Here is a 57,671-nt window from a genome sequence, read left to right on the forward strand (position 1 = left end):
AAAGCGTTTCAGGTGAAGTCGGGGAGTCGGTGCAAGTGGCCGCAACAGCGGATTACAGCGACGGTTCCCGGAAAAGTGTGACGGGCTCGGCTTCGTGGACGTCATCGAATGCGGCGGTTGCGACGGTCAATGACGGAAACATCACGTTGGTGGGCGCAGGTGAAGCGGTGATCACGGCGGTGTTCGGCGGGGAAAGTGTGTCGATTCCGGTCACGGTGGCGGAACCTGCTGCTGAGCCAGAAACAGAACCAGAAACAGAGCCGGAAACGGAACCTGAGGCAACGCCGGAACCGCTGACGTTCCAGGATGTTTCTTCCTTTTATTCGCCTGCAGTGAACTACCTCGTCGAACGGGGTATCACGAACGGATTCAGTTCGGAAGAATTCGGGGTGGCCTCCGACATTAAACGGGCGGACGCGGCCGTCTGGCTCGCCGAAGAACTCGGACTGGATACCGTTTCCGCTCCGGCAGCCGGTTTCACGGATGTGCCGGAACGGGCGGAAGGCGCGGTCAACGCACTGAAAGCGGCCGGTATCATCAACGGGAAATCCGCTGACCAGTTCGGCGCTTCGGATCCGCTCACCCGCGGGGAAGTGGCGATCATTCTCGACCGGGCATACGGACTTGCCGGCGGAACTGGGGATACGGCGTTCACGGACGTTTCCGACCGCTATGCGGAATCCGTTGCCGCGCTCGTCGAGAACGACGTGACGGACGGCATTTCCGAAACACGGTACGGCGTTGCGATGAACATCACGCGCGGACAGCTCGCCGTGTTCCTCTACCGGCTCGCCGGGAAGTGACTTGGTTCGGAGCGTGTGAGGATGGTGCCTGGCACCAGTTATCTTAATTGAACGGAAAATGAGAAAACTGGTGCCAGGCACCGCAAAAAGCAGCATGGCTGCCGCGCAGGCGGCAGCCTTTTTGTTTTCCCCCGCCCCCGAGACCGCAGTTGTGTTTTCGGTCACTTTTGATAGAATAGGCAAGTAACGAAAATCTTCCCAGGCTGAAGGTGCATAGCGTTGATTTTTAACTCATTTGAATTCATTTTCCTGTTCCTGCCGGTCGTCTGGCTGCTGTATTACATACTCGGCCGCATCAAAGTGCCGTTCGCGAAAGGCTGGCTGCTTGCGGCTTCGCTGTTTTTCTACGGGTATTGGAATCCGGCGTATTTGCCGCTGATCCTCGCGTCGATGCTCATCAACTATGGGGTCGGCGGGTTCCTCGGCCGCAACAAAGGCGGCACGGCGGTCCGGAAAACGGTGCTGACGCTCGGAATCATTTTCAACGCCGGACTGCTCGGCTATTATAAATATTTCGCTTTTTTTATGGAAAACGTCAATTACCTCTTCGATTTCCCGGTCATCATCCGGGACGTCATCCTGCCGTTGGCGATTTCGTTCTACACGTTCCAGCAGATCGCGTATTTGGTCGATTCGTACCGGCTCGAGACGAAGGAGTACAACTTCCTGAACTACGGCCTGTTCGTCTCGTTTTTCCCGCAGCTCATCGCGGGGCCGATCGTGCACCACGGCGAGGTGATGTCGCAGTTCGGCGACAAAAAGTCGTACCGGCTGAACGCATCGAACATTTCGAAAGGGCTGCTCATTTTCTCGATCGGCCTGTTCAAGAAAGTCGCCATCGCGGACACGTTCGCGGTGTGGGCGAACGCCGGGTACAGCAGCGTCGACTCGCTTTCATTCGTCTCGAGCTGGATCACGACGCTGTCCTATACGCTGCAGCTGTACTTTGATTTCAGCGGGTATTCGGATATGGCGATAGGACTGGCTTTATTGTTCAACATCAAGCTCCCGATCAACTTCAACTCGCCGTATAAAGCGCTTGACATCCAGGATTTCTGGCGGCGCTGGCACATCACGCTGTCGAAGTTCCTGACCGGCTACATCTATATCCCGCTCGGCGGCAACCGGAAAGGGCCGCGGCGCACGTACATCAACATCCTGATCATCTTCCTGATCAGCGGCGTCTGGCACGGCGCGGGGTGGACGTTCATCGTCTGGGGCGCCATGCACGGCGCGGCCAGCATGATCTGCCGGTGGTGGAAGCTCGCTGGGTTTAAGATGAATAAAATCCTGGCGTGGGCGACGACGTTTTTATTCGTCCATATCGCCTGGGTGTTCTTCCGGGCGCTGACCATCGAAGAGGCGGTGACGGTCCTCGGCGCGATGGCGGGCTTCAGCGGGTTCGGGCTGCCGGCCGGGTTCCTCAGTTACTTCCCGTCAATAAACCCGGAATGGATCGGCGCGCTGCCGTTCGGCACGAGCGCGACGGAACTGGGGCTCGTCATCCTGCTCGGCCTGTTCATCGTCTGGTTCGCGCAGAATTCGATCGAGATCATGGAAGAGCAGAAGCGGAACGCGATGCTCGCCATTTACACGGGACTGCTGCTGTTCTACAGCGTCATGCAGCTGCAGCAGGTCAGTGAATTCCTTTATTTCAACTTCTAGGAGGCATCATGCGTGAATGATAAACTTTTTGCGGCCATTTCGCTTGCGGTGTTTGCGGTGCTGACCCTCGGGGTGATGGGGTTCAATTACTGGATCGATCCGCTTTGGCATTACGATCACGCCCATGCCTACAACGATGTGCAGGTCGTGACGGATGAGCGGGAGCAGAAGACGGCGGACCAGCAGTACGGCCCGCCGGAGGACGCGGACACGCTGCTGATCGGCAGCAGCCGGAGCACGTACGTCCAGCCGTCCGATTTCGAGGAGTGGGATGTCTACAATTACTCGGTGTCCAATTTGTCGATGCGGGAGTACCAGTCGATGATCATGTACGCGTTCGAGCAGAACCCGGATTACGAGCGGGTCGTCCTCGGCGTCGATTTCTTCAAGTCGAGCACCGAGCAGGCGAGCGCGCCGGTGTCGATCAAAAATTACAAGGCGAAGGTCGAGCAGCCGTTTTACCGCGTGAAGAACCTGCTGTCGCTCGACGTCCTCGAATATTCGCTGCAGAACTTCGAACTGTCGGCGGAAGACGCGATCACGGAAGACCGGCTTTACAACCGGAAAGGCGACGCCTTCGCCGAAGTGCTGTCGGCGGAAGAAGTCAAAGCGAACACCGCCGCGAAAATCGAGAAGTTCGGCAGCACCTTCTACGGGGAGCATTACGAATACTTCCCGCAGTACAAGGAAATCATGCAGAAAGTGAAAGACACCGAGCCGCAGGCGGAGAAAATCGTCTACACGACGCCGATTTCCACCGCCCTGTTCCGGGAACTCATCGCGCAGGGGCTGCTCGACGAGTACGAAACGTGGCTCGCCGACCTCGTCGATGTGTACGGAGGCGTCTGGAACTTCATGTATCCGAATCCGGTTACGAACGACATCATGAACTACTTTGACGGCCACCACTTCTATCCGGAAGTCGGCGCCATGATCGCCGAGCGGCTGGAAGAAGGCGCATCGGCCGAAGTGCCGGAAACCTTCGGCACCTTCGTCACCAGCGACAACCTCGACCGGCACTTCGCCCAAATCGAGCGCCTCGTGGCTGAACTTGAGACAGACGAGACACTTACACAAAAATAATGGATATGCAGGAAAAAACGGGAGTGCTCAAGGGAGTGCCTGGCACCAGTTTTCATAATTTCGCTGAAATAGAGAAAATTGGTGCCAGGCACTTTTAATCATAAAAGTCAGATAATACAGAACAATAACGGTCAGGAAGGGGAAAATGAGGATGAGGAAATGGGCAATGGGGGCGGCACTCGCAATGGGGATCGGCGGTTGGCTGGGCAACGGTGCGGAAACGGCTGCTTCGGGGTTCACAGACGTACCGGCAAGTTACTGGGCAAGCGATGAAATCGGGTACCTGACCGGGAAAGGGATTGTAAACGGCTACCCGGACGGCCGTTTCGGGCTGAATGACACGGTGACGCGGGGTCAGGCGGCGGCGATCATCGCCAATGCGCTCGAGCTCAATCTGACGAATGTGCCGGAACCCGGATTCAGCGATATCTCGCCGTCCTACCGGTTTTATCCGCACATCGCGGCAGCCACGGCGGCCGGCATTTTCGCGCATGCGGAGAGTTTCAATCCGAACGGCAAGCTGACGCGCGGCCAGATGGCGATCGTCCTGTCGAAAGCTTACGATCTGCCGAACACGATCCAAGCTGATTTCAAGGACACGAGCCCGCGCCAGCGCACGTACACCGCGGTCCAGGCGCTTGCCGGAAGCGCCGTCACGGTTGGCTATCCCGACCTTACGTTCCGGCCGGATGAAGAACTGACCCGGACTCAGTTTGCAGTCTTCATGGCCCGGACGATGGAGAATAAATTCAAGCCGGCGGTCAGCGTTGTGCCGCAGCTGCTGGCCGAAGGTGTCTACTTCCCTTATTTCGTCAGTCCTGCGACACCACTCAAAGCGGAAATGATGAACAGTGCGATTGCAGCCAAACGGACTGAAGCCGTCCAGGCATATGAGGACTTCCACGCAGACGATCTTGGGGAGATGGATTACGGCCTGTCTTATTCGGTGCAGGCCAATAACGGAGAATACATCAGCGTGCTGCTGAATGAGTACTTCTACGAGGGAGGCGCGCATGGGCTGTATTTCCTCACCGCACTCAACTTCGAGGCGGACGGCAGCCGGATCCCGGATCTTTCTTCATTCCTTGGCAGCGGGGCGGCCGCGGCCGAGCCGATCTTGGAAAGGGAAGTCAGGGACGTGCTTGCTGATTACGAGCCGCTCCTGTACCCGTTCGAAGGCATCGACCTCGAGACCCAGATGTACTACATCAAAGACGACGCCATCGTATTGTATTACGGCTTGTACGAGTACACGCCATACGCGGCGGGGATTCCCGAAATCCCGGTGCCGTTCAGTGGGTTCCGGTAGGAGGGGGCGTTGAGGAGAGAGACGGTGAGGAGAGAGACGGTGCCAGGCACCGCTCTTTTTTGCTTTTTTTATCAAAAAAGCAACATGGAAATCGACTGATGAAATATACTTAGGAGCCGCTATATGAAACAAAGGAACAAAGGACTAAAAAATATCTATCATATAGCTCAAAAAGCTATTTACCAACCCTTCCGAAGGTGCTACAATCTTCTAAATACCACCAGTTAGGGGATAGCAAATTGTCAAAGCACAAATTTTTCATGGCTGCCTCAGCCATCACTCTCGCCGCGGTCACAGTTGCAGCACCGGTTTCAGCGAATTACAGCAGCCACACCTTCACCGATGTCAGCGACCGGTACGATGAGGCAGTCACGTTCTTCTATGATATGGAGATCATTAAAGGACTATCCCCGACCCAGTTCGGCACCCAGCAGCCGCTGACGCGCGGTGATGCAGCCGTGATTCTGGCGAACACATTGTTCCTGGATACCGAAAACGCGCCGGATGCCGGATTTAAGGACTTGAACACCCGTGTGAAAGGCGCGGTCAATGCGCTCGCTGACTACGGTGTGGTCTCGGGCGTGACAGCGACTGAATTCAAGCCGAATGAACCATTGAGCCGCGGGGCGATGGCGAAATTCCTCGTAACGGCGTTCATGCTCGAGGATTATGCGGTTGAAACGCCGTTCACGGATGTCGGCGGCGTGTTCGAAACGTACATCGAGGCCCTTTACGGAGCAGGTGTCACGAACGGAAAGACCGAGACTTCTTACGGGACGACAGCAGACATCACGCGCGGTGAATTCGCGAACCTCCTGTATGAAACGATTTGGCTCGGTGGGTATTACGCGGTCATTTCCGACGTGGCGATCACTTCTCCGACCGCAATCAGCATTTCGTTGACTGAAGCAGTGCCGGAAGACTTCACTGCGCGCGACGCAGCGGACTTCTTTTATTACTCAGTAGAGCTGGAAGACGGATCGGTCACTGATTTCGAACCGACCGCCTACACATTGTCCGCAGACCGGCTGACGCTCACAATCGAGCACGCGAACTACAGCCTGGCAGGGCGCGCGGGCGTCCTCATCGTCGAGGATTTTGAATCCATCTTCGAATTGCCGTTCGACTTCAAGTGATAGCGTGAAAACTGAAGGCAGATAAAAAAAGAAGAAAATAGATGAAAAAAACTGGTGCCTGGCACCAGTTTTTTTAATTGTGCGGAAGTTGTGAAAACCGGTGCCAGGCACCAGAGAAATATACATAAATCCGTTGATTGTTATTCAATCTCGCTTGTTTCGATCCACTGGTTCAGCCGCTTGTCCCGGAAGGTTCTCTGACAAAATTGCATGTAGCCTTGGCTGTTTTTCTGGTATCCGGGCGGCAGTACAGAGATTACTTCATTTGTCTTCAGGAAGAGGGGCGCACTCAGTTCAGGATTGGCAAAGTGCTTGAAGCTGCTGTGCGCATACTCTTCCATGGCTGCTGCAAGTGGCGCCGCCCCGTCGATGGGATTCCGGTGGATGTACCGGCTTACGATGCTGAGGCCGTGGTTGCCGTCGATCGCTTTTGAGAAGTAGCGCTTTTGATAGACCCGGCCGACATATCCGTACTTCTTCCGGAAGTGCCGGCTGTAGGGAGTGTTGATGAATGACATCGTGTAACTGAGCGGAGCGGTGTCCGGCCGGATAAGCAGGTGGTAGTGGTTCGGCATGATACAGTAAGCGGCGATCGTGAACGGGGCGCGTTCCCACGCTTCCGTCAGAATGCGGAAAAACGCCTGATAATCCTCCCGGTTCCGGAAAATGACTTGCTTGTTGTTCCCGCGGGTGGTGACATGGTGAAACTTGTCTTTTTTCCAAATGCTTTTTTCACGCGGCATGCGGTTCCTCCTGTCATGGGCTTTTTCAGCCAGCATAGAACAAAAAAATCAAGGTGGCAAACCCGTATCGACGGCGGGAAGGGAGGTAGAACAGGCAAAACTGGCCTTTCCCGATTCTTCACATGGCAAAAGTGCATTTTTGAGAGTCAATGAGCCGCCAAAAAAATATTTTGAAGGGAACGGGGAGTGAAGGACGTGGCTAGTGAAGAATTGATAAGGAGAGTAGGAAGCTGTGGTGCCTGGCACCCGTTTTCTCAGTTGTGCGCACAATCGTGAAAATTGGTGCCAGGCACTGCATCTGGCACCGCATCGTGATTTCCTGTCGCCCTATCCCCACTGTGACCGACACGAATCCAGCAAAAAACCGCCTGCAAATTGCAGGCGGTCAGCGGGTGTCCAGCTGTTGCAACCATCTTACTCCACGTTCACCAGCTGGGAAGTAACGGTCCCGTCTGGGGCGATGCCTTTCACGAAACCATGGCCGCGGACGTAATAGCTCAAATGTCCGCCCGGGCTGGTCACTTCGACAGCATCCGTGAATGTCTTATAAGGCGTTTCAACGGTGGCGTTGATATCGGTATAGCGGTGGATGAATTCCTCACCGGAATTATAGACGATGAAAGTTTTGCCTTCCCGGATCGGATAAGCCAGTTCCGTATAATACTCCGAAGCCGGGTATGCGACAATCATCTTTTCAGGCGACTCAGCCAGTAGATAGTAGTTGTCATCTCCATAACCGCGGCTGACCCACATGAAGGTTTCCGAAAAGGCTTCCGGAAATGGACTGGCGAACTCATACGTGCTGACCAAAGTGCCATATTGCGTATCAAATGTATACGCTTTTGTCATGTCCGGAATAAAGGAACCGGTCATCTTTGCTTCATTTTTGAACCGCGGCTCGAGCGCCCGGGCAAGGAAAGCGGACAGCTGTCCTCGGGTGATCTCCTGCAGTGGCCGGTATGTATTATCGGAATAACCGGCTGTGATGAACTGCATGAAGATAGCCGCGATGGAATCAGCAGCGTTCATATTCGGTCCGACATCGCTGAATGGGAGAGCGAAAGCGCTCTGCAGATCGAATGCCCGCGCCACAAAAATCGCCATATCGCCCCGCGTCACCGGTGCGTCCGGCCGGAACGTGCCATCTTCGAACCCGTTTATGATTCCCGCTTCAGCGCCTTGTGCGATGTAGCCGCTCGCCTTCATCGACGAATAGACGTCAGGGAAATCCGTTTCCGCCATCCCGCCTTCAAACCCGAGGATACGGCCGATCATAATAGCTGCCTCCGCCCGTGTCACAAGCCGATCCGGCCGGTATGTACCGTCCGGAAACCCGGTCAGCACTTCTTGCTCGATCAAATACGTCATTTCGTCATAAAACCCTTCACCTTCCTTGAGATCGCTTGCAGCCTGTACAGGCGAAAGCACCGACAAAGAAAGCAGGAGCGCCAGACCGGCACCGAGTAACTTCTTCAATCCAATTACCTCCCCTTCAAAATGGAATGATTTGCTAGTCTTCAGTATAGCGTACTTTCCCGATAATATGGTAAAAACCTTTGGTGCCAGGCACCGCAGAAAACTCTCCTATTCTAGTGAAAATCCGCGGTGCCTGGCACCCGTTTTCTCAGTTGTTCGAACAATCGTGATAATTGGTGCCTGGCACCATCCCTCTCACCCCCGCACACCACCCCGAAAGCACTACCATTTATACCCAAAATAGCAGGTAACCCGCTTTTCTGACGATTTGATGATTCGCATGTGTCAGAAAACGTTTACAAAACTGTCACATCCGCTATAATCAAACTGTAAGGCAAAAAACTTATAGAAGAAGGAGATGTGAAAGTGGGAAGAGTCAAACAAGTTTCAGCTTTGTTCCTGGCGCTCGTTCTCGTGCTCAGCGGATTCACGTCCGTATCGGCAGGAAAGACCGGCAGCGATGACGTCACCCGCGGCGAGTACATACAGGCGTTCATTGAAGCGCTCGATGTCGAGCTCGGCGACGGTTCCACTATTCCATTCACGGATGTCAGCGACGAACTGGCGCCGTACGTGGAAGCCGCTTATGAATGGGGATTGACGAAAGGGAAGTCCGCGGATTTATTCGCTCCGGAAGAAAAACTGACCCGCGAGCAGGCGTTCGTAATCGCGACGCGCGCGGTGGAAGCTGAATTCCCGCGTTACCCGATCGCCCCGCTGAAAGAATTCAAGGACTACCGTCTCCTGGCTAAGAGCCTTCTGCCTGAACTGGCGAAAGCGCACGGCATGTTCCTGATGAAAGGCTACAGCGACAAGACGCTGAAGCCGAAGAACACCCTGAAGGAAAACGAAGCGCAGGCGATCATCGCCCGCGTGAAGGATCACTACCCAGTGATCGTCAAACCGGTCACAGGGAAGGAAGTTTCGCTCCAGATTCTGGCGACATCCGACCTTCACACGAATTTCGTGAACTACAATTACTACCAGGACAAAGTCGACAACTCGGTCGGCCTTGCGAAAACCGCCGTTCTTATTGAAGCGGCACGCGAAGAAAACCCGAACACGCTTTTATTCGATAACGGCGACCTGATCCAGGGCACACCGTTCGGCAGCTACAAAGTGACGGAAGACCCGCTCGAAGCGGATGAGCTCCACCCGGCTTACGCAGCGCTCGAAAGCCTCGACTTCGACGCGTCGACGCTCGGGAACCACGAGTTCAACTTCGGCCTTCCGTACCTGGAAAACGCGCTGGAAGAAGCGCCGTTCCCTGTGCTGAACGCCAACGTCTACGATGCTGAAACGAATGAAAACGAGTTTACGCCTTACGTTGTCGAAGACCGCACAGTCGTCGATGCGAGCGGCAATGAACACACGATCCAAGTCGGCGTCATCGGCGTCGTCGCACCGCAGATCATGAAGTGGGACAAAGCCAACCTCGAAGGCAAAGTCTACACGACCGACGCGGTGGAAGCCGTACAGAAATTCCTCCCTGAAGTGGAAGCGGCAGGCGCTGACGTTGTCGTCGTCCTCGCACATTCCGGTATGGGTGACGAAGAGTATGTGAAAGGCGAAGAAAACATCACGTATCAGCTGACTCAAGTGGAAGGCATCGATGCAATCATCACCGGCCACAACCATGCGACATTCCCGGGTGACTTCGGCGACCTCGAAGGCGTCGATATGGAAGCCGGCACGATCAACGGCACACCGGTCGTCATGCCGGGCAAATTCGGCAGCCACCTCGGTGTCATCGATCTCCACCTGAAGCAGCTCGGCGGCGACTGGCAAGTGATCAATGGTGAAGCGGAACTCCTCTCCATCAAAGATCTTCCGGCTGACGCAGTCGTTGAAGAAGTGATCGAAGCCGTCGAAGAAACACACGAAGCGACGATCAAGTACGTCAACACACCGATCGGTGAAACAACTGCTCCGATCACCAGCTTCTTCTCGCTCGTGAAGGACGATCCGTCGATCCAGCTCGTCAATACCGCACAGACTTGGTATGTCGAGAACAACTACGGCGGTGAGTACGCAGACCTGCCGATCCTTTCCGCTGCGGCACCATTCAAAGCGGGCGGACGCAACGGCGCTGACTACTACACCAACATCCCGACGGGCACTATTGCAATCAAAAACGTGGCCGACCTGTATGTGTATGACAACACCATCTTCGGTCTCGTCCTGACAGGCGCAGACGTGAAAGAATGGCTCGAAATGTCCGCTGGCCAGTTCAACCAAGTGGATCCTTCCGCTACAGGTGAGCAGGACATCGTCAACGAATCATTCCGTACGTACAACTTTGATGTCATCGATGGCGTCGAGTACGAAATCGATCTGACACAGCCGGCGAAGTACGACGGCGACGGCAACCTCGTGAACGCTGATGCAAACCGCATCGTCGACCTCACATACAACGGGGAGCCGATCGATCCGAACCAGGAATTCTTCGTTGTCACAAACAACTACCGCGCAAGCGGCAACTTCCCGGGCGTCCGTGACGCAATCGACGTCGTTGACTTCGCGTACGAAAACCGCCTGGCGATCATGGACTACCTCGTGGAAAATCCAGTGATCGACCCATCCGCTGACGGCAACTGGGAGTTCGCTCCGACAGCTGCTGACGCGACACTGACGTTCGAAACAAGTGCGGCTGCACAGGAACTCATCCCTGCTGACAGCAACATTTCCTACCTCGAAGCGCTCGAAAACGGCTTCGCCCAGTACGGAATCGACGTCCAGTAACAAGTGGAATATCGATGATTAAAAGGAAGCCATCCGCGCCCCGCGCGGATGGTTTTTTCTAGTTTGTGCGGGAGGGATAGAGGACGGTGCCTGGCACCAATTTTCTGAAAATTGGTGCCAGGCACCGTCCTCTCACAAGCACCACCCTCCGCACCATCGGCATCTGCCGTTTAACTCAGTAAATTCCATATAACTTCCACTAATTTAGGTCTAGCGGGCATTAAATTCGAAAATTTACAAATCCTTTAGAAACCGCTTACATTTCTTCTGTATAATAGGCGCAGAAAGCCGGGTTTTGCCGGCCGAGTTTCACGACGCAATGGGCCAATTGCAGTTATCCAAGATGACCATTAGGAGGAATCGCGTGTGAGCAACAAGAAGTGGAAGAAGTCGATGAACGCCATGCTGGCAGCCGGACTGGCGGGCAGTGTGGTCGTGCCGGTCGCCGTCGCACCGGTGGCGGCGGAAGCGAACGCCACGGATCTGATTTTCTCGGAGTACATCGAAGGCAGTTCGAACAACAAAGCGCTCGAGCTGTACAACGGCACGGGCGCGGAAGTGGACCTCAGCCAGTACACGGTCGAGCTTTACTCGAACGAGAACACCACTGCAGGGAACACCTTGAATCTTTCCGGCACCCTCGCGCATAACGACACATACGTCATCTACAACAGTTCCGCGGATGCCGCGATCGCCGCAGTGGGCGATGTCACATCCGGCGTCACATTTTTCAACGGTAACGATGCGCTCGTCCTGAAGAAGAACGGCGTGGTCGTCGATTCCATCGGTCAGATCGGTTCCGGCGCGACGTTCGGAGCGGAGACGACGCTCGTCCGCAACGAATCTGTCGAAGCGGGCGATACGGATCCGACCGACGCGTTCGATCCGACTGCTGAATACACGGCGTATGCGCAGGACTACTTCGACAACCTCGGCGCCCATACAATGGACGGCACATCAACCGGACCGGTTGATCCGACAGATCCAGTCGCCCCGGTAGTGATGGAGTCAATCGCGGACGCCCGTGCAGGTGAACTCGGCACGCTCGTCCAGGTCGAAGCAATCGTTACGACCGAGCCTGGCCAGTGGGGCGGCGACGGTTTCTACCTGCAGGACGCGACCGGCGGCATTTACGTCTATCCGGATGACGCCAGCGTAGCCCCGGGCGACAAAGTCATCGTCACCGGCCCGCTTGACGAATACAACGGCGAACTCCAGATCGAAGCGACCGACATCGAAGTCGTCTCCTCCGGCAACGAACTGCCGGCAGTCCAGACCGTCACCCCTTCGGGAATAAACGAAGAGACGCTGGGTGAGCGTGTGCTCGTGGAGAATGTGACGATCACGGATCTCGGAACCGTCAACGAATACGGCACATTCGAATTCACGGCAGTCGCTGAAAACGGGGAAGAAGTCCTCGTCCGCAACGACAACCGCAACGGACTGCTGTATGACGAATTCGCCGCGCGCTTCAGTGAAGGCGACTTGATCCACGTTTCCGGTGTCGCGTCCGAATACAACGGGACGTATCAGCTGAAGACGCTCGGGATGGAAAGCTTCGAACTCGTCAACAAACCCGCCGTCTATCCGAGCGCGTATCCGGGCACGGTAGCGGTCGGCACGGAGGTCACGCTCCAGTCCGGCTGGGCGGACGCCGTCATTTATTACACAACGGACGGTTCGGAACCGACCACTGCGAGCACGCAGTACACCGGGCCGATCACGCTGACGGAAGACACGGTCATCAAGGCGATTGCAGTCGGCGAGGAAACTTCCGAAGTGTTCACGTTCGAATACGCGGTCATCAAGACGGAAGACCTGCAGATCAGCGACATCCAGGGCGACCGCCACTTCTCGAAGTATGCGGGCGTAGCGGTTGAGGATGTGGAAGGGGTCGTCACGTACGTCGACGGCAGCAATTTCTACATCCAGGACATCACGCCGGACGATAATCCGGAAACAGCGGAAGGGATTCTGGTTTATAAGAGCAATCACGGCCTTGCGGTCGGTGACCACGTCGCGATCGACGCGACGGTCGACGAGTATTACGTGGAAGGCTATCCGGAACGTTACGAAACCGACCTCCCGACGACCGAACTGACGGACGTCACGGAAATCACGGAACTCGGCACAGCGGAAGTCCCTGACGCGCTCGTGCTCGGCGAGGACGTCATCCCGCCGTACGAGAACATCGACAACGACGGCCTGACGGAGTTCGAGCCGGCTGAAGACGGCATCGACTTCTGGGAGTCGCTGGAAGGCATGCTCGTCGCGGTGCCGAATGCGCAGATCATCGGGCCGCAGGAGTACGGCGAGCTGTGGGTCGTCTCCGGTCTTTATCCGGAAGAGAATTTCCACAAGCAGGAAGGCCTCCTGATCTCGGAAAACGACTACAACCCGGAAAAAGTGAAGATCAACATCGGTGACGAGGACTACGTCGCGAAAGCCGGCGATTACTTCGACGGCACGATCACCGGGCCGGTATCCTACGGCTACAGCAACTACCAGATCCTGGCGCCGGCCGATACACTGCCTGAGAAAATCGACGGCGGCGTAGAGCCGGAAGAGACGTGGATCGTGCCGGAAGAAGACAAACTGACGATCGCATCGTACAACGTCGAGAACTACTCGGCCGATCCGGAGCACACGTCGGACGCCAAATCGGACCGCATCGCCGAATCGTTCGTCAATGACCTGAACTCGCCGGATATCATCACGCTTGTCGAGATCCAGGACAACGACGGCCCGATCGATTCCGGAGACCCGGCCGCGGATGAAAGCTACGCGCGCCTCATCGCGGACATCGTCGAAGCGGGCGGCCCGGAATACGAATTCGTCAACATCGACCCTGAGTACAACCAGGACGGCGGACAGCCGGGCGGCAACATCCGCGTCGGATTCCTGTACAACCCGGACCGTGTTTCATTGAATGAAACCGGGGCGATCGGCGACTTCGACGACGCCAACTACTGGACGGAAGACGGCGACCTCGCGCTGAACCCGGGCCGCATCGCGCCGGACGAAGCGCCGAATACGCGTAAAGCGATCGCCGCTGAATTCACGTTCCAGGGCGAAGAAATCGTCGTCATCGGCGCGCACCTGAATTCCAAAGGCGGAGACGAGCCTTTATTCGGAGATAACCAGCCGCCGTACCTCGGCTCGGAAGAAGAGCGCATCCGCCTCGCCGAGTCGATCAATGACTTCATCGAAGCCGGTCTCGCGGTCGACCCTGACATGAACGTCGTCGTCGCGGGAGACATCAACGACTTCGTATTCTCGGAGCCGCTTGACGTGCTGGCGGGCGATATTTTAGTCAATAAAGTCGAGGATGTGCCGGTGGATGACCGCTTCTCGTATTTCTACCAGGGCAACTCGCAAGTGCTCGATCACATTCTCGTGACCGAGAACCTGGCCGACGACTCGGTGCTCGACATGGTCCACATCAACGCGATGTTCATGGAACAGCATGGCCGCGCGTCCGACCATGACCCGCTCCTGCTGCGGATCGACTTCGAAGACGAAGTGGTCGCCGTTCCGGGCGAACAGCACGCGGAACCGGATTACTCCGGTGACGTCGCGGTCGTAGTGGCTGGTGAATTCGATGAAGAAGGCAACCTGAATATCCACTTCAGTGATTCCGTCGTCACGGAACTGCTCGCGAGCGGCAAGGACCTGCTCATCGACACGCCGACAGCCGACCTGACACTGACGGCCGCGCACCTCGCGCAGATCGCTGAAGCGGCGGGCGGTTCGTTCACACTCACCATCGGCGTCGATAGTGAAGACTCCGTCGACCACCGTCCGGCCATCGCCGACCAAGTCGACTTCGGCCTGCTCGATGCTTCCGGCAGCGAGCTCCCGCTCCACTTCGCGGCGCCGGTCACCATCACGTTCGACACGGAAGTGAGCGTCAAAATCCAGTTCGGTTCCTACCTTGCCGACAACGGCAAATGGAAAATCTTCCAGGGCGAACAGGGTGACGGCACATTCACCGTCGAAGTCAGCGAACTCGGCACCTACACCGTTGTATCGAATAAAGGACAAATGAAGAAAAAGAATAAGTAACGGATGATTGGACCCCCACCCGCGTGAGCGCGGGCGGGGGTTTTTAGGTGTGGAGAGAGTAAAAGGGTAACTAGTGAAACTCAGGGGCGAACTAGTGAAATTCAGGCCCCAACTAGTGAAACTCAAGCCCTAACTAGTGAAACTCAAGCCCTAACTAGTGAAACTCGAACCAAATCCAAAGGATTGCACCGAAAAGAGCCGCTCGTATCCGCGAGCGGCTCTTTATTTTTTCGGTACACCCGTTTGTTCGTAGATCCGTCAGCGATGAAACCGTGTTTCTGCAGGACATACCTCGCCGCATACCGATCCTTCATCCCTAAAAACGCCTGACACTCCTTCACCGAAATTTCCGGTTTCACGAAATCGAACCAGTCATCGAGCGCGCGTTTGTAGCCGTCGCTGAATTCCGTGCTGCATCGCGCGCAGCGGTGCAGCCGCTCGCTCACCCGCACGGCGGGGCGGCCGCAGGAGCTGCAGCGCACGCCAGGCAGCACATCCGCCGCGGTATATTTGAAGGCTTTCTGGAAGTCGATGACCCGGTCGGCGGCCAGATGGCGGAGGATGCTGTGCCCGAGCGCGACAACTTGTTCTTCCGCGATCACATTCCGCGCGGGGAGGCCGCTGATGAAGCCCCGCAGCGCGCGCGAGTAGAGGACGGGTACGCCGCCGGTATCCCCGCGCACGAGCGTCCGCGCGTGCGGAAGGACGACGGCGCCGTGTACGGGCAGGGGACACCCGATTTTATTCAATAAAACCCGCATGTCGTCCATCGCCGCCAACAGCTGGACGATGGGGGAGTCGAAGCCTTGGCGCTCGCCCGTGTCGTGGTGCTCGCGCTCCATGCGCCGGCCCCCGTCGGAAAAATGGAGGATGCCGGAGTAGTTTTTGATTTCGAGAACGAGACAGTAGGAGGCGGTCAGGATCAGGGTGTCGATCTGGTTTGGATAGGGCGCGCCGAAGTACAGGTCGCGGATTACGGTTGGGGGTTTGGGAAAGGGAGTGCGCAGAAGGATGTCATCGACCCACGTCTCGCCGCCGAAGCCGGAGGCCGATCGGTGGAGCTGGTGCGGGATGGCGGCCGCCGCGGGATGGCCCGCCGGAAGCCGGTGCGCGAGCCGCGGCAGCGCCTCGACGTATCGTGGAGGCGGCCGGTCTTTCAGGAACATAGGATCCCTCCTCCATTTCAGTATAGCCGAATTCGGCACAGCCGTGCGTGACTTTTTTCTAATAAATTTCTGCGGTGCCAGGCACATCAAATTTCCTACAAAACAGGCGTGTAAAGACACATGAGCAGTGAAATCCTCCAAAACCTCCCAATTTCCGGAACCGGATTTTTCCGATCGCCGTTTAGCCATAAAGTATAGATTTTATTAAATTCTAAAATATCAGTATATATAAAAAGGGAATGATGGTATCATTTCTATGAACAAAGAACCTACACAAAATCGACACATTTAAAAAACAACACCAAAAAGGGTATAAAGAACTACACACCCAACACAACACCACCCACCACTCCAAACCACCATTGCTCGGGAGGCCTGCTTCATGACCGGGACTGCGAAACAGATTGTGACAATATTATTGCTCGCCAGTGTGCTGCTGATCGCGCTGCTGCAGCTCCGGGAACTGCCGCCGGCGACGGGGCACGTGTTCGAAGGGATGCTGATCGGAATGAGCGGCGTTGTCTTCGCCTATGCGCTCGTCCGCCTGCTCGATACGCGCCAGGTCCACTACCTCCACTTCGCGGTCATGGGCGGCGTGTTCGTCAACGCCGCGTTCGCGCCGGATGTCCTGCTCGTGACGGGCGGTGCCGGATGCCTCGCGGCGGTGCTGTTCGCGGAAAGCTTCCTCAGCGTCCGGCGCCGGCTTCCGAAGGCGGTGTGGCTGTTCACGGCGATGAAGGCGGCGGCCGCCGCACAGATCATCGTGCCGTTCGTGTTCCTGGAAGTGGCGGAGATCACGGTGCCGGCGACATTCGCCGCGCTGTCCGCCGGCATTCTCGCCATCGCGGCTATATACAATAAAAAAGGGGACAATTACATAAAACCGTTCGCTGCCGGGTGGGTCCTGCTGCTAGCAGGCGTCCTGTTCCATCCGATGGCGATGCCGCTCGCTATCCTCGCACTTGCTGTGTCCGTCGCAAGCAAAGCGGAGGCCGACGAAGAAGCGCGAGACGAATGGCTCGCGCGTGAAGCGGCCCGCCAGCGGGATACGGTCGCCGCGCTCAAGCTTGCCAATGAGCGGCAGGACGAACTGCTCGGACTCGCCGCGCAGAACTTGAAGTCGCCGATCCACGGCATCGTGTCGATCGCGGAGTCGCTGCGCCAAGTGACCGCCACCGTCCTGCCCGCGGGAATGGACGAACAGCTCGGCGCCATCGTGGCCAACGGCAAGCGGCTGACGGAAATGGTCAATGAAATCGGCCACTTCTCCGAACTGAAGCTCGAGGGGCTCGACCTCCGCCTCCAGCCCGTCCGCCTGAAAACCGTGACGGACGACGTGCTCAATGCGGCGCGCCCGCTACTCAAAAACCCGCAGCTCCGTTTGCTGAACCGCATCCCGCCGGGCCTTCCGGCGGTGCTCGCGGACACGGACCGGCTGCATCACGTGCTGCTCCTGCTCATCAACCGGCTTATCCGGCGATCGGACGGCGGGGAGATCGCCATCAGCGCCGGCGCGCACGGCAAGATGGTCACCGTGGTGCTGAAAAGCTCAAACGACAGCCGGGCGCCGTCGGATCCCGACGACAGCTCGGCGGTCCAGCGGCTCATCGAACTGCACGGCGGTGAATTCGCGATGAACCGGAAACCGGGCAACGGGACGTCCTACCGCTTCTCGCTGCCCGCCGCGGAAGATTCCGCCTCATCCGCAAAAAATAAACTAAAAAAACGCCGCGGCAAACAGATGCGGATCCTCCTCGCGATGAAGGAATCCGAAGCGCGCGCGGACTTGCAGGAAGAGATCCATAAACACGACTTCGAATCCGCCGCCGTCCCGACCGGCGCGGAAGTCCTTCGTTTATTGGCTGAACGGCCCGCCGACGTCGCGGTGATCGAACAGGGCCTGCCCGACATGACCGGCATCGAGTGCTGCCGCAGCATCCGGGCGCAGCAGTCGGTCCTCGACCTGCCCGTCCTCATCGTCGCGGCGGACGCCACACCGGACGCCATCAAAGAAGCGTTCCGGGCGGGCGCCAACAACTGCATCGGCAGCGGCATCGACGCCGAAGAACTGCTGCTGCGCATCCGGGCGCTCGGCGAAGTCCGGCGGCTCGCGCGCAAACAGGAGGAGGCCAACTTCCTCCTCGAACAGCGCGTCAAAGAACGGGCGATGGCGCTCGAAATCGCCCACATGAACATGCTGACGCTCAACGAAGAAATGGCCGAAGTCGAAAAATCGCGCAACGAAATGCTGTCGGCCATCTCGCACGAACTCGGCACGCCGATCACACTCATCCATACGTACATCCAGGCGACGAAAGCCGGCCTCATCAGCCAGGCCGACCCGCGCTATCTCGACATGATCCACAGCAAACTCGTCCTGCTCGAACGGCTGACCGAAGACCTGACCGACCTCACCCAATACCGCACCGGCCGGATGTCCCTGCGGTTTGAGGAAATAAAAGCGGGCGACTGGCTGGAAGGGCTCGCCGAAGAACTCCGGACCGACGTCGAACAGAGCGGACGCTGTTTTTCATTCAACGGACTGGAAGGCTCCGCAGCGGGCCTCCTGCTCGTCGCCGACAAAGAACGGCTGGATCAGGTGTTCTCGAACATCATCTGGAACGCCATCAAGCATACAGAAGCCGAGGAAGGGGAGATCCGGCTGTCCGCCGCCGTGCGCACCGACAGCCGCACCGGCGCCATGCTCGAAAGCACCGCGAGCGACGGCGAACTCCTCATCAGCATCGAAGACAACGGCGACGGCATCCCGAAAGAGGCGCTGCCGCACATCTTCGACCGGTTCTTCAAAGGGGAGAAATCGGACCATTACAAAGGAAGCGGCCTCGGCCTCGCCATCGCCAAAGAAATCATCCAGTCCCACCACGGGGACATCAAAGCCGAAAGCGAACCCGGACACGGAAGCCGCTTCACCATCGCCCTGCCGCTGAAAATGGAACCGTGACGCCGCCGTCGTCCTGCCGCCAGCCCGAACGTGACTTCACCGACACTGTGCCATCGAAACCGGAAGCGTGACTTCACCGACGCCCGACGCCGAAAGTGGAAGCGCAACAGAGGAGGAACAGGCATGAAGAACGTAAAAGTGCTCATCGTTGAAGACGAAGTGGGAATCCGCGAACTGATGCAGCTGTTTCTGGAGAAGAAAGGGTATGACGTCAAACTGGCCGAAGACGGCTACGAGGCGATGGACCTGCTCGCCAAAGAGCAGCCGGACCTCATGCTGCTCGATATCGAGATGCCGGGCATGAACGGGCTTGAAGTGTGCGAGCAGATCCGCCTCCACGCCAAGCTGCCGATTTTATTCGTCAGCTACCGGAAAGAGCTCGCCTACAAAATCCAGGGCCTTGAAGTCGGCGGTGACGACTACATCACCAAGCCGTTCGACTTCAATGAACTCGAAGCCCGGATCCGCGCGATCCTGCGCCGCAAAGGTTGGCTCGCCGGCGAAGCGGATGCCCTGTCCATGCTGCAGTTCGGCGACTACACACTCAACATCGACGCGCGGGAACTGCTGCGGGGCGGCGAACCGGTCCGCCTGTTCCATAAGGAATTCCAGCTCCTCCTCCTGCTTGCGCAAAACCCGAACCGCGTCTGGACCGCCGAGCAGCTGTACGACCGGGTGTGGGGCTGCCTGTCCGAAGGCGACGTCCAGACCGTCAAAGTCCACATCAGCAACCTGCGGCGGAAAGTCGAACCGAACCCGACCCAGCCGGCGTATATCCAGACGGTGCGGGGATTTGGGTATAAGTTTGTGATTTGATGAAACCACTTTAATGTCGGATGGCCTGTGTTTAGTGTCGGATAAGCGGCGTTTAATGTCGGATGAACCATATTTATATTGCATGGATGATAATAAACCCGGATAATCCTTCTTTCTAGTTGGGCGAGCGCGCTCTAATGTCGGATGAATGACGTTTTATGTTGGATAAACAATATTTATATTGCACAGACGATAATAAATCGTGATAATTCCTCATCTGTGTGGGGCGAGTTCGTTCTAATGTCGGATGAACTGGCTCTAATGTCGGATAACTAGCGTTAAATGTCGGATGAACACGGCCTATTGTCGGATGAAACACATTTATATTGCATCGATGTTAATAAGCCCGGATTCCCACTTTTTCAGCGTTCAAAAACCAAACCAAAAATAGCCGTCACCCAGTTCCAAAAGCTATTTTCACGATATACTCGACGCCCAAAGGCACTCTATTCTAAGATGGAGTGCCTATTTATTTTTAATAAATAAAATATTTAAAAAATTTTTACTTACTTTTAACCTATATGCAATACGATAATTTCTAAGAGGGGAAAGGATGTGGAGAAGTGAGAGTACTACACCTGTTAAGTAGCGACAGAATATCAGGGGCAGAAAATGTTGCAGCAGACATTTGCATGATGTTCCAAGGGAAAATCGAGATGGCATACTGCTCACCGGAAGGTTCGATCCGAGAGTCCATGCAGAAGCGTGAGGTTCCTTTCTTCCCAATCGAATCTGTAACGACATCAGAATTGAAGCGGGTGATCCGATCTTACCGCCCTGATCTTATTCATGCACACGACATTAGAGCCACTGCAATTGCTGCATTGGCAGCTGGGCGGCTTCCAGTCGTCTCTCACCTTCATGGAAGCAGCGAAAGAATGCGGAAAGTGACTGCGAAATCGGTTGTCTACCTAATAGCCAGCAGCCGGACGAAGCATATTGTGACCGTGTCAGGGGATATCATGGAAGAATTTGCGTTCAGTCAGTCTGTTTACAAAAAGAGTACGTATTTGCAAAACATCCTGTACAAACCGCGATTGGAAAAAATGATTACACAAGACAAAGCCGAATACAATTTTGATTTCGTCTACTTAGGGCGAATCTGCCACGTGAAAAATCCAGAACGAGTGGCTAGAGTAGCGGCCGATGTGCTCAAGAAAGTCCCCGATGCCACTTTCGGAGTGATCGGGGACGGAGATATGAAAGAACAAATGGATACAATCTTCAAGGAAGAAGGGGTAGCGGATCAAGTTGTATTTACAGGATTGCTCCAGCTTCCATACAAGGCCCTTAAACAAGCTCGATGTATGCTTATGTGTTCCCGGAGTGAGGGGACACCGATTGCCGCACTGGAGGCATTGGCCCTCGGAGTCCCAGTTATCAGCACACCTGTTGGTGGAATGAAAGAGATCATAGTTAATGGCGAAAATGGTTACCTGTCAGAAAATGACGAGAAATTGTCTGAAGAAGTGACCTCTCTCTTATTGGATGACCTCAAGTGGCGACTTCTTTCAGAAAAAACAGCCCAGCGGTTCCAATTGCTGAATGACGAAGACGATTACTTGAGGCGTATCACTGAAATATATTCAAGAGCAGGGTTGCAAAAAGCAAGTTTTAGGGGTGAAAGAATTGGATAATGCAGTAAATTTAAAGCATTTTTTAGAAATATTAAAAAAGCGTTTACCTCTCATTCTCACGTTTGTTCTAATAATGATTCTCGTGGCGGGATTTGTGAGCTACAAAATTATGACACCGACATATGAAGCGGAGACTCAATTGCTCGTCAACCCAGGATCAGGAGATGGCCAGGCATTAAGTGCTCAGGAAATCAATGCGAGTATTCAACTGATTGGGACTTACAATATCATCATTAAAAGTCCAGCGATTTTATCACAAGTGATAGATGAAATCGGGATGGATACTACGGCAGAACTGCTGACAGAGCAGATTACAGTAACGAGCATCGAAGGATCGCAAATTGTCATGATTACAGCGCAGGCTGAGCAAATGGAAGATGCTGCAGCTATTGCTAACACGACCGCGACAGTTTTTCAGCGAGAAATTCAAAAGCTAATGAATGTCAATAACGTGAGCATACTTTCACCAGCGAAAATACCGAATGATCCAAAACCGGTCAAACCAGATCCGCTTTTCAACATGACGATTGGAGCGATTGCAGGGTTCCTTATCGGTGTAGGAGCAGCAATCCTACTTGATCAGTTGAACACAACAGTCCGCAAGGAAGAGAGTATCGAAGAACTTGGTCTTGTGGTTCTTGGGGCAGTTAGCCCAATTCCTAAACAGCGTGGCGAGATTAGATTAGGAAAGGAGAGTGTAGACAATGAGAAAGAAAACTCCATCGATTCAGCAGGCAGCGAGAAAACTGACAGTCTATACTGATCCACGCTCTGTTGCAGCAGAGCAATATCGGACAATTCGGACCAATATCAACTTTGCACAAACAGACATTGGACTGAAAACGGTTCTGTTCACTTCTGCTTGGAAAGAGGAGGGGAAATCTACTACGGCTTGCAATATGGCCATCGCATTTGCAGAAGAAGGGAAGAAAGTTCTCCTAGTGGATGGCGATATGCGTAGACCGACTGTCCATTATACATTCATGCTGAATGGCAGAATAGGTTTTTCGAGTCTTTTAGTAGAATCTGCGACTGTCCAAGATGCGATAAAAGAGACGCAGGTACCAAATTTATTTGTCCTGCCTTGCGGTCCGATTCCCGCTAATCCTGCAGAATTAATCGGATCGGCCAGAATGGATAAATTGCTTTGGGAATTCAAGAAGAATTTTGATTTAGTTCTTTTCGATTCTCCTCCCGCCCTATCCGTTACTGATGCCCGAATTCTAGCTAATAAATGTGACGGGACAATCTTGGTCATGCGAGCGGGAGTTTCTGAAAAGGACAGTGTCTCGCGTGCGAGAGATGTGTTGATTGCATCAAAAGGGAACGTGCTTGGAGGCATCCTTAATAATTACCGGATGGGCAGAGAGTACTTCCGGCGCGCCTATGTATAAGTAAAGCGGAACAGCAAAGAATGGAGGTAGAACAGATGCGGCAAGTGCAGATGAGAATTTACGAGAATTCACCGATATTCGTGCAGAACCTGCTTACCAACGCAGAGGGATACCGGAAACACAAGAATCGATGCGGCCCAACTTACTTTAAGCATTTGAAGAATCTGGAAAAGCGGGATTACGCAAATAAAGAAAAACTTGAAGCTCATCAGAACCGTGAACTGCAACAACTCGTGCGATATGCAGCGGAGCATAGCCATTTCTATAAAGAGCTGTACAAAGGCATCGACCTTTCATCCATTCAAACTGTAAATGATCTGAAAAAGCTGCCAATCGTCACGAAAGATCTCGTCCGAAAGAATTGTGAACAATTATACACTATTCCTGAAAGTGAAGCGGTTGTAACAATGACAAGCGGGACATCAGGTGTTCCTCTAAAATTCTTGAATACGAAAGAAAATTTCCAAAAACGGAATGCTCATCTAGATTATTTCAAACTCCAACATGGGGTGATCAGTCTAGAAATGAAACGGGCATCATTCAGTCCGAATAAATTCATACCGCCTAACCAGAAAGCAGATGTTTTTTGGCGGGACAATACAGCAGCTAAACAGCGCCTTTACTCCACGTACTTCTGTCACAGCGATACAGCGAGGCTATTTGCAGCAAATCTGAATTCATATAAACCTGCATCAATAGATGGTCTTCCATCTGCCATCTATGAGGTCGCCCGGTGGATCAATCGGACAGGATTTAAATTATCGTTCCGTCCGATTGCTGTCTTTCCAACTTCTGAAACGCTATACCCTCACTACAGGGATGAAATTGAAAGAGCATTCAATTGTCCAGTCCGTAATCAGTACAGTTCGTCGGAAGGTGCTCCTTTTATTACAGAATGCACCCACGGAAGACTTCATTACCATTTAGATACTGGAGTAATAGAGGATGGACCGGATGGAACAATGCTTATAACGAGCTTCTATACATATGGGACACCATTGATCCGGTATGAAATAGGAGATTCGGTTCGCATGGGAAATCCAAATGAAACTTGTCCGTGCGGCTCGGCCTTGCCGATTGTAGAGCAAATTCAAGGACGGACTAACGAGTATGTCTTATCAAAAAGCGGACGGCGGTATAGTTTCACTCATTTATCTACCACAAATCCAAGACTTGTCGCGCATGTTAGGAAAATGCAGTACATCCAGCGTAGACCAGGAGAAGTACATGCCTTGATCGAGGCGGATTCAGGGAAAGAGTCACTTGCAGTTGCCGTAATGAAAGAAAAGTTGGATTACCTTTTTGGAGATGATATGGATGTAAGCATTGATGTAGTTCCTCGAATTACAAGCCAGGAAAATGGAAAATTCCGGTTGATTATTAATGAAATGGTGTGAGACCGACATATTTAAATAAACGAGGGCGATAGCATGGGAAAAGCGATTTTCACAGTCATGGTGGTTATTGTCCTAACAAAAGTACTCGGATTTTTACGAGACATTTTCCTTGCTTATTTCTATGGAGCTTCAGATATTTCAGATGCTTATTTGATAGCTACGACAATTCCACACGTATTCTTCTCGTTCGTAGCTGCCGGAATTACTGCAAGCTTCATACCTACTTATACCAGAGTGCTAAAGATAGAAGGAGAAGAAGCGGCCCGCAAATTCACTGCGAATTTAATGAATATTGTGTTAATCGGATCAGTGTTTCTGATATCGCTGCTTTTATTGTTTCCTGAGGCGGTAGTGACGCTGTTTGCTTCAGGATTTGAGGACAGAACAATGGAAATTGCTGTTATGTTCACACGTATTTCAGCGATTGGAATCTTATTCACTGCTCTAATGTTCGTTTTCAAGGGGTACCTCGAAGTTCATGAGAAGTACACCGTGACAGCATTGAGCGGCTGGCCATTGAATATTCTAACCATCTTATTTATAGGTCTGAGTTCAATGTATGGACTGTATTTACTTGCTCTCGGAACGGTCGTAGCACTTGCTGCCCAATTCCTTTTTGTTGTCCCTGTCTTAATTAGAATAGGATACAAGCATACCTGGAGAATTTCACTAAGTGATCCCCATATTAAGAAGACATTGGCTCTTGCGGTACCAGTCATCCTTGGTGTTTCAATAAACCAAATCAATGTGCTCGTTGATCGGACACTTGCTTCAAGGATTCTGGAGGGGGGCATTTCGGCAATTACCTACTCTGACAGAGTTGTTCACTTTATCCAAGCGCTTTTCATTACTGCGGTTGTAACTGTTCTGTTCCCAAGGATCACGAAACTTGCCGTAGCGAAAGACCTCGACCAGCTCAAACAGATTTTAGGAAAAGTGATAACTGTTGTTTCCCTGCTTGTCATTCCGTCCACAGTGGGAATTCTCGTGTTTTCGGAAGAAATTGTCCGCTTCCTATTCGGGAGAGGAGAATTTGGCGAAGTGGAAGTTTGGATGACGAGCGGCGCGCTTTTCTTTTATGCGTTCGGCCTCTTAGGAATAGGTTTACGGGAGGTGTTAGTGAATGTCTTTTATTCTTTAGAAGATTCTAAAACACCTATGGTTAACGCATGTTGGACAGTCGGTATCAATATTAGCCTCAACCTCATCCTTTCAATCTTTATGGGCATTAACGGGTTGGCATTGGCGACAAGTATATCAGCTCTGTTCAGCGCAGTTTTTCTCTATAACTCACTGGTTAAGAAAATTGGAAGACTGCATGATTACACATTTCTGCTGGATGTCGGAAAAGCACTTTGCGCAGCGGTCGCCATGGCTTTCGCTGCCAGAGGATCTCATTCATTGATAAACTATGCCGGTGCAGATCTATGGGCGTTAGGAGGAGGAGTAGTAGTGGGTGCGGTTATTTATGGCTCACTATTATCAGTAATGCGCTTGAGTGATATGGCATTCTACAAATCTAAACTCCGTCGGCAAGGCAGAGTTGGTTAATTTGGAAGGAGTTGCTTAATTTGCTGCTTGTTTTCATTTTTCTGACGGTACAGTTGCTCATTTCTTACTTAATAATAGACTTCATCCCGAACCAGGAAGCATATGGTCTCATCATGCTGCTGATAGGGATAACAGCAGTCTCTTTCTATCTATATAGGTCACTCGATCGAGCATGGCTGATAGTGATTTTTACAGGCTTTGTATTAAGGATCACAACTCTTCTTATCGATCTTTATGTTCCGTCAATCACTGTCTTTTCTAGCGGAGCCGATACTGAAATGTTCCACAAATCATCCCTTGCCATAGCAGAGGGAACGCTTCCGATATCCGAAGGAATAACGGCATACGTTCCGTTCCTTTCAATCATTTACTTTCTTGGTGGAGATCAGCGTCCCTTTGCCCAATTTCTTAATATCGTTTTTTGGGTATTTGCTGCAGTCTTTCTGTTGAAATCGATGCAGCGACTGAATGTTGAATTGAAACTGACATATATTGCGTTACTTATCTTTACATTTATGCCGACTGGAATCGTCATGTCGAGCATTTTACTGAGGGAATCCATCATTGTGTTTTTTATTTCAATTTCACTTTACCAATTTATTTGTTGGTTCACCGGGAGTAATATTGGTGCATTTTTACAGGCGGCAGGTTGGGCACTGGCAGCTTCTGTTTTCCATTCCGGAATGATCGGGTTTCTGATTGCTTATCTCCTTGCTTACCAACTTGTGGAAAAACCTATCAAAAGTCAGCGCTCCTCAGCAATTGTATACAGCCTTTTCACGTTGCTCATTTTTTTCATTGTACTCCAGAACGGAGATTTGTTCCTCGGGAAATTCCGAGCTCTTGAGGAAGGAGGAGTTTCAGGAGTTGAGATATCGGCGCGGGGAGGATCAATGTATCTCGAAAACTTAGATGGACTGAATGGCGTAGCTGCTTTGGCTGTAGCACCAATCAAAATGCTGTATTTTTTGCTCTCTCCTATGCCGTTCGATTGGAGAGGATTCGGAGATATGGCAAGTTTCGCATCCGACTCTTCCGTATATCTGTTTCTGATTATCGGAATTATTTGGGGGCTCTGGAATAGCGATATGCCTGTGCGGAATAAACTGTTCCTGTTTTTATTTGTCAGTCTAACTGTGCTGATTTATGCCTACGGGACACAGAATGCGGGGACGGCCATGAGGCATCGGAATAAGATTGTTCCTTTATTCCTTATTGTCTTCGTCCTGACAAACTCTAAGCAGTTTCTCAGTATCCGGCGGCATAGTCGGATTCAAGAAAAAGGGGAGAAATTGGCATGATACTGGATAAGCTGAAAGTGGCTGTCGTTGGACTCGGCTATGTTGGTTTGCCAGTCGCTACTGCATTCGCTAAACGATTTGATGTAATAGGGTTTGACTTGAACAAGAAACGGATTGATTCACTAAAAGCCGGTATTGATTATACGAATGAAGTGATGGAGCAAGATTTAGTGAATTCCCGAATCCGATTTACTACCGTCCCTGCAGATTTATCTGAGGCGGGATTCATTATAGTAGCTGTACCAACTCCAATCGATCTGAATAACCAACCGGATCTTTCTATGTTGATTAAAGCAAGTGAGATTATTGGGAGCCATATGAAGAAAGGATCAGTAATTGTATACGAATCCACTGTTTACCCTGGAGCTACTGAAGAACAGTGTATCCCCATCCTTGAAAGGTTTTCAGGGCTGGAAGCTGGTAACGAGTTTTTTGTTGGTTACTCACCCGAGAGAATTAACCCGGGTGACCGGACTCATACTTTCTCAAAAATACGAAAGGTAGTTTCCGGTCAGAACGAAGCAATCTGTAACTTCATAGCCGATGTTTACGGGACGGTTATCGAAGCCGGAATCTATAAAGCAAAGTCGATTCGAGTGGCGGAAGCTGCGAAAGTGATTGAGAACACACAACGGGATGTTAATATCGCTCTCATGAATGAATTGGCTCTCATCTGCAACAAGCTTGAAATTGATACAGGAGATGTATTAGAGGCAGCCGGAACTAAATGGAACTTTCTGAAGTTTTCACCCGGACTGGTAGGTGGGCACTGTATAGGTGTAGATCCGTACTACTTGACTCACAAAGCGCAGGCGGTAGGACACCATCCGGAAGTCATACTTGCAGGAAGGCGGATAAACGATGGAGTCGGGCGTTACATTGCAAGATCGCTCGTCAAAAAAATGATACAGCAGAACATGCCTGTGCAAGGCACACGGGTCACAGTCCTAGGATTAACCTTCAAAGAAGATGTGCCAGATCTGCGGAATTCAAAAGTGGTGGATGTAATCAGGGAACTTCAAGAGTATGGAGTAGACGTTCAAGTATCGGATGCAATTTCTAAGACGGAAGATGCTGAATCTCAATACGGACTTCGCCTCACTCCATACGAAGATCTCCTTCCGGCGGCAGCGGTAATACTTGCAGTTCCACATCAAGCATACCGCAATGCAGGCTGGAAAGAATTCAACCGTCTGTTAGACGACGGTAAAGGGATTGTCCTAGACATTAAATGTATGCTTGCCCGTCTTGAGAAGCCTGAAAACATTGAGCTCTGGCGACTTTAAGAGGACAAAATGCAAGGGGGCGAGAAAATGAAAGCGAAAATCATCCATGCAGTGACAGTACCGCAAAGCTTAATTCTAATGGAGGGACAGCTTCGGTATTTGAAGGGGAAGGGATATGAGACCCGGGTGATTTGCTCACCTGGACAACTTGCAGCCCAATTCGGCGAGAGAGAACAGACAAAAATTCTACCGCTTCACATGGAAAGAGAGATTTCAATAATGAGGGATATCCAGTCATTTGTTACATGTGTGCAGATTTTGAAAAGAGAACGACCTCAAATCGTTAATGCGGGTACACCTAAGGCAGGGTTGACAGTCATGCTCGCTGCGGCAGCATGTAGAGTACCTATTCGAGTCTATACGATCAGAGGACTCCGTCTGGAAACAACGGATGGAATGAAACGGAAAATTCTCTTAAATGCAGAACGATTGGCTGCCGGAGCTGCTACGCATGTAATTGCGGTATCTGAAAGCATCAAAGAGGAAGTGATAAAACTCGGAATTTGCAACCGTGACAAAATATCGATACTAGGAAAAGGAAGTAGCAATGGATTTGAAATTTCCAGGTTTCAATCTACAGAAGAACTTGATCAGAAGACTTCCGACAAACGGCAACTGTACGGGCTCACGAATAACCACCAAGTAATCGGATTCGTCGGTAGAATGACTAAGGATAAAGGAGTTGAAGATCTCGTATCCGTTTTCTTGAGGCTTTATGAAAAAAACATTCGGCTAAAGCTTCTCCTTGTTGGAGATTATGAAAGCGGTGATCCGATAGCGGACAGTACGAGACAAATTATTGCAGAACATCCTGCTATCATTCATGCGGGTCACCAAACAGATCCTGTACCTTTCTTTAAATTGATGGATATCTTTGTTCTCCTCTCCAAACGTGAAGGTTTTAGCAACGTTTTGATTGAGGCAACTCTTTCGGGAATACCGCCCGTTGCAATGGACGTGACCGGAACAAGAGATACAATTATCCAGGGCAAGACAGGATTCCTCGTCAAAGATGGAGATTTAAGGGAAGCAGAAAATAAAATCGAACAATTATTGAATGATAAGGACCTCAGAAAGCGACTGTCTGATGAAGGAGAAAGTTGGGCAGAAGAACAATTCAGAAATGAAGCTATTTGGGAAGCAATGGATTTATTTTATCAAGATGTGATGGTGGAAATGGAATTAAGCACTAGAAAAATAAAGAGGCACCAAGCTATCCAAGAGAGCAAACCGCGGTTTTGATGAATACCAAATCAGCGAGTGAGGTGTATGCAATGAAAGTACTTGTTACTGGCGGATTAGGGTACATTGGCAGTCATACAGCCGTTGAATTGGAAAGTAGAGGGATTGAATGTGTTCTAACGGATCGGTTTGAGGGAAATGACGAGCGATTAGGGAAAATCAGGAATCTTGTAGGACGGGATATCAAATACAAGAAGTGCGATCTCTTGATACCCAACCAATTGAGGTATCTATTCCGCCACTATCAAATTGATGGTGTCCTTCATTTCGCAGGTCTAAAGTCTGTCGGTGAATCGGTCCAAAATCCTCTAAAATATTACGATTGCAATGTCACTGCTGCTATTAATCTGTTGAAGGTAATGAAAGAAAAAGAGGTAAAGACACTTGTTTTCAGCAGTTCGGCGACAGTATACGGGGATATTACCCAACCGCCGATTCCGGAAGAATCACCCACTGCAGAACAAAATCCGTATGGACGGACAAAGCGGATGATTGAGGAAATTCTTAAAGATTTAGCAGACTCAGATCCGGCTTGGCGGATTGCCATCCTTCGGTACTTCAATCCTGTTGGTGCCCATGAATCAGCTTTAATCGGTGAAAATCCAGAGGGCGTCCCGAATAACTTAATGCCTTATATCGCACAAGTGGCAAGTGGAGTCCGGAATGAATTGAATGTTTTCGGTGGAGACTATGAGACTGTCGATGGAACAGGTGTGAGGGATTTTATTCATGTGATGGATCTGGCAGCAGGACATTCAAAAGCTCTCCGATTTCTTCAAACGAATACCGGACAGCATATTTTTAATCTCGGAACAGGAGTTGGGTATTCCGTTCTAAATATACTCCGGGAATTCGAAGTTGCGAATGGAGTCTCTATTCCTTATCGGGTCACGGACAGACGTCCAGGCGATGTCGCAGCCAGTTTCGCCGACCCGACTAAGGCAGAACAGCTTTTAGGATGGAAAGCAGAAAAAGGTCTTTCAGAAATGTGCAGGGACGCCTGGCGCTGGGAATTAAATAAATCCAGCCGGCAACTGCTTTATCTAGAGAAAACCGCGGATTCTGAAGAGTCAGTGAGCCAAGTAAGGGAGGCAAAAGCGTGAAGATTCGAAGCATGGAATTTTTGGGGGAGAATGTCATGCGAGGGGAATCACTTGCCGGGCACTGGAGAAGACGCTCCTTCTATGAGTGGATAAAGCACTCAATTGAAGTGGGAGTTATCATTTTGACTTCACCCATCACCCTTGCGTTAATTATACTCCTGGGAATATTCGTTGTGCTGGAAAGTCGCGGAGGTGCCTTTTATTGCCAGACAAGAGTTGGGCTGAATGGAAAGCCATTTACGATTTATAAACTTCGATCGATGAGAGCGGACGCTGAAAAAAATGGTGCATGCTGGGCTGAACAGCAGGACTATCGTGTTACACGGGTAGGAAAATTTATAAGAAAGACTAGAATTGATGAGCTTCCGCAGCTCTTAAATGTTTTGAAAGGAGATATGTCGATCATCGGGCCTCGCCCTGAACGGCCGGAGTTCTGTTTTACGTTCGAACGGGATATCCCTCAATTCACTGACAGATTGACGGTGAAACCGGGATTGACAGGGTGGGCGCAAATCAATGGAGGTTATGATCTCAGCCCGAAAGAAAAACTGGAATTCGATCTGTACTATATTCGGCATAGAGGCCCATGGCTTGATTTAAGAATCCTTGCATTGACAGTCATGATTGTGCTGACTGGAAACGGAGCGAGATAGGAGGGGGAACATGAAAATAGTAGTTACAGGGGCAGCCGGATTCATCGGCTTCCATTTATCGAAGCGGCTCCTCAGTGATAAGCATAATGTTATCGGAATTGATAATTTGAATGATTACTATGATCCGGCACTAAAAAAAGCTCGTCTCGAGATATTGGAAGAGCATCAAAACTTTCAGTTCAAAAAGACTGACTTAACTGAAAGGGAAGCGATAGACCGCATTATCAAAAATCATCAGACAGAAGTGGTCATTAATCTTGCAGCTCAGGCTGGCGTGCGTTACAGCATTGAAAATCCCGAGGCTTATATTCAATCAAATTTAGTATGATTTAGTCATGTACTTGAAGCTTGCCGTCGACAAGATGTTAAACATTTGATCTTTGCTTCATCAAGCTCCGTTTATGGAGCAAACGAACATTTGCCTTTTTCAGTGCGAGACAACGTCGACCACCCTATCAGTTTATATGCAGCGACTAAAAAGGCGAATGAACTGATGGCGCACTCTTATAGCAGTCTCTATGGATTGCCTGTGACGGGATTACGGTTCTTTACTGTCTATGGACCTTGGGGCAGACCGGATATGGCATTATTCAAGTTTACAGAGCGGATTTTGAATGGGCTACCGATAGACGTCTATAACAATGGAGAAATGTTGAGGGATTTTACGTACATTGATGATATTGTCGAATCCATCACAAGACTCCTTTTGCAGCCTGCTGTACCGAATTTCGATTGGAATGGAATGCAGCCTGACCCTGGCAGTAGCTTTGCACCCTATCGTATTTTCAATATCGGGAATAACAGTCCTGTCCGGCTATTGGATTTCATTGAAGAAATTGAAACAGTACTTGGAAAAAAAGCCTTAAAAAATTTTCTCCCTCTTCAACCAGGCGATGTACCAGAGACTATAGCAGATGTTGAAGACCTTTATGTAACTACCGGTTTCAGGCCCAATACAGATATACGGATAGGAATAAAGAATTTCATTGAATGGTATTTAAGCTATTACAGTTCCAGCTCCAGGGTTTCAATGGCAATAAAAAAATAGTGGCGGAGGGAACATGATGGCGTTTAAGTGTCTGTTTAGGCTTGATGATATTGCGCCGAATATGCATTGGGAGAATTATGAGCGAATAAAAGAGATTTTCAATAAGTACGAAATTCAACCGATTATCGGAGTGATCCCTGAAAACCGTGATTCAGAACTCTTGGCATATCCTAAAAGGGAAAATCAAGAGTTTTGGCAAGAGATACGCGAACGGAGACAGGCGGGATGGGACATTGCTATCCATGGTTTTCAGCATGTATATGAAACGGAAGATTCCGGAATGCTTGGACTGAATCCGAGAAGCGAATTTGCGGGGTTGAGTTACGACCGGCAGTTAGAGAAGTTGCAGAAGGCGACGAAGATATTTGAGGAGCGACAGATTGCTTATAGCGCTTTTATGGCTCCTTCGCATTCATACGATTTGAATACCTTAAAGGCACTGAAGGATGTGGGAATTCAAATAGTTACAGACGGTTATGCACTCCATCCTTATAGCATGAATAATATACAATTCATCCCGCAGTTGTTTGCAATGCCGAGAAAGATGCCTTTCGGTTTTTATACATTTTGTCTTCATCCTAATATTCTTAACGAATACAATTTTAAAAAAATCGAAAATTTTCTTGAACATCATTCACAATCCGTAGTTAGTTTACCAGGAGCGGTTTCTATGATACGAACTAATCCGGTACACTCCATCAGCAAAAACGTATTCGGTAGTCTGTGGAGATTTTTAAGGACAATTAAGACAAGATGAGATGAGGTTAATAAGGTAAGAAATCTATATATTAGATCATTTTTCACTTTATCTTCGTTTATCATGGAGCTTTTTGTCCGCTTAGAAAATAAAAATTATCAGAGAGAGGATCACCATGTGAAGAAAGTTTTAATAATTTCCTACTATTACGCGCCCGCAAACATTATGGGGGCTGTCAGAGCCAGTAAACTATCGAAGTATCTCGCGAAAGAGGGGATGGATGTAACAGTCATTTGCAGCAGAGATAATAAACTTTTATTTATGCCGGAAACAATAAAAGGAGATGAAATTATAATTCCTGATACAGCCCTTATCAGAAAAATTATTATTGACCACTCAAGAAACTATAAAAGGCTTGCCTCATTTCTTGGTCGGTTTGCGTCACGTATAAGCAGTAATTCTTCTTCCAGCTCGCCGAAAGTTGAGGATTCCGCACAAACTTATCGGCCCTCATTCAAGAAAAAACTGATTCATTTCATTACTTTTTCAGCATCGCTCATTCAAGATGCCGATTTCTGCTTACAGGCTAGGAAAAAATAAACCGGCAAAAACTTGATGGATATACCGCAATACTTTCCACAGCAGGGCCAATTGCCAGTCATTTGACAGCTGCATCTTTTAAGAAAATTAGCCCCGTAATCCGTTGGATTGCAGATTTCAGAGATCCAATAGCTCAGCCGACGAATGGCCATTTAGAGTATTGGATTAACAAAGAAATGGAAAAATGGATCTGCTCAAGAGCAGATGTCGTGACGGCTGTTTCAGAAGGCTACTTAGATAAAATTTGGAATGGTTTAGATATAAACGGGCAAGTAATTACGAACGGATTCGATCAAGAAGACTTGGAGTTTTTAAGCGGAACGACAGACCGAAAGAAGTTCCCGATGGCATATACCGGCGTTACTTATCGGGGAAAACGCGATCTAACACCCATTTTCATGGCTCTTCGCCAATTAATAGATGAAGGGAAAGTTGACGAAGGAAAGATTGCTTTTCGATATGCGGGTAGTGAATCTGAAGATGTCCGGTATCAGGCTGCAAAAGCCGGACTTGCGGATCTTGTTGAATCGAAAGGAATGGTGCCGAGAAAGGAAGCACTCAGACTGCAAGCACTCAGACTGCAAGCCGAGTCGGAACTGCTGGTTGTTGCAACATGGAATGAAGAGCGCCATACAGGTGTGTTACCCGGAAAGTTTCTTGAATATATGATGTTCCGTAAACCAATTGTTGCGGTTGTGAACGGCAAGGTAAATGACAGTGAAATTGGAAGTATGTTGCGTGAGTATGATTTAGGATTCTGTTATGAAGCGGCAAATGATTCACGCGATTTTAGAAAGTTGAAATTATACTTGTATGAACAGTATACCTCTTTTCTTGAAACCGGAGCGATTTTTTTAGGGGGAAATCAGATGAGATTAACAATCACAGTTATCAGAATATCGCAAAACGTTTCATTGGGATTATGTAAGTCATTTAAAATACTTTATAAAAATCAAGAAGACGGTCAGTGTAAACCCGTATTGAAAAAGCTCTTTTATCCAACTTAATGCAGCAGGATTCAGTATCGACAGGTTGAAACGGAGGATCAGTTTCATGAGAAGTCTCTTACTCCCTCGTGCGAAGGAAGAAATTCCGAAATCGGAGCTTCCCCTGATGGCTACAAAAAGAATTATATTTGTAGCCACTGTTTACCAGCACTTACTTAATTTTCATTTACCCTACATGAAGCGATTGAAAGATAACGGCTATGAAGTTTGGGCGGCAGGAGCAAAAGAGAATAAAGCATCCAGTAAACTGGTCAAACTGGGGTATACCTGTTTCGATATCCCAGTGAGCAGGGAGCCTCTTGACTTATGTAATATAAGAGCCTTTTTGGAACTTACAAAGTTATTTAAAAAAGTCGGATTTGATTTGATCCATGTCCACACACCAATAGCATCATTATTGACCAGATTGGCATTCCGAGGAACAACAAATGGTAAAGTCATCTATACAGCCCATGGATTTCATTTCTATAGAGGAGCGCCTTTTAAAAACTGGTTATTGTATTATCCTGTTGAGAGATTGGCCTCTAAGTGGACTGATTATTTGATTACAATCAACGAAGAAGATTACAAGCGGGCACAAAAAATGGGTTATCGTAAAGGAAGTATCCACTTTATTCAGGGTATCGGCGTAGATATACCTCAAACTAATCTTAATAATGAAGAAAAGAAAACGCTTAGACATTCCCTTGGTATTGAAAAAAAGCATATAGTGATTTCTTATGTTGCTGAGTTAAACAAAAACAAAAATCATCATTACTTACTTGAAAATTGGAAAAGCATCAAGCAAACGTGTCCAGAGGCTTATCTTTTAATAATCGGAGAAGGAAGTGAGAGGGGGAAACTGGAAAGTTTCATTAAAAAGGGTTCATTGGAGGACGTAAAATTGTTAGGATACCGGAATGATGTTCAGAAGTTACTTCAAATCACAGATATTATGAGTCTATTGTCATTCAGAGAAGGTCTTCCTAAAAGTGTTATGGAAGCGAAAATGGCGAAACTTCCTTGCATAGTCAGTGACGTAAGAGGACTGCGAGATTTGATAACACATGGAGAAGATGGATACATAGTTCCTCATAAGCAAGGGGAGTTGTTGATTAGTGCTTTTGCCGAACTGATTAAAAACACAGAAACCAGAGCGGTGATGGGAGAGAACGCTTTAACCAATATAAAACCGTACAGAATGGAATCTGTCATCAAAGACTATATGGAGGTCTATGTGGAGGCTTTGAATGGGGACAGTCTGAAATTGGAGACTCGTTGTTACGGTGCAGGTGTAAAATAACATGATTCAGGATGGTGATTGGATGAAGCAGGTCCTACTACTTGGGATCAATGAACGGGCGGGATTGGCGATTTGCAGATCCCTTAGAAGAGGAGGAATTATTGTCAGTGCAGTACGGACGACTAAGCCTTCGAGTGCTGAAAGCAGTAATTGCATAAAAGAAGTATTCGACATTGGAAGTCCCGAAGAGAGTGCTGGCGCATTTTGCAACCGGCTCCTTGAAATTTTACAATTTGAAGAGTATGACCTTCTTATTCCCGTTGATGACGTGGCTTGCAGAATTTGTACTGAATTCAGGAATAAAATAGAGCGGCATGTTAAAATCGCTCTTTCTGACAACGAGAGTATGATGGCAGCACAAAATAAAGGGCTATTGCTTGAAATGTGCAGGGAGATGGATATTCCGTTTCCAGAAACCAACATAATTCAGACCGAAAATGATTTGGCATACTATAAAACATTCAGTAATTTCCCTGTGTACCTTAAGCCGATCACCAATGCTCAATACATAAATGATAAAATTCAAACTTTCAAAGTTGTAAAAGTTGAAACATATGAAGAAATGACGGAGTTTTGTAAAAACGTTATAGATAAGCTTCCGATTCTTGTCCAAAAGCCATGCAAAGGAATAGGCACAGGAGTGCACGTTTTAGTGAAAGAAGGAAAAATTTTATCGATTGTTCAGCAAGTTCGACTTCATGAACCGGTGAATGGGGGTGGGGGAAGTTACCGTATGACTGTCCCTGTCGACCATAAATTAAGGGAGTATACAGAAAAATTGATGGAAATGACTGCGTGGACTGGTGTAGCGATGGTCGAGTTTAAAGGCGACCCGACTACCGAGGAATGGTTCATCATGGAGATTAATGGCCGATTCTGGGGGTCTCTTCCTTTAACAATCTCCGCTGGCTTAAATTATCCTATGTGGCTTTATAACTTGTTTGCAAATTCCATGGAAGTTGAGTCGAATCGGGAACCGACAATTTACATGCGTCAAAGGAATTTAAAAAAAGATGTAGGTTGGCTGCTGGCAAATATTAAAAGAAATCCAAATAAACTTGACACTGTTATAAGATGGCTGGCTGACTTCAAATTTATAATGTATGGAAAGGAAAAATTAGATATAGAGGATTGGAAAGACTTTTTACCAGCAATCCACGATTGGAAAGACTTACTGATGGCCAATCTTAGAAAAACCGGAAATAGAACAATCTAAGTTACAAATATAGTAGAGACCTGCCCATTGAATTATTTTTTACCACGGAAAACTAACTTTAATCCCTATTATACCAGAACTCCTTGAGCAACTTTTTAATTAATGGTGTTTACTTCTCCAAAGCTTTCCATAGTCTTTGCCTTTTGAGCTACCTATCAAACTTCTTCGCTAATCAAATTGAAGCCGTAGACTGGAAAAGATGGCGGGCTTACAGGCTAAGAATAAGGGGGTAGTAATGTTGAAGAAATGGTTATTAGTTTCAGGGATACTGCTCTCTGCGATTACCCTCTTTATTTGGATGAATAATAAATGGCTGGAAGTCAGTAGTTATAGTATTAGCTCCCCTGATATTCCTAAAACGTTCGATGGAGCACGCGTCGTTCAAATTTCCGACTTGCATAATACCGTGTTCGGCAAAAATCATTCGGCTCTTCTAAATAAAACAAAATTTATCGATCCAGATGTCATTTTAATTACTGGCGACATCGTTGACAGCTCACGTTATGACTTGAATGTAATGATAAGTTTGACAGAGAGCCTCTTAGAAATTGCTCCAGTTTACTTCGTGACTGGCAACCAGGAGTTTTTGAAGGGGCGTGCAGAAAAGACTATTTCTGCAATCAAGGCTTCTGGCGTCATTGTGCTGGAGAATGAGATGGTGGAATGGAAACGGGAAGGGGAAAAAATTTATATCGCTGGAATCCATGACCCTCTTGTGGAGAGATCCACATTAGTAAAGAAGTATGTTAAGAAAGCGCTTGCTGATATCCAATTCACAGAAAAATTCACGCTGCTCCTCGCACATCGGCCTGAACTTGTTGTTGTTTACGCAGAAACAGAAGCAGATATTGTATTTTCCGGCCATGCGCACGGTGGCCAAATTAGAATTCCGAAAATCGGAGGAATATTTGCCCCTGGCCAAGGATTCTTTCCAGAATTAACAGAGGGGGTCCACGAATTTGGCAACACTCTTCTCGTCATTAGCCGTGGACTGGGTAACAGCAGTTTTCCGCTGCGCATTAATAATCGCCCTGAGATAGTGGTTGTTATATTGGAACACGGGAAGCAAGCAGAAGGAACAAACTGATGTTTAGAGAGGAAATCCTATTACTGCAGATTTACTGATACGCTTAAAGTTACCACATGATTGTGCCATTACTTTCCTACATTGCGAAAAGTATCGCATCTGTCCCCAAACGAACACCCAACTTTATAGGCTCACGATAAAGTGGAAAAGCAGGAGATAACAGGGAGGGACAACAAGATGGAACTCAGTGCAAAAGACAAAGTGAAAAAAGTTTTCGGTAAAAATGCGGATGCTTACGTGAAAAGTTCGAACCACGCCATGGGCGACGATTTGCCGCTGCTTGTAGAGTGGCTGCAGCCGGAGAAGTCTTGGACGATACTCGATATTGCCACCGGTGGGGGGCATGTCGCCAGAATGCTTGCCCCATTCGTGAAGACAGCGGTTGCTACGGATTTGACTGAACAAATGCTGAGCAATACCGCCTTATACTTGAGCGGGATTTTTGATAATATCCTTTTCGCGGTCGCGGATGCCGAAGAACTCCCTTTTCTGGCCAATACGTTCGATGCAGTCACATGCAGAATCGCCTCCCATCATTTCCCGAATCCCGGGAAATTCATCAGCGAAGTTGCCCGTGTCCTGAAACCCGGAGGGAAGTTTGTACTGATCGACAGTATTGCCCCCGAAGACCCTGAACTTGCTGCATTCATCAATGAAATCGAGAAATTGCGCGATGATAGCTACGTCCGCTGCCTGTCAAAAGCTGAATGGCGGCACCATCTGCTTGGCAATCGGCTGGTAGAGAAAGATTCGGCAGATCGGCGCCAAACTTACGATTACGAAGGATGGGTGGCGCGCACTGCAGAGAATGAAGAGCAAATCGGACGGGTGACGCATCATCTGCTGTTCACGAATGAACGTACCGCCACCTACTTCGGCATTACAGCTGACGGTGGGAAGATCCAGCATTTTACACAAGACGAGTGGATGGTGATGTGTGAAAAACAAACAGAATAAGAGCGATTTGCGCTGAAGAAATTATCAATATGTAACGAGGAAAACATTCATCAATTTGAGGAGCTTCGGCTCATCATCAGCTAGGGGATCAGCAACACCAGTTTTCTACTATACACTATCAACCCGCCAACGCCACAAAGAAATGAGCCTCTCCAGATATACCAGAGAAGCTCATTTCTTTTTCTAATAGCTTATACAGAATGTAAGAGTGTCCGTCTGCAGTGATTTTATCTTAACGCTAACTCCTTACTCCAACTCCAAATGCCCCTTTAGCACATCCTGTACTTCCTTCAGTTCCCGCTCGTTCATCATATAATACCAAACACCATTGATTGTCTCGCCGATGCCCTGATCGAACGACAGCTGATCGATCGTCTCGACCGCGTTCCGGTAATTCTTCTGGACTTCCATCATCTCATCGAACGACATGTTCGTCTTCACATTGTCGCCGAGTGCATTGAAGATCCCCCGGTAATTCATCAGGCTGCTGACCGACGCGCCTTCTCTCATGACGCCTTGGATGACCTGCTTCTGCCGGTCCTGTCGTCCGAAATCGCCGCGCGGATCTTCCTTCCGCATCCGCACATACCCCAGCGCTTCGCTGCCGCTCAAGTGAACTTCCCCTTCAGGGAATTCATCGAAGGCGACCGAATTGCTCACCGTCACGCCGCCGACCGCGTCGACGATCTCCTTAAACCCTTCCATGTTCACTTCCACCACGTAATCGATCGGGATATCGAGCAGATTCTCCACTGTCTCCATCGACATCTCGATGCCGCCGAACGCATACGCGTGGTTGATTTTATCCTTCATCCCGTAACCGACGATCTCCGTGTACGTATCCCGGGGAATCGACACCATCTTCATCGACCCGTCTTCCGGATTCACCGTCGCGACGATCATCGTGTCCGACCGGCCCGAATCATTCTCCCGCTCATCCACGCCGAGCAGCAGCACAGAGAACGGATCCTTGTCTTTCAGCTCCACTTCCTCCATGCGCATGTCCGATACTTCCCGGTCGATCGGGGAGTGGATATCCTCGATCGTATTCGAAAAACTGCTGTACACCGACCATATATAAGCTCCGGCGCCGATGGCCAGTACAGCCAGAATGCCGACGAACCATGGCCATTTCTTCCTTTTTGACGCCTTGCGTTCACTGCGTTTCATCCGTTTCCTCCATTAATCCGCGATAAAGTACCCGGCCAGTTCATCCGCCCATACTTCGGCGCCCGTCCCATTCGGAATTCCGCTGTCTGTCACAAACTCTTTCAGTGCCTCATCATCCGTCGACGGCCAGGCGCTCCAGTGATCAATATACCCATAGTCTTGCGCCGCCGCGAACTCCTCAAGCGCCGACACTTGCGTCAAATAATAATTCGCGCCGAACAGCGGCTGCGGCGGATGGAGGATCAGCTCCGCATCCGGCGTCACCGTCTTGACCTCTTCCATGAACGCCGAAATCGCCGCATGCTCCTCCTCGATCGTCACCACACCGTTATTCTCCAGCGTGAACGGCTCCAACAGTACGACGTCATACCCGGCAGAAAGATCCACAAACTGGTCTGTAAAAGTCTTTGACGTTCCGCTGAAGGAAACCAGCTTCACTTCGATCAGTCCGGCGTATGCCTCCTCCAGCGCGTCTTTCAGCCGCGCCGCGTAACCCGGCCCGCCTTCCATCATCACATCCGATCCGGTCACGAGAAGCTTCACTTTCTCTCCGGCCGACGCCCGTTGGAGGAACAATTCCCGGGCAGGGACATCCATATTGGCGGTCAACGCTTCCAAGGATTCCCCGTCAAGCGCCGGTTCCGCTTCCGCTGCCGGTTCCACCACTTTCGGCGCCGGCTGTTCCGCTTCCGCTTCGATCATCGGCGTCGGTAATTCGATTTTCTGCTGATACAGTAAATAACTGACAGCGAGCGCTGCCGAGCAGCACACGACTGTCAGTCCTGTTCCCACAACCCGCAATTTCATGCTAAACTCCCTTCAGTAACTTGTTTGATTACTGCTAAAGATAGCATAATTCCGTCTATGTTCCTATACGTTTTTTTAAAAAACCCCCGATAATGACGGTAATGCGTGCTATACTATTGTAAGCTTATGTAAATGAACCGTTAAAGGAGATACGCAACCCCATGGAAGAAACCATCAGCCTGCAAGAATTGATGCAGACATTGAAGAAACGCCTCGGACTTATCCTGCTGACGACGGTACTCGCAATCACCATCGCCGGCGTTGTATCCTTTTTGCTGCTGACGCCGATCTACCAGGCGTCGACGCAGATTCTCGTAAATCAGGAGACGACGGAAGCGGCAACCGTCACGAATCAGGACATCCAAACCGACCTGCAGCTCATCAATACATACAGCGTCATCATCAAGAGTCCGGCGATCCTGAACCAGGTCATCGACGAACTTGAGCTTGACGTCACCGCTACGCAGCTGAGCAGTCAAATCAACGTCGCGACTGCGGAAAATTCCCAAGTCATCAATTTGACAGTGGAAGATGCGAGCCCGTCGCTCGCCGTCGATATCGCTAACACGACAGCCGAAGTATTCGATGAAGAAATCCGGGACATCATGAACGTCAACAACGTGACGATCCTGACGCCAGCCGCATTCACCGCGGACATGGCGCCGGTCAAACCGGACCCGCTCCTCAACATGGTGATCGCCGGTGTCGTCGGTCTCATGAGCGGGGTCGGCATCGCGTTCCTGCTGGAATACCTCGACACCTCGCTGAAGAACGAACAGGACATTGAAGAAGTGCTCGACTTGCCGGTGCTCGGCCTCATTTCGCCGATCCCGGATAAGGAAATGATCACCGTCGACGCACCGACCCGGAGAAGGAGAGGCTAACGCACCATGGTGAAGACAAAAGCAAATTCGAAAGCGAAAAAAGGGCTGCAGCAAGTCGCCCGGAAACTCATCGCTAACTCGAACCCGAAATCGTTCGTATCGGAACAGTACCGCACCGTCCGGACAAACATCTCGTTCTCATTGCCGGATCAGGAGCTCGGCTCGCTGCTCGTGACATCCGCCGCACCGGGGGAAGGGAAGTCGACAACGTCCGCGAACCTGGCCGTCGTGTTCGCCCAGACGGGTAAACGCGTCCTGCTGATCGATGCCGACATGCGGAAACCGACGACGCACTACACGTTCCATGTCGCCAACACCGTCGGCCTGTCGAACTTATTGACGCGCCAGGCGCAAATGGAGGAAGTCATCCGCCCGACGGCCATTGAAAACCTATCACTCATCACATGCGGTCCGATTCCGCCGAACCCGGCCGAATTGCTCGCTTCGAAGACGATGGACATGGCGCTCCGCGATTTCCGCCAGCAGTTCGATCTGGTCATCTTCGATGCGCCGCCCGTCCTGTCGGTGACCGACGCCCAGATCCTCGCTAGCAAAAGCGAAGGGACGGTGCTCGTCGTCAACTCGGGTTCGACCGAAAAAGACAATGCGGTGAAAGCGAAAGAAGCGGTCGAAAGCGCGAATGGCCGGATCCTCGGCACCGTACTCAACAACTTCAAACTTGAAAAAGACCATTATTACTACCAATACTACGGAACCGCAGAGTGAGAAGGGTCCCCCTTTCCGCTCTGCTTTTTTAGGAGGACCTGTCACATGCTTGATATGCACAGCCACATCCTGTACGGCCTGGACGATGGCCCGAACACGAAAACCGAAGCGGTCGCGATCATCCAGCGGGCGGCGGGCGAGCAGATCACGGACATCATCGCGACGTCACACGCGTTCCATCCGAACTTTCACGCGCATGCGGCCGCCGTCCGGGAACAGCTGAAGGAACTTGCGGCGGAACTGGCGCGGGAAGAAATCCCTGTCCGTCTCCATGCCGGTCAGGAAATACGGCTGAACGATGTCCTCACCGAGCGGATCACGGAAGGGGAAGCGCTGACACTCGCCGGTTCGAAGTACGTGCTGCTTGAACTGCCATCGAACTCGGTGCCGGCGTATACCATCCCGGTCGTCCAGCAATTGCTCGCCATGAACCTCATCCCGATCATCGCCCATCCTGAACGCAACAAGGCGATTGCGGAAAAGCCGAACCGTCTGTACCGGCTCATCATGAACGGCGCTCTTGCGCAGGTCACCGCCGGCAGTCTGTCCGGCCATTTCGGGAAAGCGATCCAGAAAACTTCGCTGCAGCTTATCGAAGCGAACCTCATCCATACATACGGCTCGGACGTACATAATTTGAAGACGCGGCCATCGCTGTTCAATGAGGGGCTCGACTTCCTGGAAAAGCGCAAAAAGCACGAAATCGTCGACATCCTGCTGGAAAACAACGAACGGATTTTGCGGAATGAGGACATGATCCAGCTCGAACCCGAAGAAATTCGCCCGGGAAAATGGTGGCAGGTACTTAAGTAACAATTTTTTGAAAGCATTCGACAAAATCCGCCAATGAAATAAGCCGATGTGTCTGCTAGAATTGGATTACAAATTGATGTTTTTTTGAGATAGTAAGAGTACTTATTACTTTGAGTGAAAGAAGGCTGAAGCCATTGTCCTTAAGAAATCGCTTGTCCTTACTGATTGGAGTGGACTCCTTCATTGTGTTCTTTTCCCTCTTCATCGGCTTCTTTCTCCTCCATCCGTGGACGAATCCGCTCGACAGCACCATCCTGCTCGTGAGCGCGGCGGCGATTTTCGTCGCTCACCACGCGTTCGCGACGTATTACGGCCTGTATCGGAAAGTATGGGAATACGCGTCGATCAACGAGCTCACGCTCATCCTGAAAACCGTCACGCTGTCCATCCTGGTCGTCGCAGCGGTCCAGCATTTCGCCGTCGGGGACATCCTCCTCCGCGCGCTCGCCATCACATGGATGCTCCATATGATCCTGATCGGCGGTTCCCGTCTCACCTGGCGGGTGATGCGGGATTCCCTCATACATAAAGTGAAGTACGAAACGAAACGCACGCTCATCATCGGCGCAGGAAAAGCCGGCACGATGGTCGTCCGCCAGCTGCTCCAAAACCCGTCGTCGGGTCTGAAGCCGGTCGCGTTCCTCGATGATGACTCCCGGAAGCACGGCCTTGATCTGTTCGGTGTCCGGGTCGTCGCCGGCACGGACGTCATCGCGGAGACCGTCGAAGACAACGGAATCGAGCACATCATCATCGCCATCCCGTCCATGGGGAAACTTGAAATGTCCGAACTGATCAAGCGGAGCGTCGACACCGGCGTCCGCACACAGACGATTCCGCTCATCGAAGACATCATGACCGGCAAAGTGTCCGTCAGTGACATGCAGGACGTCAAGATCGAAGATTTGCTCGGGCGGGATGAAGTCGAACTCGATATGAATAAAATCGCGGGGCAGCTGTCCGGCAAGACCATCCTCGTCACTGGTGCGGGCGGCTCCATCGGTTCTGAAATCACGCGCCAAGTTGCACGCTTCGGTCCGAAAAAACTGATCCTTCTCGGTCATGGCGAGAATTCCATCTACACGATCGACATGGAACTCAGGAAGAAAATCGGCAAGGATACCGAACTGATGCCGATTATCGCCGATATCCAGGACAAGGAGCGCATCGAAGCCATCATGCGGCAGCACCGGCCGGACGTCGTCTACCATGCGGCGGCCCACAAGCACGTGCCGCTCATGGAGTACAACCCGATCGAAGCGGTGAAAAACAACATTTACGGCACACGCAACGTCGCGAATGCCGCACATCTCGCCGGCGTCTCGAACTTCGTCATGGTATCGACCGACAAAGCCGTCAACCCGCCGAACGTCATGGGGGCTTCCAAGCGGATTGCGGAAATGATCGTCCAGAACTTGGCGAAGGAAAGCGACACGAAGTTCGCCGCCGTCCGGTTCGGCAACGTTCTCGGCTCAAGAGGCAGCGTCGTGCCGCTGTTCACGAAACAGATTGCGGCAGGCGGCCCGGTGACGGTGACGGATCCCGAAATGACCCGCTACTTCATGACCATCCCGGAAGCGTCGCGCCTCGTCATCCAGGCAGGCACACTTGCAGCAGGCGGGGAAGTGTTCGTCCTCGATATGGGGGAACCCGTCAAAATCGTAGATTTGGCCAAAAACCTGATCCGTTTGAGCGGCTTCTCAGAAGACGAGATTCCAATCAAATTCACTGGCATCCGGACAGGCGAGAAGATGTACGAGGAATTGCTGAACGAAAACGAGATCCAGAAAGAGAAAGTGTTCCCGAAGATCTATATCGGGAAAGCGAATCCGATCAGTCAGCATGAACTATTTTACGTGCTGGAGAAGATACCGCAGCTGAATGATGTTGAATTAAAAGAACTGTTGGTTGGATTGGCGAATCGGAAGAATGTGGATACAGAAGTGGTAGCTGTTTCTTCCATCTTGGATTCTATTCAGCAGAAACGAGATTTGGTCAAAACGGCGAAGTAAATGGTACACACAGTCCTGAAATGGTTGTGTGTTTTCTCAATCCTTGTTTAAAAAGTGCTATAAAAGAATCTTATATGGAATTCTCACTTGTATTTTTATAAGAAATAAAAAAAGAGAGAGAAGGTTGAATGCATTGTCTTACTTAGTAGTAGTCGCACATCCGGATGACGAAGTGCTAGGTGCAGGGGGAACAATTAAGTCGTTAACTGATAAAGGCGAAATCGTTAATGTTTGCATTCTGTGTTCAGAAGTTGAAGTGCGGAATTACCGGCCGAATATAGAAGAGCTTAATGAGGACATTAAGGAAGCGAATAAAATTTTAGGAATTAATCAAGTTTTCTTAGGTGATTTTCCCAATATCGCCTTAAATACTGTAAAGCAATTAGAGATTGTTCAATTTATCGAAAAAGTAATGATTGAAACTAAAACATCAGTTCTGATTACACACCACCCAGCAGACTTAAACAACGATCATTATCACGTTTCGATTGCTTGCCAAGCAGCCTCTCGGTTGTTCCAGAGAAGAAGTGACGTTGTTCAATTAAAAGAGCTGCTTTTCATGGAAATTCCTTCTTCAACAGAATGGGCTTTAAACACTTCACTTAGCACGTTCAGTCCTAACGTATTTTTTGAGATAAATCAACAAGGTATTGATAGTAAAATAAAAGCTCTATCACAGTACAGAGGAGTGATGAGAGATTATCCTCATCCGCGCAGCGAAGAAAGCTTAAGAAGTTTAGCCACATACAGGGGCAGCCAATCTGGCCTTATGTTCGCGGAATCCTATGAAAGCGTGTTTCGACGAGAATACTGAGAATGGAGAGATGGCTTTGAAAGCTGCTTTTGCTACTTGTGTTGAATTAGGATTCAGTTGTATCGAAGAGATTTATAAAATAAACGGATCACTAGATCTTTTAATTACACTGGTGGATGAAAAAGCTTCAAATAAATCCGGACGAGTTTATCTAGATGATTTCGCTGTTCAAAAAAATATACCATTACTCAAAATCAATAACATCAACGACCCAGAAGTGATTACAGAACTGAAGGCAAGGGAAATTGATTGGTTGTTCATCATAGGCTGGTCGCAAATTGCAAAAAAAGAATTGATTGATACTCCAAAAGAAGGCTGTATTGGGATGCATCCGACTTTACTGCCTCAAGGCAGAGGCAGGGCAGCTGTCCCCTGGGCAATCCTTAAGGGACTTGATAAAACAGGAGTCACTGCCTTCAAAATTGATGAGGGTGTTGATACAGGACCAATTATCGATCAAGTGGAAATTCCGATTTTACAAGATGAAACAGCAACTACCCTCTATACAAAAGTTAATGATGCTCACATCGAACTCATGGATAAAGTGTGGAATTCACTGAAAAATGAAGACTTATTGCTAAAGGCACAGGACGAATCGAAGGCAACATACTGGGAAGGACGGAAGCCGCAGGATGGCGAACTTACTTCCGAAATGACGATTAGCGAAGCAGAAGCACTGGTGCGGGCAGTAACTCATCCGTATCCCGGGAGCTTCCTTGAAAAAAATAATCAGATTTATAGAATCTGGAGAGCTAAGTTTATTAAAGAAATTAAAAATGAGAGCTTCATTTTCCCGCTACGAGATGGTTATCTAGTACCGGAAATTTATGATATTGAGGAACCGATAAATGCGTAAATTTCAGCTTATCGTAAAAAGAGTTATTGATTCTGTTGCAGCACTCAGTGTTCTAGCACTACTCTCTCCCGTACTGACAGTGATTATGTTTTGGATAAAAGTAACTTCTGAAGGACCTGTACTGTTTAAACAAAAACGACCAGGCTTGCATGGAGCTATCTTTGAAGTATATAAATTTCGTACGATGAGGATTGGTTCCGAGAAAATGACAAAGGGCCAAGAAGTAATGCTTGAAGATGATCGAATTACTTTCATTGGACGTTATTTGAGAAGATTCAAGATTGATGAATTACCTCAGCTCATTAATGTCTTAAAAGGACAAATGAGCTTAGTTGGTCCCAGACCGCAACGTATAGAGTATTTAAATGACTATACTGAAGAAGAGAAAAAGCGGTTTGATATGCTTCCGGGTTTAACCGGTCTCGCGCAAGTTAGCGGAAACATTTTTTTAACTGTGGAACAGAGAAACAAGAAAGACATCGAATACGTGGAGAACTTCAGTTTACTGCTGGATACTAAAATAATTTTGAAAACCTTTGGTGTTATTCTGTTCGGCGAACAAAAGTATATAAAGCAAACCCAAGGATGAAAAATATGAATATACTGATCACTGGTAAAAATAGTTATGCGGGAAAAGAATTCATTCGCAGAATGAAGGAAAAAAATAGTTCGTGGGGCATTGATGCAATTTCTGTACGGAACGAGGAATGGAAGAAACATGACTTCTCTAAATATGATGCAGTGTACCATGTAGCGGCTATCGTTCATTTGAAAGAAAAACCTTCTATGGAATCTGAGTATTATCGAGTGAATACTGATTTAGCTTTTCAAGTTGCTAAGAAAGCAAAAAACGAGGGAGTCAAATCATTTATTTTTTTAAGCTCTATTGCAGTGTATGGATTACTGGGTGATTTAAAAGAAGAAGTAGTCATTTCGAAAGAAACTCCAGAAAATCCAAAAACTTTCAACGGGAAAAGTAAACTGGCTGCCGAAAAGTTATTAGAACCTTTAAGAAGCGAAAAGTTTCAAGTGGCCATACTAAGAATCCCATTAATATACGGTTATAAGTGTCCCGGGAATTATGGTTCCCTGAGTAAGCTTGCGGCTTTAACACCAGTGTTCCCAAAAATCGATAATAAGAGAACGATGATTTTCATTGATCATCTCTCTGATATTGTTGAACACCTAATTAGCAATCAGTGTAGTGGACTTTACCTGATTAGTAATCAAGATACAATCAGCACTTTTGAATTGGTAAGAGAAGTGAGTAAGAACAAAAACAAAATGCTGTTTGCATCGCAGGCCCTCGCGTGGGTCATTAAGTCGACCGGAAATTTTTCCGGCACTACCCGAAAACTTTTCGGTACTGTATATTACAAGTTGGAAGATACACAGATTGAAGGATTCACTTTTAGCAATATTAGCTTTGAAGAGAGTATTTCTCGATCAGAAGGAAAAAAGTAGGTGAAAATCATTAAAACTGATGTTGGAATTCTATGTCAATATTTCTATCCGGAGCATGTTTCTTCAGCAACTTTACCTACAGAATTAGCCATAGGGCTTAAGGAGCGAGGCCTCTCTGTCGAAGTGATTTGTGGATACCCCAATGAATATCAAAGTGAAAGCAAACAAAAAGTGCGAAAGAAAGAGAATATTGATGGAGTTATTGTAAATAGAGTAAAATATACAACGTTTAATAATAAATCCAAAGTAGGTCGAATGCTTAACTTTTTTTCGTTTTTCTTTTCAGTAACTACTAAGTTTTTTTATCTAAAAAAATTTAGTAGTTTAATCGTTTATTCCAACCCACCGATTCTCCCTTTAATTCCCTATGCTTTCAACAAGCTTTTCGGTACCCGATTTATATTTGTCGCTTTTGATATCTGGCCAGACAACGGATTGAAATTGAATGGAATTAAAGAAAATGGAATCATTCATAAGTTAATGGATTTTATTAATAAACGTGTATACGGCAATGCTTCAGATGTCATCTTATTAGGAAACGAGATGAAAGAATACGTAATTGAGAATGAGATAGCTCCGAATAAAAATAATTTACGAGTAATTCCTAACTGGTTCTCAAATGAATCGGCAGTTCAAAATAAGAAAGTGATGAACGAAGAATTTAAGGAAATAAAAAAAGAATACAGTTTTATAGTTCTTTACTCCGGCAATATGGGATCTTTTCAAGATATGGAGACCATATTAAAAGGAATATTGAACTTTAAAAATCACCAAGATGTTTTCTTTATCTTCTCGGGCCATGGAAATAAAATGAATGATGTCAAAGAATTTTTGACAAAAAATGCGATCTCGAATTCAAAAGTTTTCGGGTTTTTGACGGGACAAGACTACATTGACGCATTAACAGTTAGTGATTTATGTCTTGTAAGCCTTGAAAAAGGGATTGAAGGTTTGGGCGTACCAAGTAAAACTTATGGCTATTTGGCTGCTGGAAAACCTGTTCTTTCCATTATGAGTTCCCGCACTGATATTGCTAGGGATTTAGAACAGTTTGATTGTGGAGTAAATGTGATCCAAGGGGATATTACTGGTTTTGAAAAAGCCATCAATAAGTACTACACTGATCCATTGCTGCAGAAAACGGCTTCTGTAAATGCCCGGAAGCTTTACGAAGCAAAGTACACTAAAGATATTAGTGTTGGTAAATATCATGAAATGATAACTGGCAAAAATCCTAACTCAGAAAAGATGTGGAGAACCGACTATGTTCAAAGATAAAACTTTGCTTATAACAGGTGGAACAGGATCCTTCGGCAATGCCGTTATGGAAAGGTTTTTAGATACCGACATAAAAGAAATACGAATTTTTTCCAGAGACGAAAAAAAGCAAGATGATATGCGGAAAGTATATAAAAGTGAAAAACTCAAATTTTATATAGGCGATGTAAGAGACCTAGCCAGCGTAAAGAATGCCATGTACGGAGTGGATTATATATTCCACGCAGCAGCATTAAAGCAAGTTCCTTCTGCTGAATTCTTTCCCATGGAAGCAGTAAGAACGAATATAATTGGTACGGATAATGTACTGACAGGTGCTGTAGAAAGCGGCGTTGAAAAAGTTATCTGCCTCTCCACGGACAAAGCAGCGTATCCAATTAACGCAATGGGAATTTCAAAAGCAATGATGGAAAAAGTATTTGTCGCTAAGTCACAAACAGTAGATCCTAGCAGAACGCTTATTTGCGGAACACGCTATGGAAATGTGATGGCATCCAGGGGTTCCGTAATTCCGTTATTTATTGAACAGATTAAAAGTGGCCAGCCCTTGACGGTTACAGATCCGAATATGACAAGGTTTTTAATGAGTCTGGAAGAGGCTGTGGAACTCGTCGTATTTGCTTTTCAGCATGCTGAAGCAGGGGATATTATGGTTCAGAAATCACCAGCTTCAACTATCGGTGATTTAGCACAAGCAGTCAAGGAACTATTTAATGCGGACAATGAAATTAAAACGATTGGAACCCGGCACGGCGAAAAGGTTTATGAAACACTCTTGACGCGAGAAGAACATGCAGTAGCGCAAGATTTAGTGGGTTTCTATAGAGTGCCTGCTGACAAACGTGATTTGAATTACGACAAATACTTTTCTGAGGGAGATCGAAAACTCTCTACTGAAGACGAGTACAATTCACATAATACTGAACGGCTTAATATTGAACAGATAAAAGAAAGACTCTTATCACTTGATTATGTCAAAAAAGAATTGGAAAGCTGGGTTTATGTATGAATATATTAGTAACGGGTGCGAAAGGGTTTATTGCAAAAAATCTTATAGCTGAATTAAAGAATCGTGATTATACGTCCATTTTCGAGTGCAATCGGGAAACAGAGTCATCTAAATTGGAGGAATACTGTAGAGATGCTGATTTTGTGTTTCATCTAGCCGGTGTAAATCGCCCACAGGATGATTCGGAATTTATGGAAGGTAACTATGGATTTACATCCAAGCTTCTTCAAACACTGAAGAAGTATAGTAACACTTGTCCAGTCCTGATCTCTTCATCAGTCCAAGCAGAACTTGATAATCCTTATGGTCACAGCAAAAAAGCTGGAGAAGAGCTGCTTTTTGAATATGGCAGAGAAACAGGAGCAAAAGTTCTAGTCTATCGGCTGCCGAATGTCTTTGGAAAATGGAGCAAGCCGAATTACAATAGCGCGATTGCAACATTCTGTTATAACGTTTCTCGAGGATTGCCGATTACTGTGAATGACTCGACAGCTCAGATGAAGTTGGTCTATATAGATGATGTAGTAAAAGAACTGATTAATGCGTTAAAAGGCAAAGAACATTTTGTGAGGGGATATTGTGGAATTCCTGTTAAGCACTATATCTCGTTAGGGGAAATCGTGGATTTGATTTATTCATTTAAAAACAGCCGTGAAGAACGGTCCATCCCTGATATGTCCGATGCCTTTACCAAAAAGCTTTACAGCACTTATTTGAGTTACTTACCTGAAGATAGCTTCAGGTATGACCTTAAAATGAATGTAGATCCAAGAGGATCTTTCACTGAATTCATAAAGACGCCAGACAGAGGGCAAGTTTCAATTAATGTATCTAAGCCAGGTGTTACTAAGGGGAATCATTGGCACCATACGAAGAATGAGAAGTTCTTGGTTGTCAGTGGAAAAGGCGTTATTCGTTTCAGAAAGATCGACTCAGATGAAGTCATCGAGTATTTCGTGAGCGGAGATAAATTGGAAGTGGTGGATATACCAATAGGTTACACACACAATATCGAGAATCTTGGCGATACCGATATGGTCACCATCATGTGGGCGAATGAGCTTTTCAATCCGGAAAAGTCTGATACATATTACTTGGAGGTATAGTCTGTGAAAAAGCTTAAGGTTATGACAGTTGTTGGGACGCGACCGGAGATTATCAGGCTGTCGGCAGTAATTAATAAATTAGAAGAATCAAATGCCATAGAACATACGCTTGTTCATACCGGACAAAATTATGATTATGAGTTAAATGAAGTGTTTTTTAAGGATTTCAATTTAAAGAAACCAAATTACTTCCTGAACGCAGCAACTGGAACAGCAGTAGAGACAGTGGGAAATATCCTTATTAAAATTGATCCTATTTTGGAAGAAGTAAAACCGGATGCCTTTTTAGTACTGGGGGACACGAATAGCTGTTTATGTGCCATTGCTGCTAAAAGAAGACAAATTCCGATATTCCACATGGAAGCAGGGAATAGATGCTTCGATCAAAGAGTTCCGGAAGAAACTAATCGGAAAATTGTTGATCATACAGCAGATATTAATTTAACTTACAGTGATATTGCGAGAGAGTACTTATTGAGAGAAGGATTGCCAGCAGATCGGATTATTAAGACTGGAAGCCCGATGTTTGAAGTGCTTAATTCAAGAAAAGAAGATATTGAGAAATCAGGCGTGTTGGAAAAGTTAAATCTTGAAGAAAAAAAGTACTTTGTAGTTTCAGCACACAGAGATGAGAATATTAACTCTGAAAGAAATTTCTTAAACTTAGTTGATAGTTTAAATGCAATTGCTGAAAAATATGGCATGCCAATTATCATGAGTACTCATCCAAGAACGAGAAAAATGATAGAAACTAAAGGGATAGAGTTCAATCCATTAGTACAAACAATGAATCCTTTAGGATTTAATGATTATGTAAAACTTCAAATCAAAGCTAAGGCGGTACTCAGTGATAGCGGCACGATAAGTGAAGAATCCTCAATTCTGGGTTTTAAAGCGCTTAATATTCGTGAAGCTCATGAAAGGCCAGAAGCGATGGAAGAAGCCGCGGTTATGATGGTTGGTTTGAGGAAGGATAGGATTTTGCAAGGGCTTGAAGTTTTAGAAAGACAAGGTACTTTAAATATTGTGTCGGATTACAAAAAGAATAACGTATCTAATAAAGTGCTCAATATAATTCTATCTTATACAGATTATATCAATCGAGTAGTTTGGAGGTTGCCTTAAATATGGACGAAAGGGTAAAAGCGTTCTCCGTGCTTTTATTGTCTCCATTACCACCACCTTCTGGAGGTATTGCGACTTGGACTAGAAAGTATATTGGCTGGAGCCTCCAAAATAATATAGATGTTGAAATTGTTAATACAGCTATTATAGGAAACAGAGCCTCTCAATTAAATAAAAGCAGGAGTGTTTTTGAAGAAATTAAAAGAACCACAATTATTCTTAGAGCCTTAAAGAGCTATCTAGGAAATGGAAAGGAATTCGTTGGGCACATAAATACCCCTTGTGGAAAGTATGGTATCATCAGAGATTATCTCTGTGCAAAGTTAATGAAGAATTTTAAGGTTCCATTCATTGTCCACTATAGGTGCAATATTGAAGATCAATTAATAGGTATGACTTTTCAAAAAATAATTTTTCGGAAACTAGCTAGACTTGCTACAGAAAATGTAGTGTTAAATACTCCTTCAAAGGAATATATAAGAAGAGCAACTGGACGTGATAGTAAAATAATTCCCAATTTCATTGACAAGGCAGCCATTAGAAATGCCGAAAAAAATGTAAATACAGATTTAAAAAGGATAATTTTCGCTGGACATGTACAAGAAACAAAAGGAGTTAAAGAAATACTTTTGACAGCAAGAGAATTTCCGGATATTAGTTTTATTTTAGCTGGTCCAATAGCTTCAAGTATAAAAGAATTAAAGGTTACTGAAAATGTACGTTTTGCGGGTGAACTATTAGAGTCAGAACTAAAATCTCTTTTAGAGGAGGCTGATGCCTTTCTCTTCCCTACTTATACAGAGGGTTTCTCAAATGCATTACTAGAAGCTATGGCAATGGGCTTGCCTGTAATAACTACTGGAGTTGGAGCTAATAAAGATATGATTGAAGAAAAAGGAGGAATAATTGTCAGGGAGGGAAACATTTCTGATATAGTAGAGGCCATCAATAAATTGAAAAACCGAGAGCTTCGTCAAAAGATTTCAATTTGGAACTTAAATAAAGTAAAAGAACATTACCAAATTGATGACATAATGGGTAAGCTCTTGTCAATATATTTGTCTGCTTTGAAGTGATTACAAAAATGGTATGTCAACACTAAATAAAAAATTTTTTAGGACAAATATTGATTAGTTGACTGGACCAAAATAATCCAAGTTACTGTGTGAGCAAATATTATTGTAAAAATTCAAGTAACCCTAAAATCTCGTGTTAGGTGACTAAAGGTGTTAAAACGCATCTCATTGATGAGTTCGGTTTTCAGAATCTTGAATGTGATTTCAGTCGCTGTGTTGCCGTAAGGATTGCCCTCATGGTTTAGTAACCGTTCAACACTGTAGGTCTCTAAAAAGGCAATCAATGACAGCGTTTTTAAACTTGAATTCCCATTTTGTATTGAAAATGCTTACGGGTCCGGTTCCCTTTTGACTGAGGTGAGAGAACATCGAACTAAGGCTTTGTCTTTATGGTCTTCCACGCTGTCTTCCACGATTTTTCGGCAGTACAAATGGATCAGTAAAATCTAATAGTAAAAGATGCAGAAGGTAATTTGTAGGGCACTGCACGTTGCTGATACCGAATAAAGGTGACGGTTTTATTGAGTTGCTTCTAGTTTTATCTTGTGATTAGCGCTGCTTAATTAAAGTTATTTCCTTTCATTTCTAACTACTTGCATCATTTTGTGTAAGCGATCAACTCGTTTTCTAATGGTCTTAGGTTATCTTTCTCCACGAAGGAGCCGAGATTGGTTGGACTGGACAATTTAGTAATCAAGAACAGAAGCTGTTACGTTATATTCGCGGACAACCATGCCGTTTTCTTCCGCCCGCATGCAATGCGATCTCAAATTTATTAAATTTGGTTGAAAAGATTCATCTCTTTTTAAACATGATAGATTCTTCTCGCATATTGGGTGCTATTTTGCTCTCTTATTTTTTCTGTCTAACTAAATGCATCTTGTAAAAAAATTAAGGAAATTTTAAAGTAAAGTAGGGAATGATTAATAACACTATGCGAAACATATTAAGGACTTTTTCTATTCTAGTAATTGTATTTTATAAAGCTTTTTATAAATATATTATGATGCCTATGAAGAAATCAATGTTTGCTGAATGTGGAAAAAATGTGTATATCGGAAGAAGAAGCACTTTCATTTACAATAATATCCATTTAGGCAATAATATTTCTATAGGTTCTGATGCAAATTTTATTTGTGGATTGGCAAAAATAATAATTAAAGATAAAGTTATGTTCGGGCCTCATGTCTTTATAATTACCGGCAGTCATAGAATGGATGTCATTGGAGAATATATGATAGATATAAAGGATAAATTACCAGAAAATGACTTAGACGTAGTAATCGAAGAGGACGTTTGGGTTGGAGCTAATGTGATTATTTTAAAAGGAGTTACGATTGGTAGAGGAAGCGTCATTGCGGCTGGTAGTATAGTTACCAAAAATGTTGAACCTTACTCTATATACGCTGGGGTGCCTGCCAGAAAAATTAAAGAACGATTTAGCGAAGAAGAAATTAGTGAACATGAGAAATTAATGGCGATAAATTAAATACCTCAATGAATCATTTATTAGATATATTAAGGAGTATATTAGTTGGAAAGAAAAAAATTTGCAATAGAGGGATTACTAACAATAATTGCTACTTTATTTTTAGGTGCCATTGGAGTAACTAGTGCCAGTTTAGTGGCAAAGTTAGTCGTATTTACAATTATGACTATTCTCATTCTTTACATTTCTCGTTTAGAAATTTTGAACCCTATTTTTTGGTTTACTACAATTATGTTTCTGTACGGAATTCCAAACAGCATGGTAAGGATAATATTTTATGGTATTTCAAGAGATAGTAGCTTAACTGATATTGATTTATCTATGATTGCTATGTTGTCTTTTTTTATAGCCTTCTATATATGTAGTTTTCTATTTAAGAATAAACCGTTAGAGAATGTCTTTTCTCGAATAGTAATTTCAAAGGCTACCATAGATGTTTCTTTCACTATAGTAGTTATCTTAAATATTCTATTTTTGTTTTATCTAAATATATTTAATATTGACTCAAAATTAGAATTAATGAACACAGGAATAATTTACAGTATTTATACTAATCTGAATATTTTTTATTACTTTTTGATTGGTTTCTACTTTAGTTACCGCCTTAAACTCAATAAGAAATTTCTTGTTAAATTTTCTTTAATTATGGTGCTGAATTTTTTTGTTTATTATAATACTGGAGAAAGAGATGTAATAATTTTTCCAGCTATAACAATGTTTTTCTTGTTAAGTGCAAAGTATTTTAAACATATTAAAGTAATGTTTTTTATCCCAACTCTTGCAGTCGGTGTTATATCTTTACCTCTTTTGCTTAATCTTGGTGTGAGAAATACAGGTGGTGGGGATTTTTTAAATTTCGATAACTTCTTTTATCGAATATTTTCTTCTGAACTTATTAGTGCTTCAAAAAATATTGGTCTAGTTGTACAAGATTCTACTTTTGTTCCTTTGGGTTTGATTATTCCTTTTAGTATTTTTGTTAATTCTTTTATTGATATTCCTTTATTCCCCTCTATCTTAAATTTCCATGGAGTTTCTTGGTTCACTGAGCGGTATTATAGCAATTTACCTGAGGGTGCGGGAGCGGGATTTTCGTTGATAGTAGAGGGTTATATTTTCGCGGGGATAAGTGGAGTAGTTATATGGTTCTTATTTATTGCCATACTATTACTTATAATGTTTAGGGCCACTTATAATAACACTACAATGTTATGTATTTATACTGTTATGGTTCCAATTATTATGTACTCTATTCGAGGAAGTTTAGAAACAATTTTTATTTACTTAGTTAGAATAATCATAATTTGTTTTATACTCTTTACTATTGATCAAATATTTTTTAAAAAAACAAACAAAAATAAGGTATGACGCTGGGGGAAAACGAGGGATATCTTTGAAAAAAATAGCTTTTCTGTTAATGGCTTTAACAGTGACATCGAAAATTTTTGGATTTTCTAGAGATATTGTTCTGTCTTATTTTTATGGCACTTCTAGTGTGAGTGATGCTTATCTTATTGCTATGACCATTCCAGTGACAATATTCTCTTTTATAGGAATAGCAATTACTACCAGTTATGTCCCCGTTTATATACAAATCTTGAAAGAAAAAAGCAACAAT

Annotated in this window: 47 protein-coding genes and 1 pseudogene (1 of these 48 running past the window's edge); 43 read left to right on the plus strand and 5 right to left on the minus strand. The window is 47.5% G+C overall.

All coding sequences use genetic code 11. The annotated features are described in order from the left end of the window. The 5 genes from CCE92_RS08100 to CCE92_RS08120 form a co-directional block, all read left to right on the plus strand. Positions 1 to 803, plus strand: an 803-nt coding sequence (locus tag CCE92_RS08100; RefSeq protein WP_175578082.1) for an S-layer homology domain-containing protein, incomplete at its 5' end; no start/stop codon positions are given. Positions 804 to 1,022: 219 nt separating this feature from the next. Beyond that, positions 1,023 to 2,468, plus strand: a complete 1,446-nt coding sequence (locus CCE92_RS08105; protein WP_088007023.1) for an MBOAT family O-acyltransferase — start codon at positions 1,023 to 1,025, stop codon at positions 2,466 to 2,468. Positions 2,469 to 2,480: 12 nt separating this feature from the next. After that, positions 2,481 to 3,551, plus strand: a complete 1,071-nt coding sequence (locus CCE92_RS08110; protein ID WP_088007024.1) for a hypothetical protein — start codon at positions 2,481 to 2,483, stop codon at positions 3,549 to 3,551. A 151-nt stretch (positions 3,552 to 3,702) separates the two neighbouring features. Next, entirely contained in the window at positions 3,703 to 4,860 is a 1,158-nt protein-coding gene (locus CCE92_RS08115; RefSeq protein WP_162287837.1) for an S-layer homology domain-containing protein, read from the plus strand. A 239-nt stretch (positions 4,861 to 5,099) separates the two neighbouring features. Next, positions 5,100 to 5,996 carry an S-layer homology domain-containing protein gene (locus tag CCE92_RS08120; protein ID WP_088007026.1) on the plus strand — a complete coding sequence of 299 codons (897 nt, stop codon included), beginning with the start codon at positions 5,100 to 5,102 and terminating at the stop codon, positions 5,994 to 5,996. 140 nt (positions 5,997 to 6,136) lie between these two features. Here CCE92_RS08120 and CCE92_RS08125 read toward each other — a convergent pair whose 3' ends face one another. Both CCE92_RS08125 and CCE92_RS08130 read right to left on the minus strand, forming a co-directional pair. Then, positions 6,137 to 6,739, minus strand: a complete 603-nt coding sequence (locus tag CCE92_RS08125; RefSeq protein ID WP_162287838.1) for a transposase — start codon at positions 6,737 to 6,739, stop codon at positions 6,137 to 6,139. A 414-nt stretch (positions 6,740 to 7,153) separates the two neighbouring features. Next, positions 7,154 to 8,215, minus strand: coding sequence for an S-layer homology domain-containing protein (locus tag CCE92_RS08130; protein WP_088007028.1), 1,062 nt, complete (start codon positions 8,213 to 8,215; stop codon positions 7,154 to 7,156). Between the two features lie 366 nt (positions 8,216 to 8,581). On the opposite strand from CCE92_RS08130, the gene CCE92_RS08135 reads away from it, so the two are divergent. Continuing rightward, positions 8,582 to 10,957, plus strand: a complete 2,376-nt coding sequence (locus CCE92_RS08135; RefSeq protein WP_088007029.1) for a bifunctional 2',3'-cyclic-nucleotide 2'-phosphodiesterase/3'-nucleotidase — start codon at positions 8,582 to 8,584, stop codon at positions 10,955 to 10,957. A 366-nt stretch (positions 10,958 to 11,323) separates the two neighbouring features. After that, entirely contained in the window at positions 11,324 to 15,022 is a 3,699-nt protein-coding gene (locus CCE92_RS08140; protein ID WP_088007030.1) for a DUF8508 domain-containing protein, read from the plus strand. A gap of 143 nt (positions 15,023 to 15,165) precedes the next feature. Here the strand turns inward: CCE92_RS08140 and CCE92_RS08145 are convergent, their stop codons facing one another. Then, positions 15,166 to 16,188: a nuclease-related domain-containing protein gene (locus CCE92_RS08145; RefSeq protein ID WP_162287839.1), complete on the minus strand. Its 1,023-nt coding sequence runs from the start codon at positions 16,186 to 16,188 to the stop codon at positions 15,166 to 15,168. Between the two features lie 382 nt (positions 16,189 to 16,570). On the opposite strand from CCE92_RS08145, the gene CCE92_RS08150 reads away from it, so the two are divergent. The 20 genes and pseudogenes from CCE92_RS08150 to CCE92_RS08245 all read left to right on the plus strand — a co-directional run bounded on the left by CCE92_RS08150 (position 16,571) and on the right by CCE92_RS08245 (position 39,424). Next, the gene (locus tag CCE92_RS08150) at positions 16,571 to 19,150 is read left to right on the plus strand and encodes an ATP-binding protein (protein WP_088007032.1); all 2,580 of its coding nucleotides are present in this window, start codon (positions 16,571 to 16,573) and stop codon (positions 19,148 to 19,150) included. Positions 19,151 to 19,273: 123 nt separating this feature from the next. Continuing rightward, positions 19,274 to 19,966, plus strand: a complete 693-nt coding sequence (locus tag CCE92_RS08155; RefSeq protein ID WP_088007033.1) for a response regulator transcription factor — start codon at positions 19,274 to 19,276, stop codon at positions 19,964 to 19,966. A gap of 563 nt (positions 19,967 to 20,529) precedes the next feature. Continuing rightward, positions 20,530 to 21,603 carry a glycosyltransferase gene (locus CCE92_RS08160; protein WP_144390990.1) on the plus strand — a complete coding sequence of 358 codons (1,074 nt, stop codon included), beginning with the start codon at positions 20,530 to 20,532 and terminating at the stop codon, positions 21,601 to 21,603. Beyond that, the gene (locus tag CCE92_RS08165) at positions 21,596 to 22,366 is read left to right on the plus strand and encodes a YveK family protein (RefSeq protein WP_088007035.1); all 771 of its coding nucleotides are present in this window, start codon (positions 21,596 to 21,598) and stop codon (positions 22,364 to 22,366) included. The genes CCE92_RS08160 and CCE92_RS08165 overlap by 8 nt, the downstream gene beginning before the upstream one ends. Then, entirely contained in the window at positions 22,308 to 22,997 is a 690-nt protein-coding gene (locus CCE92_RS08170; RefSeq protein ID WP_088007036.1) for a CpsD/CapB family tyrosine-protein kinase, read from the plus strand. The genes CCE92_RS08165 and CCE92_RS08170 overlap by 59 nt, the downstream gene beginning before the upstream one ends. 35 nt (positions 22,998 to 23,032) lie before the next feature. Further along, positions 23,033 to 24,394, plus strand: a complete 1,362-nt coding sequence (locus CCE92_RS08175; RefSeq protein WP_088007037.1) for a phenylacetate--CoA ligase family protein — start codon at positions 23,033 to 23,035, stop codon at positions 24,392 to 24,394. 33 nt (positions 24,395 to 24,427) lie between these two features. Then, positions 24,428 to 25,945 carry a murein biosynthesis integral membrane protein MurJ gene (gene murJ, locus CCE92_RS08180; RefSeq protein ID WP_088007038.1) on the plus strand — a complete coding sequence of 506 codons (1,518 nt, stop codon included), beginning with the start codon at positions 24,428 to 24,430 and terminating at the stop codon, positions 25,943 to 25,945. Positions 25,946 to 25,965: 20 nt separating this feature from the next. Next, the gene (locus tag CCE92_RS08185) at positions 25,966 to 27,246 is read left to right on the plus strand and encodes a phospholipid carrier-dependent glycosyltransferase (RefSeq protein WP_088007039.1); all 1,281 of its coding nucleotides are present in this window, start codon (positions 25,966 to 25,968) and stop codon (positions 27,244 to 27,246) included. Next, entirely contained in the window at positions 27,243 to 28,532 is a 1,290-nt protein-coding gene (locus CCE92_RS08190) for a nucleotide sugar dehydrogenase (RefSeq protein WP_088007040.1), read from the plus strand. The genes CCE92_RS08185 and CCE92_RS08190 overlap by 4 nt, the downstream gene beginning before the upstream one ends. Positions 28,533 to 28,559: 27 nt before the next feature. Continuing rightward, positions 28,560 to 29,774: a glycosyltransferase family 4 protein gene (locus tag CCE92_RS08195; protein WP_162287840.1), complete on the plus strand. Its 1,215-nt coding sequence runs from the start codon at positions 28,560 to 28,562 to the stop codon at positions 29,772 to 29,774. Positions 29,775 to 29,806: 32 nt separating this feature from the next. Further along, a complete protein-coding gene (galE, locus tag CCE92_RS08200) occupies positions 29,807 to 30,877 on the plus strand; it encodes a UDP-glucose 4-epimerase GalE (protein WP_088007145.1) in 1,071 nt (356 codons plus the stop codon). A gap of 35 nt (positions 30,878 to 30,912) precedes the next feature. Beyond that, positions 30,913 to 31,530, plus strand: a complete 618-nt coding sequence (locus tag CCE92_RS08205; protein WP_420913230.1) for a sugar transferase — start codon at positions 30,913 to 30,915, stop codon at positions 31,528 to 31,530. Between the two features lie 10 nt (positions 31,531 to 31,540). Continuing rightward, positions 31,541 to 32,578, plus strand: a pseudogene (locus tag CCE92_RS08210) (NAD-dependent epimerase). A 13-nt stretch (positions 32,579 to 32,591) separates the two neighbouring features. Then, the gene (locus tag CCE92_RS08215; protein ID WP_088007042.1) at positions 32,592 to 33,335 is read left to right on the plus strand and encodes a DUF2334 domain-containing protein; all 744 of its coding nucleotides are present in this window, start codon (positions 32,592 to 32,594) and stop codon (positions 33,333 to 33,335) included. 117 nt (positions 33,336 to 33,452) lie between these two features. Next, on the plus strand, positions 33,453 to 33,875 hold the full coding sequence (locus CCE92_RS08220) for a hypothetical protein (protein WP_088007043.1): 423 nt from the start codon (positions 33,453 to 33,455) through the stop codon (positions 33,873 to 33,875). 176 nt (positions 33,876 to 34,051) lie between these two features. Then, complete coding sequence (locus CCE92_RS08225; protein WP_144390992.1) at positions 34,052 to 34,882, plus strand: glycosyltransferase family protein; 831 nt, start codon at positions 34,052 to 34,054, stop codon at positions 34,880 to 34,882. Between the two features lie 46 nt (positions 34,883 to 34,928). Continuing rightward, a complete protein-coding gene (locus tag CCE92_RS08230; RefSeq protein ID WP_088007045.1) occupies positions 34,929 to 36,164 on the plus strand; it encodes a glycosyltransferase family 4 protein in 1,236 nt (411 codons plus the stop codon). A 1-nt stretch (position 36,165) separates the two neighbouring features. Next, on the plus strand, positions 36,166 to 37,380 hold the full coding sequence (locus tag CCE92_RS08235) for a carboxylate--amine ligase (RefSeq protein ID WP_088007046.1): 1,215 nt from the start codon (positions 36,166 to 36,168) through the stop codon (positions 37,378 to 37,380). Positions 37,381 to 37,618: 238 nt separating this feature from the next. After that, complete coding sequence (locus tag CCE92_RS08240; RefSeq protein ID WP_088007147.1) at positions 37,619 to 38,467, plus strand: metallophosphoesterase; 849 nt, start codon at positions 37,619 to 37,621, stop codon at positions 38,465 to 38,467. Between the two features lie 177 nt (positions 38,468 to 38,644). Next, entirely contained in the window at positions 38,645 to 39,424 is a 780-nt protein-coding gene (locus tag CCE92_RS08245) for a class I SAM-dependent methyltransferase (protein WP_088007047.1), read from the plus strand. Between the two features lie 246 nt (positions 39,425 to 39,670). Here CCE92_RS08245 and CCE92_RS08250 read toward each other — a convergent pair whose 3' ends face one another. Together CCE92_RS08250 and CCE92_RS08255 are read right to left on the minus strand one after the other, a co-directional pair. Beyond that, complete coding sequence (locus CCE92_RS08250) at positions 39,671 to 40,594, minus strand: LCP family glycopolymer transferase (protein WP_088007048.1); 924 nt, start codon at positions 40,592 to 40,594, stop codon at positions 39,671 to 39,673. Between the two features lie 12 nt (positions 40,595 to 40,606). Further along, positions 40,607 to 41,401, minus strand: coding sequence for an SGNH/GDSL hydrolase family protein (locus tag CCE92_RS08255; protein WP_088007049.1), 795 nt, complete (start codon positions 41,399 to 41,401; stop codon positions 40,607 to 40,609). A gap of 161 nt (positions 41,402 to 41,562) precedes the next feature. Here CCE92_RS08255 and CCE92_RS08260 point away from each other — a divergent pair, with 161 nt between their 5' ends. The 16 genes from CCE92_RS08260 to murJ (CCE92_RS08335) all read left to right on the plus strand — a co-directional run. Further along, on the plus strand, positions 41,563 to 42,285 hold the full coding sequence (locus tag CCE92_RS08260) for a YveK family protein (RefSeq protein WP_088007050.1): 723 nt from the start codon (positions 41,563 to 41,565) through the stop codon (positions 42,283 to 42,285). A 6-nt stretch (positions 42,286 to 42,291) separates the two neighbouring features. Then, positions 42,292 to 43,011 carry a CpsD/CapB family tyrosine-protein kinase gene (locus CCE92_RS08265; RefSeq protein ID WP_088007051.1) on the plus strand — a complete coding sequence of 240 codons (720 nt, stop codon included), beginning with the start codon at positions 42,292 to 42,294 and terminating at the stop codon, positions 43,009 to 43,011. 45 nt (positions 43,012 to 43,056) lie between these two features. Next, on the plus strand, positions 43,057 to 43,824 hold the full coding sequence (locus CCE92_RS08270) for a tyrosine-protein phosphatase (RefSeq protein WP_088007052.1): 768 nt from the start codon (positions 43,057 to 43,059) through the stop codon (positions 43,822 to 43,824). A gap of 134 nt (positions 43,825 to 43,958) precedes the next feature. Next, a complete protein-coding gene (locus CCE92_RS08275; protein ID WP_088007053.1) occupies positions 43,959 to 45,836 on the plus strand; it encodes a polysaccharide biosynthesis protein in 1,878 nt (625 codons plus the stop codon). Between the two features lie 133 nt (positions 45,837 to 45,969). After that, complete coding sequence (locus CCE92_RS08280; protein ID WP_088007054.1) at positions 45,970 to 46,650, plus strand: PIG-L deacetylase family protein; 681 nt, start codon at positions 45,970 to 45,972, stop codon at positions 46,648 to 46,650. A 10-nt stretch (positions 46,651 to 46,660) separates the two neighbouring features. Beyond that, complete coding sequence (locus tag CCE92_RS08285; RefSeq protein ID WP_088007148.1) at positions 46,661 to 47,506, plus strand: formyltransferase family protein; 846 nt, start codon at positions 46,661 to 46,663, stop codon at positions 47,504 to 47,506. After that, on the plus strand, positions 47,499 to 48,095 hold the full coding sequence (locus tag CCE92_RS08290; protein WP_088007055.1) for a sugar transferase: 597 nt from the start codon (positions 47,499 to 47,501) through the stop codon (positions 48,093 to 48,095). The genes CCE92_RS08285 and CCE92_RS08290 overlap by 8 nt, the downstream gene beginning before the upstream one ends. 5 nt (positions 48,096 to 48,100) lie before the next feature. Next, positions 48,101 to 48,970, plus strand: coding sequence for an NAD-dependent epimerase/dehydratase family protein (locus tag CCE92_RS08295; RefSeq protein ID WP_088007056.1), 870 nt, complete (start codon positions 48,101 to 48,103; stop codon positions 48,968 to 48,970). Beyond that, entirely contained in the window at positions 48,971 to 50,248 is a 1,278-nt protein-coding gene (locus CCE92_RS08300; protein WP_175578083.1) for a glycosyltransferase family 4 protein, read from the plus strand. Further along, the gene (locus CCE92_RS08305) at positions 50,235 to 51,257 is read left to right on the plus strand and encodes a polysaccharide biosynthesis protein (RefSeq protein WP_088007057.1); all 1,023 of its coding nucleotides are present in this window, start codon (positions 50,235 to 50,237) and stop codon (positions 51,255 to 51,257) included. The genes CCE92_RS08300 and CCE92_RS08305 overlap by 14 nt, the downstream gene beginning before the upstream one ends. Next, positions 51,254 to 52,363, plus strand: coding sequence for a capsular polysaccharide biosynthesis protein CapF (locus tag CCE92_RS08310; RefSeq protein WP_088007058.1), 1,110 nt, complete (start codon positions 51,254 to 51,256; stop codon positions 52,361 to 52,363). Before CCE92_RS08305 ends, CCE92_RS08310 begins: the two co-directional genes overlap by 4 nt. 3 nt (positions 52,364 to 52,366) lie before the next feature. Continuing rightward, positions 52,367 to 53,488 carry a non-hydrolyzing UDP-N-acetylglucosamine 2-epimerase gene (gene wecB / locus CCE92_RS08315; protein ID WP_088007059.1) on the plus strand — a complete coding sequence of 374 codons (1,122 nt, stop codon included), beginning with the start codon at positions 52,367 to 52,369 and terminating at the stop codon, positions 53,486 to 53,488. 2 nt (positions 53,489 to 53,490) lie between these two features. Then, the gene (locus tag CCE92_RS08320) at positions 53,491 to 54,564 is read left to right on the plus strand and encodes a glycosyltransferase family 4 protein (protein WP_088007060.1); all 1,074 of its coding nucleotides are present in this window, start codon (positions 53,491 to 53,493) and stop codon (positions 54,562 to 54,564) included. 919 nt (positions 54,565 to 55,483) lie between these two features. Then, positions 55,484 to 56,053: an acyltransferase gene (locus CCE92_RS08325; protein ID WP_241535928.1), complete on the plus strand. Its 570-nt coding sequence runs from the start codon at positions 55,484 to 55,486 to the stop codon at positions 56,051 to 56,053. Positions 56,054 to 56,098: 45 nt separating this feature from the next. Next, positions 56,099 to 57,421, plus strand: a complete 1,323-nt coding sequence (locus CCE92_RS08330) for an O-antigen polymerase (RefSeq protein ID WP_088007061.1) — start codon at positions 56,099 to 56,101, stop codon at positions 57,419 to 57,421. Positions 57,422 to 57,446: 25 nt separating this feature from the next. After that, positions 57,447 to 57,671: the 5' end (the start) of a murein biosynthesis integral membrane protein MurJ gene (gene murJ, locus CCE92_RS08335; RefSeq protein WP_088007062.1), read on the plus strand. The gene runs 1,305 nt beyond the window's last position; only the first 225 of its 1,530 coding nucleotides appear in the window; its start codon is at positions 57,447 to 57,449; its stop codon lies off the right edge, out of view.

This window comes from Indiicoccus explosivorum, from assembly GCF_002167005.1.
Taxonomy (GTDB): Bacteria; Bacillota; Bacilli; order Bacillales_A; family Planococcaceae; genus Indiicoccus; species Indiicoccus explosivorum.

Excerpts from the sequence above, each read along its gene's own strand:
- CCE92_RS08250 (WP_088007048.1), bottom strand. The coding sequence starts at position 40,594 with ATGAAACGCAGTGAACGCAAGGCGTCAAAAAGGAAGAAATGGCCATGG.
- CCE92_RS08205 (WP_420913230.1), top strand. The coding sequence starts at position 30,913 with ATGCGAGGGGAATCACTTGCCGGGCACTGGAGAAGACGCTCCTTCTAT.
- CCE92_RS08115 (WP_162287837.1), top strand. The coding sequence starts at position 3,703 with ATGAGGAAATGGGCAATGGGGGCGGCACTCGCAATGGGGATCGGCGGT.
- CCE92_RS08125 (WP_162287838.1), bottom strand. The coding sequence starts at position 6,739 with ATGCCGCGTGAAAAAAGCATTTGGAAAAAAGACAAGTTTCACCATGTC.
- CCE92_RS08150 (WP_088007032.1), top strand. The coding sequence starts at position 16,571 with ATGACCGGGACTGCGAAACAGATTGTGACAATATTATTGCTCGCCAGT.
- CCE92_RS08175 (WP_088007037.1), top strand. The coding sequence starts at position 23,033 with ATGCGGCAAGTGCAGATGAGAATTTACGAGAATTCACCGATATTCGTG.
- CCE92_RS08145 (WP_162287839.1), bottom strand. The coding sequence starts at position 16,188 with ATGTTCCTGAAAGACCGGCCGCCTCCACGATACGTCGAGGCGCTGCCG.
- CCE92_RS08230 (WP_088007045.1), top strand. The coding sequence starts at position 34,929 with ATGAGAAGTCTCTTACTCCCTCGTGCGAAGGAAGAAATTCCGAAATCG.
- CCE92_RS08255 (WP_088007049.1), bottom strand. The coding sequence starts at position 41,401 with ATGAAATTGCGGGTTGTGGGAACAGGACTGACAGTCGTGTGCTGCTCG.
- CCE92_RS08285 (WP_088007148.1), top strand. The coding sequence starts at position 46,661 with ATGGCTTTGAAAGCTGCTTTTGCTACTTGTGTTGAATTAGGATTCAGT.
- galE (WP_088007145.1), top strand. The coding sequence starts at position 29,807 with ATGAAAGTACTTGTTACTGGCGGATTAGGGTACATTGGCAGTCATACA.
- CCE92_RS08260 (WP_088007050.1), top strand. The coding sequence starts at position 41,563 with ATGGAAGAAACCATCAGCCTGCAAGAATTGATGCAGACATTGAAGAAA.
- CCE92_RS08305 (WP_088007057.1), top strand. The coding sequence starts at position 50,235 with ATGTTCAAAGATAAAACTTTGCTTATAACAGGTGGAACAGGATCCTTC.
- CCE92_RS08310 (WP_088007058.1), top strand. The coding sequence starts at position 51,254 with ATGAATATATTAGTAACGGGTGCGAAAGGGTTTATTGCAAAAAATCTT.
- CCE92_RS08170 (WP_088007036.1), top strand. The coding sequence starts at position 22,308 with ATGAGAAAGAAAACTCCATCGATTCAGCAGGCAGCGAGAAAACTGACA.
- CCE92_RS08195 (WP_162287840.1), top strand. The coding sequence starts at position 28,560 with ATGAAAGCGAAAATCATCCATGCAGTGACAGTACCGCAAAGCTTAATT.
- CCE92_RS08215 (WP_088007042.1), top strand. The coding sequence starts at position 32,592 with ATGATGGCGTTTAAGTGTCTGTTTAGGCTTGATGATATTGCGCCGAAT.
- CCE92_RS08325 (WP_241535928.1), top strand. The coding sequence starts at position 55,484 with ATGATTAATAACACTATGCGAAACATATTAAGGACTTTTTCTATTCTA.
- CCE92_RS08270 (WP_088007052.1), top strand. The coding sequence starts at position 43,057 with ATGCTTGATATGCACAGCCACATCCTGTACGGCCTGGACGATGGCCCG.
- CCE92_RS08290 (WP_088007055.1), top strand. The coding sequence starts at position 47,499 with ATGCGTAAATTTCAGCTTATCGTAAAAAGAGTTATTGATTCTGTTGCA.
- murJ (WP_088007038.1), top strand. The coding sequence starts at position 24,428 with ATGGGAAAAGCGATTTTCACAGTCATGGTGGTTATTGTCCTAACAAAA.
- CCE92_RS08190 (WP_088007040.1), top strand. The coding sequence starts at position 27,243 with ATGATACTGGATAAGCTGAAAGTGGCTGTCGTTGGACTCGGCTATGTT.
- CCE92_RS08245 (WP_088007047.1), top strand. The coding sequence starts at position 38,645 with ATGGAACTCAGTGCAAAAGACAAAGTGAAAAAAGTTTTCGGTAAAAAT.
- CCE92_RS08155 (WP_088007033.1), top strand. The coding sequence starts at position 19,274 with ATGAAGAACGTAAAAGTGCTCATCGTTGAAGACGAAGTGGGAATCCGC.
- CCE92_RS08295 (WP_088007056.1), top strand. The coding sequence starts at position 48,101 with ATGAATATACTGATCACTGGTAAAAATAGTTATGCGGGAAAAGAATTC.
- CCE92_RS08235 (WP_088007046.1), top strand. The coding sequence starts at position 36,166 with ATGATTCAGGATGGTGATTGGATGAAGCAGGTCCTACTACTTGGGATC.
- CCE92_RS08225 (WP_144390992.1), top strand. The coding sequence starts at position 34,052 with ATGGAAAAATGGATCTGCTCAAGAGCAGATGTCGTGACGGCTGTTTCA.
- CCE92_RS08265 (WP_088007051.1), top strand. The coding sequence starts at position 42,292 with ATGGTGAAGACAAAAGCAAATTCGAAAGCGAAAAAAGGGCTGCAGCAA.
- CCE92_RS08320 (WP_088007060.1), top strand. The coding sequence starts at position 53,491 with ATGGACGAAAGGGTAAAAGCGTTCTCCGTGCTTTTATTGTCTCCATTA.